At 59.7% G+C, this 56,492-nt stretch carries 52 protein-coding genes and 1 pseudogene (1 of these 53 running past the window's edge); 37 read left to right on the plus strand and 16 right to left on the minus strand.

The window, feature by feature from the left end:
* The first annotated feature begins 214 nt into the window (after positions 1–214).
* Positions 215–1,564 carry a spinster family MFS transporter gene (locus AC1RQB_RS08475; RefSeq protein WP_063342705.1) on the plus strand — a complete coding sequence of 450 codons (1,350 nt, stop codon included), beginning with the start codon at positions 215–217 and terminating at the stop codon, positions 1,562–1,564.
* Positions 1,565–1,731: 167 nt separating this feature from the next.
* Here the strand turns inward: AC1RQB_RS08475 and rapA are convergent, their stop codons facing one another.
* Positions 1,732–4,578 carry an RNA polymerase-associated protein RapA gene (gene rapA, locus AC1RQB_RS08480; RefSeq protein WP_063342706.1) on the minus strand — a complete coding sequence of 949 codons (2,847 nt, stop codon included), beginning with the start codon at positions 4,576–4,578 and terminating at the stop codon, positions 1,732–1,734.
* A gap of 230 nt (positions 4,579–4,808) precedes the next feature.
* Here rapA and AC1RQB_RS08485 point away from each other — a divergent pair, with 230 nt between their 5' ends.
* The 3 genes from AC1RQB_RS08485 (at position 4,809) to ccoM (ending at position 5,677) form a co-directional block, all read left to right on the plus strand.
* Positions 4,809–5,150 carry a hypothetical protein gene (locus AC1RQB_RS08485; protein ID WP_063342707.1) on the plus strand — a complete coding sequence of 114 codons (342 nt, stop codon included), beginning with the start codon at positions 4,809–4,811 and terminating at the stop codon, positions 5,148–5,150.
* A 104-nt stretch (positions 5,151–5,254) separates the two neighbouring features.
* On the plus strand, positions 5,255–5,416 hold the full coding sequence (locus tag AC1RQB_RS08490) for a hypothetical protein (protein WP_008074569.1): 162 nt from the start codon (positions 5,255–5,257) through the stop codon (positions 5,414–5,416).
* Positions 5,417–5,560: 144 nt separating this feature from the next.
* On the plus strand, positions 5,561–5,677 hold the full coding sequence (gene ccoM, locus AC1RQB_RS08495) for a cytochrome c oxidase subunit CcoM (RefSeq protein WP_007906619.1): 117 nt from the start codon (positions 5,561–5,563) through the stop codon (positions 5,675–5,677).
* 272 nt (positions 5,678–5,949) lie between these two features.
* Here ccoM and AC1RQB_RS08500 read toward each other — a convergent pair whose 3' ends face one another.
* Both AC1RQB_RS08500 and AC1RQB_RS08505 read right to left on the minus strand, forming a co-directional pair.
* Positions 5,950–7,425, minus strand: a complete 1,476-nt coding sequence (locus tag AC1RQB_RS08500; protein WP_063342708.1) for an inorganic phosphate transporter — start codon at positions 7,423–7,425, stop codon at positions 5,950–5,952.
* A 377-nt stretch (positions 7,426–7,802) separates the two neighbouring features.
* Entirely contained in the window at positions 7,803–8,003 is a 201-nt protein-coding gene (locus AC1RQB_RS08505; RefSeq protein WP_007903846.1) for a hypothetical protein, read from the minus strand.
* 666 nt (positions 8,004–8,669) lie between these two features.
* Between AC1RQB_RS08505 and pcaR the strand changes: the two genes are divergently transcribed.
* From pcaR to pcaC, 10 genes are all read left to right on the plus strand, one after another.
* Complete coding sequence (pcaR, locus tag AC1RQB_RS08510) at positions 8,670–9,512, plus strand: pca regulon transcriptional regulator PcaR (RefSeq protein WP_008074568.1); 843 nt, start codon at positions 8,670–8,672, stop codon at positions 9,510–9,512.
* Between the two features lie 286 nt (positions 9,513–9,798).
* Positions 9,799–11,145 (plus strand): 4-hydroxybenzoate transporter PcaK, encoded by a 1,347-nt coding sequence (gene pcaK, locus AC1RQB_RS08515; RefSeq protein WP_008074567.1) that lies wholly within the window; start codon positions 9,799–9,801, stop codon positions 11,143–11,145.
* A 284-nt stretch (positions 11,146–11,429) separates the two neighbouring features.
* On the plus strand, positions 11,430–12,287 hold the full coding sequence (locus AC1RQB_RS08520; RefSeq protein ID WP_007903838.1) for a CoA transferase subunit A: 858 nt from the start codon (positions 11,430–11,432) through the stop codon (positions 12,285–12,287).
* Entirely contained in the window at positions 12,287–13,066 is a 780-nt protein-coding gene (locus tag AC1RQB_RS08525; protein WP_063342709.1) for a CoA-transferase subunit beta, read from the plus strand. The genes AC1RQB_RS08520 and AC1RQB_RS08525 overlap by 1 nt, the downstream gene beginning before the upstream one ends.
* Positions 13,063–14,268 (plus strand): 3-oxoadipyl-CoA thiolase, encoded by a 1,206-nt coding sequence (pcaF, locus tag AC1RQB_RS08530; protein ID WP_198537239.1) that lies wholly within the window; start codon positions 13,063–13,065, stop codon positions 14,266–14,268. Before AC1RQB_RS08525 ends, pcaF begins: the two co-directional genes overlap by 4 nt.
* Positions 14,269–14,319: 51 nt before the next feature.
* Positions 14,320–15,024 carry a protocatechuate 3,4-dioxygenase subunit beta gene (gene pcaH, locus AC1RQB_RS08535; RefSeq protein WP_063342711.1) on the plus strand — a complete coding sequence of 235 codons (705 nt, stop codon included), beginning with the start codon at positions 14,320–14,322 and terminating at the stop codon, positions 15,022–15,024.
* Between the two features lies 1 nt (position 15,025).
* Positions 15,026–15,592 (plus strand): protocatechuate 3,4-dioxygenase subunit alpha, encoded by a 567-nt coding sequence (pcaG, locus tag AC1RQB_RS08540; protein WP_063342712.1) that lies wholly within the window; start codon positions 15,026–15,028, stop codon positions 15,590–15,592.
* Between the two features lie 157 nt (positions 15,593–15,749).
* Positions 15,750–17,114, plus strand: a complete 1,365-nt coding sequence (locus tag AC1RQB_RS08545; protein ID WP_063342713.1) for a 3-carboxy-cis,cis-muconate cycloisomerase — start codon at positions 15,750–15,752, stop codon at positions 17,112–17,114.
* A gap of 11 nt (positions 17,115–17,125) precedes the next feature.
* Positions 17,126–17,932, plus strand: a complete 807-nt coding sequence (gene pcaD / locus AC1RQB_RS08550) for a 3-oxoadipate enol-lactonase (protein WP_063342714.1) — start codon at positions 17,126–17,128, stop codon at positions 17,930–17,932.
* 10 nt (positions 17,933–17,942) lie between these two features.
* Positions 17,943–18,335, plus strand: a complete 393-nt coding sequence (gene pcaC, locus AC1RQB_RS08555; protein ID WP_008005892.1) for a 4-carboxymuconolactone decarboxylase — start codon at positions 17,943–17,945, stop codon at positions 18,333–18,335.
* A 118-nt stretch (positions 18,336–18,453) separates the two neighbouring features.
* Here the strand turns inward: pcaC and AC1RQB_RS08560 are convergent, their stop codons facing one another.
* Positions 18,454–19,713, minus strand: a complete 1,260-nt coding sequence (locus tag AC1RQB_RS08560; protein WP_063342715.1) for an OprD family porin — start codon at positions 19,711–19,713, stop codon at positions 18,454–18,456.
* Positions 19,714–20,329: 616 nt separating this feature from the next.
* On the opposite strand from AC1RQB_RS08560, the gene AC1RQB_RS08565 reads away from it, so the two are divergent.
* The 4 genes from AC1RQB_RS08565 (at position 20,330) to AC1RQB_RS08580 (ending at position 24,329) form a co-directional block, all read left to right on the plus strand.
* Positions 20,330–20,593, plus strand: a complete 264-nt coding sequence (locus tag AC1RQB_RS08565; RefSeq protein ID WP_019647907.1) for an Os1348 family RiPP precursor — start codon at positions 20,330–20,332, stop codon at positions 20,591–20,593.
* Between the two features lie 111 nt (positions 20,594–20,704).
* Positions 20,705–21,181 carry a GNAT family N-acetyltransferase gene (locus tag AC1RQB_RS08570; protein ID WP_063342716.1) on the plus strand — a complete coding sequence of 159 codons (477 nt, stop codon included), beginning with the start codon at positions 20,705–20,707 and terminating at the stop codon, positions 21,179–21,181.
* A gap of 15 nt (positions 21,182–21,196) precedes the next feature.
* A complete protein-coding gene (locus tag AC1RQB_RS08575; RefSeq protein WP_063342717.1) occupies positions 21,197–22,357 on the plus strand; it encodes an aKG-HExxH-type peptide beta-hydroxylase in 1,161 nt (386 codons plus the stop codon).
* 16 nt (positions 22,358–22,373) lie between these two features.
* A complete protein-coding gene (locus tag AC1RQB_RS08580) occupies positions 22,374–24,329 on the plus strand; it encodes a multinuclear nonheme iron-dependent oxidase (protein ID WP_063342718.1) in 1,956 nt (651 codons plus the stop codon).
* A gap of 146 nt (positions 24,330–24,475) precedes the next feature.
* On the opposite strand, the gene emhC is transcribed toward AC1RQB_RS08580, so the two are convergent.
* Genes emhC through emhA form a run of 3 tightly spaced genes read right to left on the minus strand, consistent with a single transcriptional unit; the run spans position 24,476 to position 30,258 of the window.
* Positions 24,476–25,936, minus strand: coding sequence for an efflux RND transporter outer membrane subunit EmhC (emhC, locus tag AC1RQB_RS08585; protein ID WP_063342719.1), 1,461 nt, complete (start codon positions 25,934–25,936; stop codon positions 24,476–24,478).
* Positions 25,936–29,097, minus strand: coding sequence for an efflux RND transporter permease subunit EmhB (emhB, locus tag AC1RQB_RS08590; RefSeq protein ID WP_063342720.1), 3,162 nt, complete (start codon positions 29,095–29,097; stop codon positions 25,936–25,938). Before emhB ends, emhC begins: the two co-directional genes overlap by 1 nt.
* 3 nt (positions 29,098–29,100) lie before the next feature.
* The gene (emhA, locus tag AC1RQB_RS08595) at positions 29,101–30,258 is read right to left on the minus strand and encodes an efflux RND transporter periplasmic adaptor subunit EmhA (RefSeq protein WP_063342721.1); all 1,158 of its coding nucleotides are present in this window, start codon (positions 30,256–30,258) and stop codon (positions 29,101–29,103) included.
* A gap of 265 nt (positions 30,259–30,523) precedes the next feature.
* Here emhA and emhR point away from each other — a divergent pair, with 265 nt between their 5' ends.
* Entirely contained in the window at positions 30,524–31,156 is a 633-nt protein-coding gene (gene emhR, locus AC1RQB_RS08600; protein ID WP_063342722.1) for an efflux system transcriptional repressor EmhR, read from the plus strand.
* 161 nt (positions 31,157–31,317) lie between these two features.
* Positions 31,318–32,202 carry a DMT family transporter gene (locus AC1RQB_RS08605; RefSeq protein ID WP_063342723.1) on the plus strand — a complete coding sequence of 295 codons (885 nt, stop codon included), beginning with the start codon at positions 31,318–31,320 and terminating at the stop codon, positions 32,200–32,202.
* A gap of 149 nt (positions 32,203–32,351) precedes the next feature.
* Here AC1RQB_RS08605 and AC1RQB_RS08610 read toward each other — a convergent pair whose 3' ends face one another.
* The 3 genes from AC1RQB_RS08610 to AC1RQB_RS08620 are packed head-to-tail and all read right to left on the minus strand — an operon-like array spanning position 32,352 to position 34,913.
* Positions 32,352–33,401, minus strand: coding sequence for an alkene reductase (locus AC1RQB_RS08610; protein ID WP_038979272.1), 1,050 nt, complete (start codon positions 33,399–33,401; stop codon positions 32,352–32,354).
* 22 nt (positions 33,402–33,423) lie between these two features.
* Positions 33,424–34,590, minus strand: a complete 1,167-nt coding sequence (locus tag AC1RQB_RS08615; protein ID WP_063342724.1) for an MFS transporter — start codon at positions 34,588–34,590, stop codon at positions 33,424–33,426.
* 2 nt (positions 34,591–34,592) lie between these two features.
* A complete protein-coding gene (locus AC1RQB_RS08620) occupies positions 34,593–34,913 on the minus strand; it encodes an ArsR/SmtB family transcription factor (RefSeq protein WP_007903797.1) in 321 nt (106 codons plus the stop codon).
* 154 nt (positions 34,914–35,067) lie between these two features.
* Between AC1RQB_RS08620 and AC1RQB_RS08625 the strand changes: the two genes are divergently transcribed.
* Positions 35,068–35,643, plus strand: a complete 576-nt coding sequence (locus AC1RQB_RS08625) for an acyl carrier protein phosphodiesterase (RefSeq protein WP_063342725.1) — start codon at positions 35,068–35,070, stop codon at positions 35,641–35,643.
* 101 nt (positions 35,644–35,744) lie between these two features.
* On the opposite strand, the gene AC1RQB_RS08630 is transcribed toward AC1RQB_RS08625, so the two are convergent.
* Both AC1RQB_RS08630 and olsB read right to left on the minus strand, forming a co-directional pair.
* Entirely contained in the window at positions 35,745–36,536 is a 792-nt protein-coding gene (locus AC1RQB_RS08630; protein ID WP_008074541.1) for a lysophospholipid acyltransferase family protein, read from the minus strand.
* The gene (gene olsB, locus AC1RQB_RS08635) at positions 36,536–37,291 is read right to left on the minus strand and encodes an L-ornithine N(alpha)-acyltransferase (RefSeq protein WP_063342726.1); all 756 of its coding nucleotides are present in this window, start codon (positions 37,289–37,291) and stop codon (positions 36,536–36,538) included. The genes AC1RQB_RS08630 and olsB overlap by 1 nt, the downstream gene beginning before the upstream one ends.
* Before the next feature lie 154 nt (positions 37,292–37,445).
* Here olsB and AC1RQB_RS08640 point away from each other — a divergent pair, with 154 nt between their 5' ends.
* The 5 genes from AC1RQB_RS08640 to AC1RQB_RS08660 all read left to right on the plus strand — a co-directional run bounded on the left by AC1RQB_RS08640 (position 37,446) and on the right by AC1RQB_RS08660 (position 41,918).
* Positions 37,446–38,327 (plus strand): acyl-CoA dehydrogenase middle domain-containing protein, encoded by an 882-nt coding sequence (locus tag AC1RQB_RS08640; protein WP_063342727.1) that lies wholly within the window; start codon positions 37,446–37,448, stop codon positions 38,325–38,327.
* Between the two features lie 186 nt (positions 38,328–38,513).
* Positions 38,514–39,608 (plus strand): serine hydrolase domain-containing protein, encoded by a 1,095-nt coding sequence (locus tag AC1RQB_RS08645; protein ID WP_063342728.1) that lies wholly within the window; start codon positions 38,514–38,516, stop codon positions 39,606–39,608.
* Positions 39,605–39,934, plus strand: coding sequence for a hypothetical protein (locus AC1RQB_RS08650; RefSeq protein WP_063342729.1), 330 nt, complete (start codon positions 39,605–39,607; stop codon positions 39,932–39,934). The genes AC1RQB_RS08645 and AC1RQB_RS08650 overlap by 4 nt, the downstream gene beginning before the upstream one ends.
* A gap of 234 nt (positions 39,935–40,168) precedes the next feature.
* A complete protein-coding gene (locus AC1RQB_RS08655; protein ID WP_063342730.1) occupies positions 40,169–40,759 on the plus strand; it encodes a YceI family protein in 591 nt (196 codons plus the stop codon).
* A gap of 1 nt (position 40,760) precedes the next feature.
* On the plus strand, positions 40,761–41,918 hold the full coding sequence (locus tag AC1RQB_RS08660; protein ID WP_063342731.1) for a phospholipase D-like domain-containing protein: 1,158 nt from the start codon (positions 40,761–40,763) through the stop codon (positions 41,916–41,918).
* A gap of 239 nt (positions 41,919–42,157) precedes the next feature.
* Here AC1RQB_RS08660 and bglX read toward each other — a convergent pair whose 3' ends face one another.
* A complete protein-coding gene (bglX, locus tag AC1RQB_RS08665) occupies positions 42,158–44,449 on the minus strand; it encodes a beta-glucosidase BglX (protein ID WP_063342732.1) in 2,292 nt (763 codons plus the stop codon).
* 239 nt (positions 44,450–44,688) lie between these two features.
* On the opposite strand from bglX, the gene AC1RQB_RS08670 reads away from it, so the two are divergent.
* The 4 genes from AC1RQB_RS08670 to AC1RQB_RS08685 all read left to right on the plus strand — a co-directional run bounded on the left by AC1RQB_RS08670 (position 44,689) and on the right by AC1RQB_RS08685 (position 48,144).
* Positions 44,689–45,300 (plus strand): LemA family protein, encoded by a 612-nt coding sequence (locus AC1RQB_RS08670; protein ID WP_063342733.1) that lies wholly within the window; start codon positions 44,689–44,691, stop codon positions 45,298–45,300.
* A gap of 43 nt (positions 45,301–45,343) precedes the next feature.
* Entirely contained in the window at positions 45,344–46,093 is a 750-nt protein-coding gene (locus AC1RQB_RS08675) for a TPM domain-containing protein (protein ID WP_207267388.1), read from the plus strand.
* A gap of 43 nt (positions 46,094–46,136) precedes the next feature.
* The gene (locus AC1RQB_RS08680; protein ID WP_007903764.1) at positions 46,137–46,754 is read left to right on the plus strand and encodes a TPM domain-containing protein; all 618 of its coding nucleotides are present in this window, start codon (positions 46,137–46,139) and stop codon (positions 46,752–46,754) included.
* 175 nt (positions 46,755–46,929) lie between these two features.
* On the plus strand, positions 46,930–48,144 hold the full coding sequence (locus tag AC1RQB_RS08685; RefSeq protein WP_063342734.1) for a class I SAM-dependent methyltransferase: 1,215 nt from the start codon (positions 46,930–46,932) through the stop codon (positions 48,142–48,144).
* A gap of 59 nt (positions 48,145–48,203) precedes the next feature.
* Here AC1RQB_RS08685 and AC1RQB_RS08690 read toward each other — a convergent pair whose 3' ends face one another.
* Complete coding sequence (locus AC1RQB_RS08690; RefSeq protein WP_063342735.1) at positions 48,204–49,124, minus strand: DMT family transporter; 921 nt, start codon at positions 49,122–49,124, stop codon at positions 48,204–48,206.
* Between the two features lie 349 nt (positions 49,125–49,473).
* On the opposite strand from AC1RQB_RS08690, the gene AC1RQB_RS08695 reads away from it, so the two are divergent.
* The 3 genes from AC1RQB_RS08695 to AC1RQB_RS08705 all read left to right on the plus strand — a co-directional run bounded on the left by AC1RQB_RS08695 (position 49,474) and on the right by AC1RQB_RS08705 (position 50,919).
* On the plus strand, positions 49,474–50,055 hold the full coding sequence (locus tag AC1RQB_RS08695) for a DJ-1/PfpI family protein (protein WP_063342736.1): 582 nt from the start codon (positions 49,474–49,476) through the stop codon (positions 50,053–50,055).
* 14 nt (positions 50,056–50,069) lie between these two features.
* Positions 50,070–50,375, plus strand: a complete 306-nt coding sequence (locus tag AC1RQB_RS08700; protein WP_007903755.1) for a ribbon-helix-helix domain-containing protein — start codon at positions 50,070–50,072, stop codon at positions 50,373–50,375.
* Between the two features lie 199 nt (positions 50,376–50,574).
* Positions 50,575–50,919 (plus strand): YegP family protein, encoded by a 345-nt coding sequence (locus tag AC1RQB_RS08705; RefSeq protein WP_063342737.1) that lies wholly within the window; start codon positions 50,575–50,577, stop codon positions 50,917–50,919.
* 192 nt (positions 50,920–51,111) lie between these two features.
* Here the strand turns inward: AC1RQB_RS08705 and AC1RQB_RS08710 are convergent, their stop codons facing one another.
* On the minus strand, positions 51,112–52,131 hold the full coding sequence (locus tag AC1RQB_RS08710) for a DUF4917 family protein (protein ID WP_063342738.1): 1,020 nt from the start codon (positions 52,129–52,131) through the stop codon (positions 51,112–51,114).
* A gap of 156 nt (positions 52,132–52,287) precedes the next feature.
* Between AC1RQB_RS08710 and yiaY the strand changes: the two genes are divergently transcribed.
* Positions 52,288–53,436, plus strand: a complete 1,149-nt coding sequence (yiaY, locus tag AC1RQB_RS08715) for an L-threonine dehydrogenase (protein ID WP_063342739.1) — start codon at positions 52,288–52,290, stop codon at positions 53,434–53,436.
* Here the strand turns inward: yiaY and AC1RQB_RS08720 are convergent.
* Positions 53,433–54,599: a multidrug effflux MFS transporter gene (locus tag AC1RQB_RS08720; RefSeq protein ID WP_063342740.1), complete on the minus strand. Its 1,167-nt coding sequence runs from the start codon at positions 54,597–54,599 to the stop codon at positions 53,433–53,435. The genes yiaY and AC1RQB_RS08720 overlap by 4 nt on opposite strands.
* Positions 54,600–54,841: 242 nt before the next feature.
* On the opposite strand from AC1RQB_RS08720, the pseudogene AC1RQB_RS08725 reads away from it, so the two are divergent.
* The 3 genes and pseudogenes from AC1RQB_RS08725 to AC1RQB_RS08735 form a co-directional block, all read left to right on the plus strand.
* Positions 54,842–55,075 (plus strand): annotated as a pseudogene (locus tag AC1RQB_RS08725) (hydroxymethylglutaryl-CoA lyase); the annotation flags it as partial.
* Between the two features lie 307 nt (positions 55,076–55,382).
* Positions 55,383–55,799 (plus strand): fosfomycin resistance glutathione transferase, encoded by a 417-nt coding sequence (gene fos, locus AC1RQB_RS08730; RefSeq protein ID WP_063342742.1) that lies wholly within the window; start codon positions 55,383–55,385, stop codon positions 55,797–55,799.
* Between the two features lie 64 nt (positions 55,800–55,863).
* Positions 55,864–56,492: the 5' portion of a LysE family translocator gene (locus AC1RQB_RS08735; protein WP_007903290.1), read on the plus strand. It continues 10 nt past the right edge of the window; only the first 629 of its 639 coding nucleotides appear in the window; its start codon is at positions 55,864–55,866; its stop codon lies beyond the right edge, outside the window.

Raw genomic sequence — 56,492 nt, forward strand, 5'->3', positions numbered from 1 at the left:
CCCCCCCCCCCCCCCCCCCCCCCCCCCCCCCCCCCCCCCCCCCCCCCCCCCCCCCCCCCCCCCCGCTCCCACAAGGTATTGTGGCGTTTGGGAGGGTTCGGTTGCCATGGGCTGATATCAGGCTGGCGAATGATGACAGACACGCCGCGCGCGCCTGACTAGATTGCAGTTTCCGGGGGCAGCGACGCCTTCATAACAATAAAGAGACGGACCCATGCAGAACTCGACCCAAGCGGCGAATGCCTGGCGCATTCTGTTCCTGCTGTTCCTGGCCAATCTGTTCAACTTCTTCGACCGCACCATCCCGGCGATCATCATCGAGCCGATCCGCATGGAATGGCATCTCAGCGACTTTCAACTGGGGATCATCGGCACCGCTTTCACCATCGTTTACGCCATTGCCGGCCTGCCCCTTGGGCGATTGGCCGATACCGGTTCGCGCAGCAAGTTAATGGGCTGGGGCCTGGCAGCATGGAGCGGGCTGACTGCGGTCAACGGGCTGGTGGGCAGTTTCTGGAGTTTCCTGATCGTGCGCATGGGCATCGGCATCGGTGAGGCCAGTTACGCGCCGGCTGCCAACTCGCTGATCGGCGATTTGTTCCCGGCTCATCGTCGAGCTCGGGCCATGGGTATTTTCATGCTTGGCCTGCCGCTGGGGTTACTGCTGGCGTTTTTCACCATCGGCTGGATGGTCAAGGCGTTCGACAGCTGGCGCGCGCCGTTCTTTATCGCGGCAGTGCCGGGGCTGGTCCTGGCGGTGTTCATGTTCTTCATCAAAGAGCCAAAACGCGGCGCGGCGGAAAGCGTGCAAGTGTCTCAGGAACGCGTGGACCGGCCGATCCGTCGAGTGCTGGCGGTGCCGACTTTCCTGTGGCTGGTGATGGCGGGGCTGTGTTTCAACTTCGCGACTTATGCCTGCAACTCGTTTCTGGTGCCGATGCTGCAGCGATATTTCCTGATGCCATTGCAGGAGGCAGCGGTGGCGACCGGGGTGATCGTCGGGGTGACCGGGCTGTTCGGCCTGACGCTCGGCGGCTGGATCGCCGACAAGATTCACCAACGCGTGGCCAATGGGCGGCTGCTGTTCGCGGCGTTCAGCCTGATCATTTCGACCGTGTGTACCGCTTGGGCGTTGCACGCCGGACGCATCGAGATCGGGGTGTTTGTCGCGGTGTTCAGCCTGGGTTGGTTGTTTGCCTACAACTTCTATACCTGCGTGTACACGGCGATCCAGGACGTGGTCGAACCGCGTTTGCGGGCCACGGCGATGGCGTTGTTCTTTGCCGGTCTGTATTTGCTGGGCGGCGGATTGGGGCCGGTGGTGGTCGGCGGATTGTCGGATCACTTTGCGCACACGGCCATGTTGTCGGCCGGCGCCGAGCAGATGACTGAAGCGTTCAAGGCGGTCGGCCTGCATGACGCGATGTACCTAATCCCGGTGGCGCTGTTCTTTACCATGGTGTTTCTGTTTTTGGCATCGCGGTGTTTTGTAAGGGATGCCAAGCGGATGAAAGAGGGGTTGGTGGCGGTGGTTGAGCCTGCGGGTTCTGCGGTGACTGCCTGATCGCCATCGCGGGCAAGCCCGCTCCCACAGGGATTTATGTCGTCCACATAACCTGTGGGAGCGGGCTTGCCCGCGATGAGGCCCTCAAAAACACCACAACAATCAAGCAGACAAAAAAAGGCCCGCATCACTGCGGGCCTTCTTTTTAGTGGTGGAGCAGAAGTGGTTTAACCCGCCACCAACACCCGAATCGCTTCCAGTCGCAGCGCCGCCTTGTCGAGCATGGCCAGGCCTTGCTCACGTTGCTTGCGCAGGGCAACCAGTTCGCTGTCGCGCACGGTCGGGTTGACCGCTTGCAACGCGGTCAGGCGCGCCAGTTCTTCTTCGGTATCCGCCGCCAGGCGACGTTGCGCCTCGGCCACGCGCTCGGCGTGACGCGGGGTGATTTTCTCTTCGCCGGCGTTGATCCGTGGCGTCAGCTGGTCGCGCTGGGCCTGGATGAACTTGTTGGCGCTGGCGCGGGGTACGCTTTCCAGTTGGTCGTTCAGGGTTTCGAACGACACCCGGGTCGACAGGTCGTTGCCATTGGCATCGAGCAGGCAGCGCAGGGCGGCCGGCGGCAGGTAACGGCCCAGCTGCAGCGAGCGCGGAGCAACGACTTCGCTGACGTAGAGCAGTTCCAGCAACACGGTGCCCGGTTTCAGCGCCTTGTTCTTGATCAGCGCCACGGCGGTGTTGCCCATCGAGCCGGACAGGACCAGGTCCATGCCGCCCTGAACCATCGGGTGTTCCCAGGTGATGAATTGCATGTCTTCGCGAGACAGTGCCTGGTTGCGGTCGTAGGTGATGGTCACGCCTTCGTCGTCGCCCAACGGGAAGCTCGCGTCGAGCATTTTTTCGCTTGGCTTGAGGATCAGCGCGTTTTCCGAATGGTCTTCGCTGTCGATGCCGAAGGCGTCGAACAGGGTTTCCATGTAGATCGGCAGGGCGAACTGATCGTCTTGTTCGAGGATGTCCTCGACCAGCGCATCACCTTCGCCAGCACCGCCGGAATTGAGTTCCAGCAAACGGTCGCGACCTGTGTGCAGTTCGGCTTCCAGACGCTCGCGCTCGGTGCGGGCTTCGTCGATCAGCGCCTGCCACTCGCTATCGTCGGCGTTTTCCAGCAGCGGCAGCAGGCGCGGGCCGAACTGATGCTGCAAGGCGTTGCCGGTCGGGCAGGTGTTGAGGAACGCGTTCAGCGCTTCGTGATACCACTGGTACAGCCGCTCTTGCGGGCTGGTTTCCAGGTACGGCACGTGCAGCTCGATGATGTGCTTCTGACCGATCCGGTCGAGACGACCGATACGCTGCTCCAGCAGGTCCGGGTGCGACGGCAGGTCGAACAGCACCAGATGGTGCGAGAACTGGAAGTTGCGACCTTCACTGCCGATTTCCGAGCAGATCAGCACCTGAGCACCAAATTCTTCGTCGGCGAAGTAGGCGGCGGCGCGGTCGCGCTCGAGGATGTTCATGCCTTCGTGGAAGACCGTGGCCGGAATACCGGAACGCACGCGCAGGGCGTCTTCCAGGTCCATGGCGGTTTCGGCGTGGGCGCAGATCACCAGCACTTTGGTGCGCTTGAGCATTTTCAGGGTGTCGATCAGCCACTCGACACGCGGGTCGAATTTCCACCAGCGCTCTTCTTCGTTGGCGTCCGGCTGGGCCTGGAAGCTGACTTCCGGGTACAGCTCGGCGTGATCGCCCAATGGCAGTTCGAGGTATTCAGCCGGGCACGGCAGCGGGTACGGGTGCAGTTTGCGCTCCGGGAAACCCTGCACGGCGGCGCGGGTGTTACGGAACAGCACGCGGCCGGTGCCATGTCGGTCCAGCAGTTCGCGGACCAGACGGGCGCTGGCTTCGGTGTCGCCATCATTGACGGCAGTCAGCAGGGCTTCGCCTTCGTTGCCGAGGAAACCGTGAATGGTCTTGTGCGCTTCAGGCGACAGACGCCCTTTGTCCAGCAGCTCCTGAACGGCTTCGGCCACCGGGCGATAGTTTTCGCTCTCGGCGCGGAAGGCGTGCAGGTCATGGAAACGGTTCGGGTCGAGCAGGCGCAGACGCGCGAAGTGACTGTCCTGACCCAGTTGTTCCGGAGTCGCGGTCAGCAGCAAGACGCCGGGAATGACTTCGGCGAGTTGCTCCACCAGCGAATACTGAGGGCTGACCTGATCTTCGTGCCACACCAGGTGGTGCGCTTCGTCGACCACCAGCAAATCCCAGCCGGCCGCGAACAGCGCGTCCTGGGCTTTCTCGTCATCCACCAGCCATTCGAGTGCAACCAGTGCGAGCTGGGTGTCTTCGAACGGGTTGGCGGCATCGCTTTCGATAAAGCGTTCTTCGTCGAACAGCGCGACTTGCAGGTTGAAGCGGCGGCGCATCTCCACCAGCCATTGGTGCTGGAGGTTTTCCGGCACCAGGATCAATACGCGACTGGCGCGGCCCGAAAGCAGTTGGCGATGGATTACCAGACCGGCTTCGATGGTCTTGCCCAGGCCCACTTCGTCTGCCAGCAGAACCCGCGGCGCGATGCGGTCTGCGACTTCACGGGCAATGTGCAACTGGTGCGCGATCGGTTGCGCACGCACGCCGCCCAAACCCCAAAGGGAGGATTGCAACTGGCGGCTGGTGTGTTCCAGGGTGTGATAACGCAGGGAGAACCAGGCCAGCGGATCGATCTGGCCGGCGAACAGGCGGTCGCTGGCCAGACGGAATTGAATGAAGTTCGACAGTTGGGTTTCCGGCAGGGTGACCACTTCGTTCTGCGCGTTGAGGCCGTGGTAGACCAGCAGGCCATCGACATCGTCGACTTCCTGGACGGTCAGTTTCCAGCCTTCGAAGTGAGTGATGCTGTCACCCGGCGAAAACCGCACGCGGGTGAGGGGCGCATTCCTTAGCGCGTACTGGCGAGTGTCGCCAGTGGCCGGATAGAGCACGGTCAACAAGCGGCCGTCCTGTGCCAGAACGGTGCCCAAACCCAGCTCGGCTTCGCTGTCACTGATCCAGCGTTGCCCCGGTTGATACTGCTGCGCCATGCTGCCTGACTCCCACCTTGAAAAAGCGGGCTATCTTAACGGAATGAGCCTTCAGGACCAAAGGATTACATGCGCGCACCGATGGAGGATGCGAACTTTTCAGGCGCTGAAGATCAAAAGATCGCAGGCTGCGCCAGCTCCTACGGTGCCAGGGGGGGCACAAGTTTGCGACCGATGGCTCAAGTCGTCACCCCCGCAGCCGACAGCCTGCTGACAGGAGACTAATTAATATGTTGCCACCGATGCTCCCCTTGAGCGCCGTACCAATCACTTCACAGCAGGATCCGATTCGCCAGCGCCCGGATATTGCGCCCGTGGTGCCGGTGCAGGAAAGCTCCAACGAAAGCACCATCGACCTGCAAAAACGCGATCCGGAAGAGGCGGGCCTGCAACTGCGCGAGGAACAGCGTCGGCAACAGGAGCGCGAGCGCCGTCGTCGTGAGGCCGATGAGGATCCTGAAGAGCACCTGGCGATTCCCGGTAATGAGCTCAATGCCGACAACACCGTACCGGTGGTGCCGTTGATGGAGGATCAGCCACGTCAGGGGTTGTGGGTCGATATCGAAATCTGAAGTGTCGGATCACTGGTCAGCGCCCGCGCCAGACCGCATTATTGGCGTAATCCTGTCGCCTTTACCGGCAGTTGAATTCATTTCCAAGCGATGCACTGAACGCCATGAGCCAAGATGACAAGCTGATCGACCTCAACGCCGAACGCGCCAAGCGGGTTCATGACCTTAATGAAAAGCGCCTGAACGAAGTACGCCAGGCGTTCGAGCAGGCGATGCCGTTGGGCAAAGCGAAGAAAAAGCCGAAGAACAAACCGAAAAAGCGTTGAAACACCCTGCATCGGTTGATGCAGGTCAGTTATTTCCCTTCCTTTTACGCCCGTCTCGGGCGGCATTGATCCCGGTCAATTTTCTCTCCTGCCCGATTGGTTAACTTAGCCCCATCGCAACAAGGCAAGTGCAGGAGGCCAGTCATGTTTTTCGACAACGTGGTGATCGCCGGAGTGCTGACAGTCGGCCTCATGGTTCTGTTTTTTGCAGGGTTTGGATTTTTTATCTGGAAGGATTCGCATAAGCGGAAAAAACCGTAGGGTCTTTCTGGAGTAATGAGCACGCAAGGCATTTTGGGCGACTTCGGTCGCCCTTTTTTTTGCCTGCAAAAAACTGTCGGATGTACATAGAACTACTGTGGGAGCGGGCTTGCTCGCGAAGGCGTCAGGTCAGCCAACATCAATGTTGAATGACACACCGCTTTCGCGAGCAAGCCCGCTCCCACATTTGATTTGTGGTGTTTTTTGGGAAGATTGCAGCAATAAAAAAGGCGCGAACCTCACGGAACGCGCCTTTTTTGTGCCGCTATGTATCAGCTACCCAGTGCCTTCGATGCCAGCCAGAACAGGCCGGCCGACAGGGCCACGGTGGCGGGAAGGGTCAGGACCCAGGCCAGCAGGATGGTTCTGACGGTGCCGCCTTGCAGGCCGCTTTTGTTCGCGACCATCGTACCGGCCACGCCTGAAGACAGGACGTGGGTGGTGGAAACCGGCAGGCTGAAGATGTTCGCCGCGCCGATCATGCACGCGGTGGTGATCTGCGCCGACATGCCCTGGGCATAGGTCATGCCTTGCTTGCCGATTTTCTCGCCGATGGTCAGGACCACGCGTTTCCAACCGACCATGGTACCCAGGCCGAGGGCCAGTGCGACCGCCAGAATCACCCAGAACGGGGCATATTCGGTGGTGGTGGTCAGGTCCTTGCGCAGTTTGTCCAGGTCAGCCTTTTCACGGGCAGCGAGGCCTGGCAGCTTGGCGACTTTCTTCGCGGTGTCGTCCAGGCAGAGCAGATAGCGACGTACTTCGATGCGGCTTTCCGACGGCAACGAATGGTAGTCGGCTACACCTTTAAGGGTGCCCAGCAGCGCTGAAATGGTCGGTTCGGTCTGTTGCGGGTTGCAACGGAATTTCTCCGGCAGATCGCCTTTCACGCTTTTGCCCAGTGCCAGGAACTCACCCAGGGATTCGCGGTTGCGCTCGTAGAACTGGCTCAGGTGCAGGGTCGCATCGCGAGTACGTTCGATCTGGTAGGTGGTGCTGTTCAGGTCGAGAACGAACTGCGCCGGCACGATGCCGATCAGCACCAGCATGATCAGGCCGATACCTTTCTGGCCATCGTTCGAGCCGTGTACGAAGCTGACAGCCATCGCCGAAATCACCAGCACCAGACGGTTCCAGAATGGCGGGTGTTTCTTGTCGTCGATCTTGCGGCGCTGTTCCGGTGTCTTGTGCATCTTGGACAGCGGACGCCACCATTTAAGGCTGATCAGCACCAGGGCAGCGATCAGGAAACCAGCCATCGGCGAGAACACCAGGGACGCACCGATATCGATCGCCTTCTGCCAGTTCACGCCATCGGCCAACGGAATATCGTTGATCAGGGCGTTGGCCAGGCCGACACCGAGGATCGAACCGATCAACGTATGAGAGCTGGAGGCAGGGATACCGAAGTACCAGGTGCCCAGGTTCCAGGTGATGGCCGCGGCGAGCAACGAGAACACCATGGCCAGTCCGTGACCGGTGTTCACATTGATCAGCAGTTCTACCGGCAGCAAATGGACGATGGCATACGCCACGCCCACACCGCCCAGCAGCACGCCGAGGAAGTTGAACACACCGGAAAAGAACACCGCCAGATGAGGCGGCATGGCTTTGGTGTAGATAACAGTGGCCACCGCGTTTGCGGTGTCATGAAAGCCGTTGATGAACTCGAAGGCGAGGACAAAGGCCAGGGCGAGCAAGAGGCTCACAAGCACCCAAGCATCCAGTCCGCTGAATAAATCGATCATGAAGGTTTTCTGACCCGGTCGTAAGGGGGCGCGATTATGCCAGAAAAGATGGGTAATCGATGCACTAGCTGCTCATCGGTTACATTCTTCAACGAATTAATTTGTGGCAATCCCCTTGGCCCCAGGTTTTTTCAGGGTTTTACAAGTCATTGAATTCACTTGCAAAGGCTGTAGCCACAAGGGTTTCTCCCGGCAGGGCGAGAGGCTTGAATGCGTGTATGAAATATCTGAGAAGAGGGTCGGACAGGAGCCATTTACCTCATCCAGGGGATGAGGGGACCGTCGCCCGCTTGTAGCGGGCGCGAAAAGCATCATCGATACAACCCGCTTTTAGCAGGTGTAGATGCAGGCTCTTGAAAGAATTCAAACCGAGGCAGTCATGGCTCTTCGGCTTTGAGTTCCTTTTCCATCTTCTGCAATTCCTGGGAGAAGGCCTGGTCCTGAACGGTGGCGCGTTTACGCCAGGGTTTGCGTTCGGGTTCGGGCTGAGCGGCGTAGGTGGTGACTTCCCCGCCGTAAACTTCCTTGTAACGTTGTTCCTGGCGCTCAAGTTCCGCGCGCAGTTCGTCTTTCGTCACAGTGCTACCTGATTGAGTTGAGATTAATTCTGGTGAAACGCGCTGCATCGATTTATTGACCACGCTCGTTGAAGGGACAATGCCTGGCACGGCATCGTTCCCTCGGAGCAATCAATTCGTCCTTGTTGCAGGCGGCCACGGCACCAGAGAAAAACAGCTGACGTAGCATCAGTCTCCTGTTTCAGCGAGCGCGTTGGCGGAGCATATGAAATGAGCGTCAGGCGCTTGCTGCGGACAGCGGCAATGGATATTGCGCTGCCGGTTGGCGAAATCGGCACGTAAAAAACCGGTCGCCACTGAGATGCATTATAGCGGTCGATCCGAAGAACACTATCTCTTGAGAGTTAAAAGTAGTTCCTCGTGTGTGATTGTTTTGTTACTCGCAAACTTTTACCGGTAACTACGGTGCCGTGATGCCAGTTACAGCGGTGACTTTCTGGCGCCATTAAGCCGAATGAATTAGTAAACCGGAGCTTCTTTAAAACGTGACCGAAAATAACAAACATATTGCAGGGGGATGAAAGCAGTAGGGCTCACTATAAGCAACCACTGATTGCGATTATCGGCCCATGGTTCGATAATCGCCCAATCTTGGTGGCCGATGGCTTGTGTATCAGACCGGGAGCCGCTTGTAATAGTCGCTGATCCGTGTGGGAAACAACCGATATGAACGATCAAATGCGCAATTCCTTCGCTTCAGTGGCACCGCCGATCGTTGCCTCGCCCGCCAAGCGAATCCAGGCGCTGACCGGTGACCCGGATTTCATGACCTCCCTGGCCCGTGGCTTGGCGGTGGTGCAAGCGTTCCAGGAGCGCAAGCGGCACCTGACCATTGCGCAGATCAGCCATCGCACGGAAATTCCCCGCGCTGCTGTGCGACGTTGCCTACATACCCTGATCAAGCTCGGCTACGCCACCACCGACGGACGCACCTATTCGCTGTTGCCCAAAGTATTGACCCTGGGCCATGCCTATTTGTCGTCGACGCCATTGGCAGTTTCTGCCCAGCCGTATCTGGACCGCATGAGCGAGCAACTGCATGAGGCCTGCAACATGGCCACGCTGGAGGGCGATGACATTTTGTACATCGCGCGCTCGGCGACCACCCAGCGGCTGATTTCCGTCGACCTTTCGGTGGGCGGGCGATTGCCGGCCTATTGCACGTCCATGGGCAGGATTCTTCTCGCCGCGCTGGACGACACGTCACTGCGCGAATACCTCGACCATGCAGAGCTGCAAGCCAAGACCAGTCGCACGTTGCATACCCCCGAGGCGTTGCTCGAATGCCTGCAAGAGGTACGGCAGCAAGGCTGGTGCATCGTTGATCAGGAATTGGAGCAGGGCCTGCGCTCAATTGCCGTGCCGGTGTACGACGCTTCTGGCCAAGTGGTGGCGGCCTTAAACGTCAGCACCCACGCCGGCCGGGTCAGTCGCAACGAGCTGGAACAACGTTTCTTGCCCGGCCTGCTAAGTGCCAGTCGCGACCTGAGCGCGCAGCTCTTTGCCTAAGCTGTTCGATAAACGCACAGAGTCGCGTTTATCGAATTGACGCTCTTTCCCTCGGATCATTAATGTCGCGGCAGCGTCATCCGGCACTACAGGTCTTCAGTCAGTCGTCGGATCACGCCCCAATAATAATGAGAAGAGGCATCGTCATGCGCACGTTTCCCGACTGTCGCTGTTCCCATCGGTTTAGCTGCCGAAACCGGATTGCCTGATCCCGACCTCCTTTCTTGTCATAGCGTCAGCCCCGGCTGGCACCTGTTCGACTGCGTTTTTGCGTGGAATAAAAATAATGAACCAGCCTCAGTCTGCTGTAGGAAACTGCCTCGACGTGCAGTCCTTCATCAACACTCAACCCATTTCGCGCTACCAATGGCGGGTGGTGATTCTATGTTTCCTGATTGTTTTCCTCGATGGCCTCGACACCGCGGCCATGGGTTTTATCGCGCCGGCACTGTCCCAGGACTGGGGCATCGATCGCGCCAGTCTCGGCCCGGTGATGAGTGCGGCGTTGATCGGGATGGTCTTCGGCGCTTTGGGTTCCGGCCCATTGGCTGACCGCTTCGGGCGAAAAGTCGTACTGGTGGGCGCGGTGTTGGTGTTCGGCGCTTTCAGCCTGGCGTCGGCCTATAGCACCAATGTTGACCAACTGCTGGTACTGCGATTCCTCACCGGCCTGGGCCTGGGCGCCGGCATGCCGAACGCCACCACGCTGCTGTCCGAATACACCCCGGAGCGCAAAAAATCCCTGCTGGTGACCAGCATGTTCTGCGGCTTCAACCTCGGCATGGCCGGAGGCGGGTTCATCTCGGCCAAACTGATTCCGGCCTTCGGCTGGCACAGTCTGTTGATGATCGGCGGGGTTCTGCCGTTGATCCTCGCCGTCGTCTTGCTGTTCTGGTTGCCGGAATCGGCGCGTTACCTGGTGGTGCGCAATCGCGGCACGGACAAAGTGCGCAAGACCCTGGCGCCGATCGACCCGGCGATGGTGGCTCAGGCTTCTAGCTTCAGCGTGCCGGAACAGAAAACCGTGAAGGCGCGCAATGTGTTTGCGGTGATCTTCTCCGGCACCTACAGCACCGGCACGTTGTTGCTGTGGCTGACGTACTTCATGGGCCTGGTGATCGTTTACCTGCTGACCAGTTGGTTGCCGACTCTGATGCGTGACAGCGGCGCGAGCATGGAGCAGGCGGCGTTCATTGGTGCGCTGTTCCAGTTCGGTGGGGTGTTGAGCGCAGTGGGTGTGGGCTGGGCGATGGACCGGTTCAATCCGCACAAGGTCATCGGCATTTTCTACTTATTCGCCGGGGTGTTTGCCTACGCGGTAGGACAGAGCCTGGGCAGCATCACATTGCTGGCGACCCTGGTGCTGGTGGCCGGGATGTGTGTCAACGGCGCGCAATCGGCGATGCCGTCGCTGGCGGCGCGGTTTTACCCGACTCAAGGGCGGGCGACCGGTGTGTCGTGGATGCTCGGGATTGGCCGCTTCGGCGCGATCCTCGGTGCATGGATGGGCGCAACGTTGCTGGGCCTGGGCTGGAACTTCGAACAGGTGCTGACGGCGCTGGTGATTCCGGCCGCGTTGGCGACCACGGCGGTGGTGATCAAGGGCATGGTCAGCCATGCGGATGCGACCTGAGGGCAAGTTTGATCGTTCCCACGCTCTGCGTGGGAATGCTTCAACGGACGCTCTGCGTCCGCTTCTGGGACGCGGAGCGTCCCGGGCTGCATTCCCACGCGGAGCGTGGGAACGATCGGCGCAGGAGATCGGTAGTGAGACAACAATCTGTTCGATAAACGAACACTCAGTCGATTATCGGATTGTTTAGCGTTTTTCAGGGGCTTAACCTTCAGTCATTCCGGCGCCGAACCTCGCGCCTTTTTCTACCACTGTCGGTTCATAACAAAACGGGAGCCTGCCCCATGGCTGAAATCCTTTCGCTGCATGACGCGGTAAAGCAGTTCGTCAACGACGGCGATACCGTCGCGCTCGAAGGCTTTACTCACCTGATTCCTACGGCGGCGGGTCACGAAATCATCCGCCAGGGCAAGAAAGATCTGACCCTGGTGCGGATGACGCCCGACTTGATCTACGACCAATTGATCGGTGCCGGTTGTGCTCGCAAGCTAATTTTTTCCTGGGGCGGTAACCCAGGTGTGGGCTCGCTGCACCGTCTGCGTGACGCGGTCGAAAGGCAGTGGCCGCATGCGCTGGAAATCGAAGAGCACAGTCACGCCGACCTGGCCAATGCCTACGTCGCGGGCGCTTCGGGCTTACCGTTCGCGGTGCTGCGTGCCTACGCCGGCTCCGACCTGCCGAAGGTCAACCCGCTGATCAAAACCGTCACGTGCCCGTTCACCGGCGAAGTGCTGGCGGCGGTGCCGTCGGTGCGCCCGGACATCACCGTGATTCACGCGCAGAAAGCCGATCGCAAAGGCAACGTGCTGCTCTGGGGCATTCTCGGCGTGCAGAAAGAAGCGGCGCTGGCCGCCAAGCGCTGCATCGTCACTGTTGAAGAAATCGTCGACGACCTCAACGCACCGATGAACGCTTGCGTGCTGCCGACCTGGGCCTTGAGCGCGGTCTGCCATGTACCGGGGGGGGCGCATCCGTCCTACGCCCACGGTTACACCGAACGCGACAACCGCTTCTATCAAGCCTGGGACCCGATTGCCCGCGACCGTGAAACCTTCACCGCGTGGATCAACGAGTACATCCACGGTTGCGCTGACTTCAGTGAGTTCCAGGCCAAGCTGGCCGCTGCTTCGGAGGCCAAGTAATGACTTACACCACCAATGAAATGATGACCGTCGCCGCCGCCCGCCGTCTGAAAAACGGTTCCGTGTGCTTCGTCGGCATCGGTCTGCCGTCGAAAGCCGCCAACCTGGCACGTCTGACTTCCTCGCCAGACGTAGTCCTGATCTATGAATCGGGTCCGATCGGTGCCAAGCCGAGCGTACTGCCATTGTCGATCGGTGATGGAGAACTGGCGGAAACCGCCGACACTGTCGTCCCGACCGGTGAGATTTTTCGCTACTGGTTGCAGGGCGGGCGCATCGACGTCGGTTTCCTCGGCGCCGCGCAAGTCGACCGTTTCGGCAACATCAACACCACCGTCGTTGGCGACTACCACGCGCCGAAAGTTCGCCTGCCAGGTGCCGGTGGCGCGCCGGAGATCGCCGGTTCCGCCAAAAGCGTACTGATTATCCTCAAGCAGTCGGCGCGCTCCTTTGTCGACAAACTCGACTTCATCACCTCGGTCGGCCATGGCGAGGGCGGTGATTCGCGCAAGCGTCTCGGCCTGCCGGGTGCCGGTCCTGTCGGCATCATTACCGACCTGTGCATCATGGAACCCGAAGCGGATACTCATGAATTCGTGGTCACCGCGCTGCACCCGGGAGTGACCCGCGAGCAAGTGATTGCCGCCACCGGCTGGGCGATTCGTTTTGCCGATCAGGTGGAAAACACCGCCGAGCCCACCAAGCTCGAGTTGACCGCGCTGCGCGATCTGGAAGCTCGCACCGCTGCCGCCCATGGCCAAGCACCTGGAGAAGCCTGATGCGTGACGTTTATATCTGCGACGCCATTCGCACTCCCATCGGCCGTTTCGGCGGCGGCCTGTCGGCGGTTCGCGCCGATGATCTGGCCGCCGTGCCGATCAAGGCGCTGATGGCGCGCAACCCCTCGGTGGACTGGAGCGCGGTGGACGAGGTGTTCCTCGGTTGCGCCAACCAGGCCGGCGAAGACAACCGTAACGTAGCACGCATGGCGTTGTTGTTGGCGGGCCTGCCGGAAACCATTCCCGGGGTCACCCTCAATCGCCTGTGCGCTTCGGGCATGGATGCGATCGGTACGGCGTTTCGGGCCATCGCCAGTGGCGAGATGGAGTTGGCGATTGCCGGCGGCGTCGAGTCGATGTCCCGCGCACCGTTCGTGATGGGCAAGGCCGATGCGGCGTTCTCGCGCAACATGAAGCTGGAAGACACCACCATCGGCTGGCGTTTCATCAACCCGTTGATGAAGGCCCAATACGGCGTGGATGCGATGCCGCAGACCGCCGATAACGTGGCCGACGATTACCGGATTTCCCGCGCCGATCAGGATGCGTTCGCCCTGCGCAGTCAGCAACGCACGGCCGCCGCGCAAGCCGCCGGATTTTTCGCCGAAGAAATCGTCGAAGTGCGCATTGCCCACAAGAAGGGTGAAAGCGTGGTCACGCAGGATGAGCATCCACGTGCTGACACGACTTTGGAAACCCTGGCCAAACTCAAACCGGTCAATGGCCCGGACAAAACCGTCACCGCCGGCAATGCCTCCGGTGTGAACGACGGTGCGGCGGCGTTGATTCTGGCCTCGGCCGAAGCCGTTAAAAAGCACGGCCTGACCGCCCGCGCCAAAGTACTCGGCATGTCCAGCGCCGGTGTTGCACCGCGGGTGATGGGCATCGGCCCGGTGCCGGCGGTGCGTAAATTGACTGAGCGCCTGGGCCTGGCGGTTAGCGATTTCGACGTGATCGAACTCAACGAAGCCTTCGCCAGCCAAGGCTTGGCCGTGCTGCGTGAGTTGGGGCTGGCTGACGACTCGGCCCAGGTCAACCCGAACGGTGGCGCCATTGCCTTGGGCCATCCGCTGGGCATGAGCGGTGCGCGACTGGTACTGACCGCGCTGCATCAGCTGGAAAAAACCGGTGGCAAGAAAGGTCTGGCGACCATGTGCGTCGGTGTCGGCCAGGGTCTGGCGTTGGCGATCGAACGGGTCTGACACGCTTGGCTGTGAATAAAGCGTCGACTAATAAGAACTGAGGAAAGCGTAATGACTGACAAGCCTGGTTACCGTCGCCCGCAGGCGGGCACTCAGCCGGAATACCTGCACCCTCCTTATCAATCCACCAACCTTCGCTCGCCGTCCAAGCCGTTGGTGTTTTTGCCTCATTCGCTGTCGGAAATCACCGGGCCGACCATCGGCGCCGAGCGCATCCAGGAGCAGGATAACGACCTGACCGCGCAGCACGAGGGCGAGCCGCTCGGCGAGCGCATCATAATTCACGGCCGCGTGCTGGATGAAAACGGTCTGCCGGTGCCAGGCATTCTGGTGGAGATCTGGCAGGCTAACGCCGCCGGTCGCTACAACCATGCGCGCGACCTGCACGACGCACCGCTGGACCCGAACTTCACCGGCACCGGCCGCACCGTGACCGACGCCGATGGTTGGTATCAGTTCCAGACCATCAAGCCTGGCGCCTATCCGTGGGGCAACCATCACAACGCATGGCGTCCGGCGCACATCCATTTCTCACTGTTCGGGCCGAGTATTCTCACGCGTCTGGTGACCCAGATGTATTTCCCGGGCGATCCGTTGCTGGCCTACGATCCGATCTACAACTGCGTGCCCGATACCAGCGCCAAAGAGCGCCTGATCGCCCGTTTCGACCTGGAAAAAACCATCCCTTCCTACGCCCTCGGTTATCGTTGGGACATCGTCTTGCGCGGCCGCGAAGCCACGCCGATGGAGAAATAAGATGACGCTGAACGCGACCACGTCCCACACCGTCGGGCCGTATTACCACATCGGCCTGACCTGGCTGAACCGTGAAGACCTGACCGTTGCACAAACCCTCGGCGAGCGCGTGGCAATCACCGGGCAAGTCGTCGATGGCAATGGCGACTTCGTCAACGACGCCATGCTCGAAGTCTGGCAGGCCAACGCCGCCGGCAAGTACGACCATCCCGAAGACGATCAGGACAAACCCCTGGACCCGAATTTCGAAGGGTTTGGCCGGGTGCCGGTGGATGCAGAAGGGCGCTTCCGCTTTACAACGATCAAACCGGGAACCGTGGAAGGCTTGAAGGGAACGACCCAGGCGCCACATTTGGTGGTATTGGTGTTTGCTCGCGGGTTGGTGAAGCACTTGCTGACGCGGATCTATTTCGATGGTGAACCGGCCAACGTGGCGGACCCGTTGCTGGAGTGCGTGCCAGCCGAACGCCGCAACACCTTGCTGGCGAAGCGGGATGCTGCGGGTGTTTATCAGTGGAATGTGGTTCTGCAGGGTACGGATGCCGAGACGGTGTTCTTCGATTATTGAAATCAAGATCAAAAGATCGCAGCTTTCGGCAGTTCCTACCGGGAAGGGGTATGGTTCCTGTAGGCGCTGGCGTCGCCTGCGATCTTTTGGCGCCTGCACAACGACCTTTGATTTCTACGCGTTGGCCTGACCGGCCCCACGCCTGCAAGGACTGTTTATGAACCAGCGACCGGGCAATCAATTGTTCGATGCCTACTTCACGGCACGCGACATGCGTGAGGTGTTCTGCGATCAGGGCCGGGTTCAGGCCATGCTTGATTTCGAAGCAGCACTGGCCCGGGCCGAGGCGCGGGTTGGGCTGATTCCGCAGACGGCTGTCGCGTCTATCGAAGCGGCATGTCGGGCCGAGCATTACGACTTCGCCGCGCTGGGTGAGGCCATTGCCACGGCGGGGAATTCGGCGATTCCACTGGTCAAGGCGTTGGGCAAGCAGATCGCCAAGAACGATGCCGAAGCCGAGCGTTACGTGCATCTGGGCGCGACCAGCCAGGATGTAATGGACACCGGCCTGGTGCTGCAACTGCGCCGCGCACTGGAATTGATCGAAGCTGATCTGGCGCAACTGGGGGAAACCCTCGCGACCCAGGCCTGGCGTTACGTTGCCACGCCGCTGGCCGGGCGCACCTGGCTGCAACATGCGACGCCGGTCACCCTCGGCATGAAAATCGCCGGTTGGCTGGGGGCGGTGACGCGTAGCCGTCAGCGTCTGCTGGAACTCAAACCGCGCCTGTTGGTGCTGCAATTCGGTGGTGCCTCCGGCACCCTCGCGGCCCTTGGCGAGCAGGCGATGCCGATTGCCGAAGCCTTGGCCGCAGAACTGCAACTGACCTTGCCGGAACAACCCTGGCACACCCAGCGCGATCGTCTGGTGGAGTTTGGCGCGGTGCTCGGACTGATCGCCGGCAGCCTCGGCAAACTCGGTCGCGACATCAGCCTGTTGATGCAGACCGAGGCCGGCGAAGTGTTTGAACCGTCGGCGCCGGGCAAGGGCGGTTCTTCGACCATGCCGCACAAACGCAACCCGGTGGGCGCAGCGGTGCTGATCGGTGCGGCGACGCGGGTGCCGGGCTTGCTCTCGACCTTGTTTAGCGCGATGCCGCAGGAGCACGAACGCAGCCTGGGCTTGTGGCATGCCGAATGGGAAACCCTGCCGGAGATCTGCTGTTTGGTGTCAGGCAGCTTGCAGCAAGCGCTGTTGGTGGCCGACGGACTGGAAGTGGAGGCCGACCGCATGACACGCAACCTCGACCTGACCCAGGGCCTGGTACTGGCCGAAGCCGTGAGCATCGTGCTGGCACAACGGGTCGGTCGCGACACCGCGCACCATCTGTTGGAGCAGTGCTGCAAGCGCGCAGTGGCCGAGCAACGTCATTTGCGCGCGGTGCTCGGTGACGAGCCGCAGGTGACTGCCGAGCTGTCGGACGCTGAACTCGATCGTCTGCTGGACCCCGCCCATTACCTCGGTCAGGCCCATGCCTGGGTCGAGCGAGCGGTGGCTGAACATTTTGCGTTGATAGCTTGAAGGAGACTGCCGTGGCATTCGTACAACTCGCCGAGGGCGAACTGCACTACCAAATTCAAGGGCCGCAACTCGATGGACCGGCGGATGCGCCGGTGTTGGTGCTGTCCAACTCACTGGGCACCGACCTGCACATGTGGGACGCGCAAATTCCTGCATTCACCGAGCATTTTCGCGTGCTGCGTTTCGATACCCGTGGTCACGGCCAATCGTTGGTGACGCCGGGGCCGTACAGCATCGAGCAACTGGGCCGCGACGTGCTGGCACTGCTGGATGCGCTGCACATCGAACGCGCGCATTTCTGTGGTTTGTCCATGGGCGGGTTGATCGGCCAATGGCTGGGGATCAATGCCAGTCAGCGATTGAACAAACTGATCGTGTGCAACACTGCAGCGAAAATCGGCGATCCGTCGGTGTGGAATCCACGGATCGAAACCGTGCTGCGTGACGGCTCGGCGGCGATGGTTGCCCTGCGTGATGCGTCGATTGCGCGCTGGTTCACTGCGGATTTTGCCGAGGCCAATCCGGCAGCGGTCAAGCGGATTACCGACATGCTCGCGGCGACTTCGCCTGAAGGTTACGCGGCCAATTGCGCGGCGGTACGTGATGCCGATTTCCGCGATCAGTTGTCGTCGATCAAGGTGCCGCTGCTGGTGATCGCCGGCACTGAAGATGCTGTGACGCCACCGTCCGGCGGGCATTTCATTCAGGAACATGTGCAAGGTGCCGAGTACGCCGAGTTCTACGCCGCGCACCTGTCCAACGTCCAGGCCGGCGCTGCATTCAGCGACCGAGTACTGGCGTTTTTGTCAGCTCATTGAGGGGATTGTTGTGGACGAGAAACAACGTTACGACGAGGGCCTGAACGTTCGCCGCGCAGTACTGGGCGACGCCCATGTCGACCGCAGCCTGAATGCGCTGACCGAGTTCAACTCGGAGTTCCAGGAGATGATCACCCGCCACGCCTGGGGCGACATCTGGACCCGCCCGGGCCTGCCGCGCCACACCCGTAGCCTGATCACCATCGCGATGCTGATCGGCATGAACCGCAACGAAGAACTCAAACTGCACCTGCGCGCCGCCGCCAACAACGGCGTGACCCGCGGCGAGATCAAGGAAGTGATCATGCAGAGTGCGATCTACTGCGGCATCCCTGCGGCCAATGCGACCTTCCACCTGGCTGAGTCGGTGTGGGATGAGTTGGGGGTTGAATCGCGGGAGTAACTGTCCACCACCCACCTGTGGGAGCGGGCTTGCTCGCGAAAGCGGTTTAACATTCAGCATTGATGCAAGCTGATGCACCGCTTTCGCGAGCAAGCCCGCTTCCACATTTGGTCTGTGTTTACAGCAGGCTGATCGGATAGCTGACGATCAACCGGTTCTCGTCGAACTCATTGTTGCTGAAGTCGCGGCGGATGGTCGAGTTGCGCCATTTGACGTTGAGGTCTTTGAGCGTACCGCTCTGCACGGTGTAGCCCAGTTCGCTTTCACGGCCCCATTCCTTGCCGTCGCTGGTGGTTGCAGTGTGGACGTTGTCGCCGCTGATGTAGCGGTTCATCAGGGTCAGGCCTGGCACGCCAAGGGCGGCGAAGTTGTAGTCGTGGCGCAATTGCCAGGATCTTTCCTTCGCATTGTCATAGCTGGCGTTGTAGCTGTCGTTGGCCAAGGTGCCGCCGCTGGTGCCGTTGACCCGCATCCAGGCACTGTCACCGGTGAGTTTTTGCAGGCCGACATAGAAGGTGTTGCCGCCATATTTGGCCGAGAACAGGCCCGACCAGGTTTTGTTGTCCAGCTCGCCGGCCCGGGCGCTGCCGTCATCCTTGCCGTAGAAGAACCCCAGATTGGCGCCCAGCGTCCAGTCGCCCAGCGGTTGGGTGTGGATCAGGTTGACGTATTGCTGGTTGTAGATGTCCTTGAGTTCAGCGTTCCACAGGCCGATCTGGGTGCGCTTGCCGTTGAAGGCATATTCACCGCCCTGAAAGTTGAAGCGGTCTGAGGTGAACGCCGCTTTGCCGGTCATCGACATGTCATTCATGCTGCTGTCATCACGCGGGCTATTGGCGCGGAACTGGCCGCCGTAGAGCGTCAGGCCGTCGATTTCCTTCGAGGTGATCTGGCCGCCACGGAAGGTTTGCGGCAACGAGCGACCGTCGTCCGAACGCAGGATCGGCAGCACCGGCATCCACTCGCCGACCTTCACTTCGGTCTGGGACAGCTTGGCCTTGAACGCCACGTTGGTTCGACCGAAATTGTCTGCCGGACGACCATCGTGATCCAGCGGCAACAACTGCGTACCGCCGGTACCTTTGCCGCCGTCGAGCTTGACCGAGTACAAGCCCAGCACGTCCATGCCAAACCCGACGGTGCCTTGGGTGAACCCGGACTTGGCGTCGAGGATGAAGCTTTGCGTCCACTCTTCAGCCTTGCCCTGGCTTTTGGTCGGGTTGGTGAAGTTACGGTTGATGTAGAAATTGCGCAGGTTCAGGTTGACCTTGGCGCCTTCGACAAAACCGGCTTCCTCGGCCATGGCGGGCAGGGCCGCACCGGCCAGTGCGATGGCGATCAGGCTGGGAAAGAAATACTGCGTGGTGGAAGGCGTCATGGGCTTGGGTCTCTCTAATTGTAAGGAGTGAAGCAGTACACAGCCGCAACCAGGTGTTGCAGACAAAAATTCGAATACGGATAGGGCGCGGGCGAGATCAGCCGGAGCGGGTAGGGCGAGTCGTCATGGGGTCGGACCTGTTGTTATTGGTTTATGCAGGTGCGGGCAATGGTGCGAGGGATGGGCGGGGCGATTCAATTGGCTGAATGGGGTTTTGGGCGATTAACGAACACTTATCGATGCCTGCCGGTTCACGGATGACACAAGGCATTCTTAATTAAATCCAATGGTTATACGGTTCAATGATGGTTTTCGTTTGTGTGTTCTATTAATGACGCTTTGTTATTGGTTGATATTAGATGGAAGTATTTATTGCTTTAGTTGTAAGAGATTTCCTGTAGCGTTTACGGTCATTAAAGGTGTGTCGATAAACGCCAGTTAAACTTGAAAAATTGGTGTTGTCGCTTATCGTGAAAAGATTTAAAGAGAGCCATGGGCATGGCTGGAAAAGAAAAGAGGTCTTGCTATATTCAAAGTCCTCAGGCGGGAAAAAGACACTCTCGCGCTTTGTCAGAGGAATATTTTTCGTCATGCCGAAGTAATAAGGAGAAGTACCATGGGTAATAAAGTCAATCAGGAACGTTTGGCCTCGGTTCTGGGACGAGCCGTGCTGGACGAAAAATTTGCCAGCGCCTTACACAGTGATCCGGCAGGGGCGGCTAAAAATATTGGCGTGCACTTAAGTACTGACGAGATCGCAGCGGTTAAAGGTATTGATGCTGCAAAACTGACGGCAGCTTCCTCCAGCATCCGGAACAACCTGGGGATACGCGCGGTATTTGATACACAGAACCAGCAGCAACAAGCGCGCATGGATTAACGGTGGGTGATGCCATTTGGCGTGCCACGAACGGTGGGCTTTCACGGTGGTACGCCGAATGGCCTTATTAGACTCATGACCTGACGCGCACGGGCACGGAGTGAATGGCTCATGTCTGTCACCTTGGCTCCAATGAATGACGCGGACTTTGTTACGTTCGCCGAAAGAGCCGTTGCCGAGTATGGCGACGGGATGGTCGCCGCGGGCGAGTGGGGGCGGGAGCAAGCGTCGCAAAAGGCACGAAGTGTCTTCGAGCAATTGTTGCCGCAAGGGCGACTGACTGAAAAAAATCAACTCTGGGTGATCAAGGATCAAGCGCGTCGTGTCGGTGAGTTATGGATCGCCGAACGAAATGCCGGTGTCGGGAAGATCGCCTTCATTCTGGATATTTACATTGACCCTGGCGAGCGCCGCCAGGGTTATGCAAAACAATCGCTGCTGGCCCTCGAGTCATGGGCGCGCCAGGCGGGATGCGAGGAAGTTCGACTCCATGTTTTTGGTCGCAACAATGCGGCTCGTCGTCTCTATGAACAGTTAGGTTATGGCATTGCCAGTCTGACGATGGCGAAGCCATTGCCGCCAGCCTAAGGGAAGGTTGAGGAAATGGATATTGGGAGCAGTGGTCAACGTGAATTATCCGTTGACGATTTATTTCAGGGCACGACATTTTTACCGGATTCGGAGCCCTCACGATTTGAAGTGCTGCTGGAGCAAGTCAGTCGAAACCGCTACACATGCTTTGCAGCGTTGTACACCGAACTATTTCAACTATTCCCCCGCGCTCCGCATTTGGCGGAGTTTTTTGAGCAGGCCTTTAATCTTATAGTGCCGCCAACCCGAGAACAGCGTTTGATTATTAATGATCCGGTGTTTCAAATATGGAACTTGCTGGCTTCTCATCACACCAATCTGGTTATAACAAAAAAGGCGGCGGATACCCATGAGTTAGAGAAGATGCTCATTGAGTTTCCAGAAATGCTGGCGCGTGTGAAAGCAACGGACACTGCTCGTCCGAACGACTATTGCCCGCCTGTGTATCGGTTTAATGTCGATCCGCTGGTGGCGATAGCCGCTCCGCCCAGTTATGAGTTTCCGGAAGATGAAGCTACCCGCAAGCAGTTGGAACATGGCGGTTATTCCGTAAACTTTTTTCGCGATGTGGTGAATATTGCCTTGTTGCGCATAGAACACACCTGGCCCGCCTGCCACGAACAATTTAAAAAGCTGGTCAAGTCTATTTGTTATTTGCCCGATGGTTCGTTTCGAAGCTGCTCGGCGTCCCGCTTTACCGGGATTATCCTCATATCGAGCCGCGATGATTCGATACTTGATCTGGAAGAGTCTCTGGTGCATGAGGCCACTCATCAATTGCTCTATAACATTGTAGAAGTGTGTCCGGTGCTCAACGAAGAGGCTTCGCGGGAGGCGGTGTGTACGTTGCCGTGGTCGGGGCAGAAACGTGATCTGTATGGCTATTTCCATGCGTTTTTCGTGTACATCGCGTTGGTCAAATACATGGGGCGGGTTCGTTCGCGCTCATCTCGCGAACTGCTACGGGCGCAAAAACGTTTAGTGTTCATCCTGCAAGGCTTGATCAAGGCTTTGCCGGATTTCGAAGCCAGCGCCGATTTCACACCCCAAGGACGTCAGCTTCTGGAAAACCTGATTAAAGAGGTCAGAACACTGGAAAACCAGTATGCCGGGCTGTTAGCGATATCGGGAGCCCAGGTTGAGCGACAACGCTTGCTGGGCATGACCGGTTGATGCCAGGGAGGCTCATATGGGGATGTTTGATGCCTCGCAATATCCCGAGGCCGGAGTAGGGCTGGAATACCATTTGCCACGGCACAGTCTTCAGGATGACCTGCCGGAGAATAGACTCGACCGCACCGTCGAACGGATTCTCACTGAGGGCTTGCCGCATTTCGATTACGTCGAGTTTCAGCCGACACACTGCATCCTGGAACCTCGTTTGCTTGAGGTCAGTGCCCGAGTGCCGAGCTTGCTGCATTCATCCAGTTTGTCCCTGGGCAGCGTGGGTATCGCGATGGATCGCGAATTTCTGCACATGACGCGGCGACTGTGCGACAAAACCCGCTCGCCTTGGCTGGCCGAGCATATTTCCTGGTCGCGTTTCCACGGTGGCGACACTCAGCACTTCATTTTGCCGACCCTGGCCCAAGAGGTGGCTGACACGGTGGTGGCCAATGCCATTGAATTGCAGGAACTCACGGCAACACCGCTGGTGCTTGAAAACGCACCGCGATTGTTTGCATTGCCCGGTGCGCAAGAGCAGCCCGAAGGCGAGTTCATTTGCAGCGTGGTGGAGCGCAGCGGCTCGGGTTTTCTGCTGGACCTCGACAGCGCAATCACGACTGCCAGAACCCAGGGTTATGATCTGAACGACTATTTGCGTTCGTTGCCGCTGGACCGGTTGATTGAAATTCACACCGGCCATCCGCGGCGGGATTGGGACATCTTGTGTCATTTGTTTGCATCATCCCCGGTGAAAGCGATCACCCTTGAGTGGGATATTTCCCGCAAAACCGATGACGCAGAGCTGTTGACATTGATCAAGGCGATCAAATCCTTGAGACCCAAGGCGCTGTTCTGGCAGGGGCGCGAACAACAGACCGCGCAAGAAACGCCCTCGGCGGGCGCGCAGACCCTGTTGAAACTCAGGGAAAGTACCTGGCTGAGCATCGGCTCGGCGTCGTTTTTTATCCGGGATCGGCAGCAGGACCTGAGCCTGGAATTTTGCGTCACGCTTCTGCCGTTACTGCGCCACTTCCTGAGTCCCCAGACGCTGGAAAGTGCCTTGTTGCTACCGGATGTTCTGCAGAGCCCCGCACAGGACGACAACCTGGCGTTCCTGAGGACGCTGGTCAGCCACGGTGTTTTGCTGCCTGCTACGAATCAATCGCCGATTGCCCCGTCTCTCAACCTTTGGACTCACTGGGACGCGGCGCTGGAGTTTTACCTGAGTACCCGGACCGGTTCGCACACGCCCTACATCAGCGTCGTCGAGCTGGAAACCGAGCTTGAGCAGAAGGCCTCGGCACGACGCCAGCCCTCGGCATTCAAGGACTATTGGTCCCATCCGTTCATTGCCCTGGAAAACCCGCTGTTGCTGCCGTCGTGCACGATCGCTCAGCCGGCGTTGCTGGACTCACTGTGCAATCGCCGCACGTCGCGAACCTTCAGTGACCGGCCGTTGAGTTCGGCGCAGCTGTCGCTGTTGCTCTACTACACCTGGGGTGCGACCGTCATGGAAACGAACCACATGGGCGACTACTTCCTGAAGAAAACCTCGCCAGCCGGTGGTTCGCTTCAGGGCACCGAGGTGTATGCGGTGCTGATGAATGTGCAAGGTTTCGAGCGGGGCCTTTACCATTATTCGGTACGCCGTCACGGGCTTGAATTGTTATCTCTGGAAGATCCACGAACCTGGATCAACGAAGCCTGTGGCGGGCAGCCATGGATCGAGGATGCGGCGGCGGTGTTCGTTTCTACTGCGCGGGTCGAGCGGATGGCCTGGAAATACGAATTCAGCCGCGCACTGCGGGTGGCGCTGATGGATGCCGGGCATCTGAGTCAGACCTTTTCACTGCTGGCCACCGCCCTGGAGTTGGGCTGTTTCACCACGGCGGCATTGCGCGATGAAATGTTCGAAAACCGCTTAGGGCTCGATTATCTGGAGGAGCCGGTGTTTCTGGTCAATGGTGTTGGCGGATGAATCTGTGGGGGCGTGGCTTGCCCGCGAAGAACGATGACGCGTAATACCTGAAAAAACGCGGTGCATTCTTCTCGGGCAATGCATTGTCTTTTTCGTGCTCAACAAAAAGCCCACCAATCGGTGGGCTTCGTGTTTTTACCGCGCTATCAGAACAACTTCATCTTCGGCGCTTCTTCTTTCAACGGCTCGTTCTTCGCCGTCTGTTCATTCCAGCCACCACCCAATGCCTTGTACAGATTGACCGCGCTGGTCAGCTGCGCCAGACGGTCGGTGATCAGCGCTTGTTGGGCGCTGAACAACTGGCGCTGGGCGTCGAGGAAGGTCAGGTTGCTGTCGACACCGATGCGGTAGCGACGCTCGGCCAGACGGTAGTAGTCCTGGTTGGCGCTGACGAAATCACGCTGAGCCTGCAACTGCTCGGTGTAGGTCTGGCGTGCAGCCAGGCCATCGGCGACTTCCTGGAAGGCCGTTTGAATGGACTTCTCGTAGTTCGCCACGCCGATGTCTTTCTGGATCTTGGAGTAATCCAGACTGGCGCGCAGGGAGCCGGCGTTGAAGATCGGCAAGTTGATCTGCGGCTGGAACAACCAGGTGCCCGAACCGCCCTTGAACAGACCGGACAGATCCGGGCTCAGGGAGCCGGCATTGGCGGTCAGGCTGATGCTCGGGAAGAACGCAGCCCGTGCCGCGCCGATGTTGGCGTTGGCAGCTTTGAGGTTGTACTCGGCCTGAAGGATGTCCGGACGACGTTGCAGCAAGTCCGACGGCAGGCCGGCCGGCACTTCGCTCAGCACGTCGTCCGACAGTGGCTTGGCCGCTTGCAGATTGGCCGGAATACCGGTGCCGAGCAGCAGCACCAGGCTGTTTTCATCCTGGGCGACCTGACGGGTGTATTTGGCCAGTTGCGCACGGGCGTTTTCCACCGAGGTACGCGACTGGGCCAGATCCAGCGCCGAGGCTACACCCACTTCGTTGCTGCGCGAGGTGAGCTTGTAGCTCTCCTCGAAGGCGCCGAGGGTTTCCTGGGTCAGTTTCAGCAGCTCTTTATCAGCCTGCCAGGTCAGATAGGCATTGGCCACACTGGCCACCAGGCTGATCTGCGTGCTGCGGCGTGCTTCTTCAGTGGCGAAGTATTTCTGCAGGGCTTCTTCGCTCAGGCTGCGAACCCGACCGAACAGGTCGAGTTCATAAGCGCTGATGCCGACGGTGGCCGAGTAGGAACTGGAGATGGCTGCTTCACCGGTTTGCGAGGCCCGTGCCGGGACTCGCTGACGGCTGCCGCTGCCGGTGGCCGAAACCGCCGGGAACAGATCGGCACGCTGAATGCGGTATTGAGCCGCATAAGCGTCGATGTTCAGCGCCGCGACGCGCAGGTCACGGTTGTTCTCCAGCGCGGTCTGAATCAGCTGTTGCAGCGCCGGGTCGTGGAAAAACTGCTTCCAGCCTTGTTCAGCGGCGGCCTGGTTGGGCGCCTGGGCCGGCGAATACGCCGGGCCTTGCGGGTATTGGCCCGCCACCGGAGCTTCAGGCTGCTGATAATCGGGTATCAGCGAGCAGCCGCTCAGCACGAAGGCGGCGACTGCGATGGAGAGTAGCGACTTGCTCATTAGCCAGCCTCTTTAGATGGTTCAATGGCGTCATCCTGGTCGGCGACTTTGCGCTGGCCCATGGACGACACGGTGACAAAGAACAAGGGGACCCAGAAGATCGCCAGCACAGTGGCTGTGATCATACCGCCAATCACCCCGGTACCGATCGCATGCTGGCTACCCGAACCTGCGCCCGTGGAAATGGCCAGCGGAACCACACCGAGCACGAACGCGAGCGAGGTCATGATGATCGGTCGCAGACGCATCCGGCAGGCTTCGATCGCGGCATCGCGCAAGCTACGTCCTTGCTCATGCAGTTCCTTGGCGAACTCGACGATCAGAATGGCGTTTTTCGCTGCCAGGCCGATCGTGGTCAACAGCCCCACCTGGAAGTACACGTCGTTGGACAGGCCACGCATGCTGGTCGCCATCAGCGCACCGATAATCCCCAGCGGTACCACCAGCATCACCGCGATCGGGATCGACCAGCTTTCATACAGCGCCGCCAGACACAGGAACACCATCAGCAGCGACAAGGCGTACAACGCTGGCGCTTGCGAGCCGGACAGACGTTCCTCGTACGACAGGCCCGTCCAGGAAATACCGACACCGGCCGGCAGTTTCTTGGCCAGGGCTTCGACTTCGGCCATCGCTTCACCAGTGGAATGGCCTGGCGCCGGGGCACCGAGGATTTCCATCGCTTCTACGCCGTTGTAACGGGCCAGTTTCGGCGAACCGTAGATCCACTCACCCTTGGCGAACGACGAGAACGGAACCATGGTGCCGGCGCTGTTGCGCACGTACCACTTCTTCAGGTCCTCAGGGCTCATGCGAGCGCCAGGCAGGCCTTGTATGTAAACCTTCTTCACTCGACCGCGGTCGATGAAGTCGTTCACATAGCTACTGCCCAGGGCAATCGACAGGGTGTTGTTGATGTCGGTGAGGGTCACGCCCAGGGCGCTGGCCTTCTCATCGTCGATTTCCAGCTGGTATTGCGGCTCGTCGTTCAGGCCGTTAGGACGGACTTGCGACAGGACCTTGCTTTGCGCCGCCATGCCGAGGAACTGGTTACGGGCTTCCATCAGCTTTTCGTGACCGATACCGGCGCGGTCCTGAAGGAACACGTCGAAACCGGTGGCGTTACCCAGTTCCAGTACCGCCGGTGGTGCGAAGGCAAACACCATGGCGTCGCGGAAGGTAAAGAAGTGCTGTTGGGCACGGGCCGCGAGTTTGAACACGCTGTTGTCGGCGTTACGTTCTTCCCACGGTTTGAGCATGATGAACGCCATACCCGAACTCTGGCCACGGCCGGCGAAGTTGAAGCCGGTCACGGTAAACACCGAGGCTACCGCATCGCCTTCACCGCCCTCCGAGCTCGGACGCAGCAGGAATTCGCGCATTTCGTCCACGACCACTTGCGTGCGCTGGGAGCTGGAACCTGCCGGTGTCTGCACTTGAGCAAACAGTACGCCCTGGTCTTCTTCGGGCAGGAACGCCGTTGGAATACGGGTGAACAGCCAGATCATGCCGACCACAATGATCAGGTACGCCAGCAGGTAGGGAGCCTTGTGCGTGAGTATATTGCCCACGCCGCGCTCGTAGCTTTTGACGCCACGGTCGAAGCTGCGGTTGAACCAGCCGAAGAAGCCGCGTTTCGGCGTCCCGTGCTCGCCTTTCGGAATCGCCTTGAGCATGGTCGCGCAGAGCGCTGGAGTGAAGATCAATGCCACCAATACCGACAAGGCCATGGCCGAAACGATGGTGATCGAGAACTGCTTGTAGATCACACCGGTGGAACCACTGAAGAACGCCATCGGCAGCAGTACCGCCGACAGCACCAGGGCGATACCGACCAGGGCACCCTGGATCTGCCCCATGGATTTCTTCGTGGCCTCCTTGGGTGACAGGCCTTCTTCGCTCATGACCCGTTCGACGTTTTCCACCACGACGATGGCATCGTCCACCAGCAAGCCGATGGCCAATACCATGCCGAACATGGTCAGGGTGTTGATGCTGAAGCCGAACGCCGCGAGGATCCCGAACGTACCCAGCAATACCACTGGCACGGTCATCGTGGTGATGACGGTGGCGCGGAAGTTTTGCAGGAACAGGAACATCACCAGGAACACCAGCACGATCGCTTCGACCAGGGTTTCAACCACGCCCTTGATCGACTCGGTCACCACCGGGGTAGTGTCGTACGGGAACACCACTTCCATCCCTTCCGGGAAGAAAGGCTTGAGGGTGTCGATGGTATTACGCAGGGCTTTTGCGGTGTCGAGGGCGTTGGCGCCGTTGGCCAGTTTCACCGCCAGGCCGGAGGCCGGGGCGCCGTTGAACTGGGCGCTGATCGAGTAGTTTTCGCCACCCAGACCGACTTCCGCAACGTCGCCGACACGCACTTGCGAGCCGTCCTTGTTGACCTTCAGCAGAATCGCCTTGAACTGCTCGGCGGTCTGCAGACGGGTCTTGCCGATGATCGTCGCGTTCAGCTGCTGGCCGGGCAGGGCAGGCAAGCCGCCGAGTTGACCGGACGAGACCTGGACGTTCTGCGCCGCGATGGCGGTTTTCACGTCCACCGGGGTCAGGTTGTAGTTGTTCAACTTGGCCGGGTCCAGCCAGATCCGCATCGCGTACTGGGCACCGAAGACCTGAAAGTCACCGACACCGGCGGTGCGCGAAATCGGGTCCTGCATGTTCGACACGATGTAGTTGGACAGGTCGTCCTTGGTCATGCTGCCGTCGCGCGATACCACGCCGATGACCATCAGGAAGTTTTTCACCGACTTGGTCACGCGGATGCCCTGTTGCTGGACTTCTTGCGGCAGCAGCGGGGTGGCCAGGTTCAGCTTGTTCTGGACCTGAACCTGCGCGGTATCGGAGTTGGTGCCCTGCTCGAAGGTCGCGGTAATGGTCATGTTGCCGTCGGAGTTACTTTCCGAGGAGACATAACGCAGGTTATCGATACCGTTGAGCTGTTGCTCGATCACTTGCACCACGGTGTCCTGCACGGTTTGTGCAGACGCGCCCGGGTAGGTCACCGAGATCGCAATAGCTGGAGGCGCAATGCTCGGGTATTGGTTGATCGGCAGTTTGAGAATCGATAGAGCCCCGACCAGCATAATCACCAGGGCAATTACCCAGGCGAAAATCGGACGGTCGATAAAAAATTTCGACATGGTTTACTCCCCTTTGCCGCCGGCAGCAGTATTAGCTGCCTGTGCGGTGGCCGGGCTCTTTGCGCCAACGTTAGTGGCTTCAGTGGCTTTCACTTCAACGCCAGGTCTGACGAATTGCAGCCCTTCGGTGATCACGCGATCGCCGGCCTTCAGCCCGTCTTCAATCAGCCATTGGTTACCGACAGTGCGGCTGGCCTTGAGCTGACGCAGTTCGACCTTGTTGTCCGGACCGACGACCAGCGCGGTCGGAGAGCCTTTGAGGTCGCGGGTCACGCCTTGTTGCGGGGCCAGAATCGCCGCGCTGTCCACACCAGCCTGCAACTGAGCGTGAACGAACATGCCCGGCAGCAGGGTGTGATCAGGGTTCGGGAACACGGCACGCAGGGTTACGGAACCGGTGGTCTGGTCAACCGACACTTCGGAGAACTCGAGCTTGCCGTCCAGCTTGTACTGGCTGCCGTCTTCGAGCGTCAGCTTGACCGCGGCGGCATTATCGCCGGCCTTTTGCAGACGACCGCTTTCCAGTTCGCGACGCAGCTCAAGCAGCTCCACCGAAGACTGGGTGACGTCGACGTAGATCGGGTCCAGTTGCTGAATGACAGCCATGGCGTCGGTTTGGCCATTGCTGACCAGCGCGCCTTCAGTCACCGACGAACGGCCGATGCGACCGGAGATCGGTGCGTAAACCTTGGTGTAGCGCACGTTGATCTGGGCGCTTTGCAGGGACGCTTCCGATTGCAGGCGGTTGGCCTGCGCGGTGTCGTATTCCTGACGGCTGACAGCCTGTTCATCGACCAGTTGCTTGTAGCGGTCGGAGATCGACTTGGTCGAACGCAGGTTGGCTTCGGCGCTTTTCAGGGTCGCGTCATAGACCGATGGGTCGATCTGATAAAGCTGCTGACCGGCCTTGACGTCGCCGCCTTCCTTGAACAGTCGCTTGAGAATGATGCCGTTGACCTGTGGGCGAACTTCGGCGATGCGGAATGCACTGGTGCGCCCCGGAAGTTCGGACGTCAGGGTGAAGGCTTGAGGGTGCAGGGTTACGACGCCGACCTGAGGGGTTGGTGCGGCAGGTGCCGCCTCTTCCTTTTTACATCCGCTGAGCAGCGATGCCAGGGCGACGGCAGTAACCAGAGCGGTAACAGCTGGCTTGAATTGCATGAAGATCCTCGGGTCAGGCGCGCAATTGCGCACAAGAAATGTGGAAGGTTAAAAAATTTTTGCCGGGTGGATAAGTAGCTTGCTAAGGAATATACTTACGTTCATGGTTGTTTGTAAAGGCCTTGGCGATGTATCCACACGGTTACAAAAGCCATCCAAAGGTTTGAATTGTAGGCCGCAGACGAAGCCCGAGAGCGCTCGCCCCACTTTTCTTCAGCTGATATTCAGACATCGCTGAAGCACCCCTGATTGAGGTTTTACTGCCATGGTCCGTCGTACCAAAGAGGAAGCTCAAGAAACCCGAAGCCAGATACTCGAAGCGGCAGAAAAAGCCTTTTACGAGCGCGGCGTGGCCCGCACGACGCTGGCCGATATCGCGACCCTGGCCGGCGTGACTCGCGGGGCCATCTACTGGCATTTCAGTAATAAGGCGGATCTGGTGCAGGCGATGCTCGATACCTTGCATGAGCCGCTGGATGAAATGGCCAAGGCCAGTGAAAGCGAAGATGAACTCGATCCGCTGGGCTGCATGCGCAAGCTGCTGATTCATTTGTTTCATCAAGTTGCCCTGGACCCGAAAACCCGACGCATCAATGAGATTCTGTTTCATAAGTGCGAATTCACTGATGAAATGTGCGACCTGCGCCAGCAGCGCCGAACGGTCAGTCTCGATTGCAATGTGCGAATCGCTCTGGCCCTGAGTAATGCGGTGAATCGCGGGCAGTTGCCGGAAGACCTCGATACGGCCCGCGCGGCCATCAGTCTGCATGCGTACGTCGATGGCATTCTGTATCAGTGGCTGTTGGCTCCCGACAGCTTTCAACTGCACACCGAAGCCGCGCGCTGTGTCGATACAGCGTTGGATATGCTGCGCTTGAGTCCCAGCCTGCGCAAATGAAACAAAATGCGTAATTGGATCCATTTGTGTCAAGACTTGAAGCGGGGAATGTCCCTGCTTCACTCGCCTTTCTGTAATGGGGTGCTTTTATATACGTACGTTTGCCAGGTTGATAGGTAGCGAGCTACGTATTTTGTAGGGATTTTGTGTCGAGTGTGTGAATGAATGTTAACCACCCGGGCTACAAGGGCGCCGAGCAGCCGATAAAGGGTATCGCGCTGATCTGCCTGGCGGTTTTGTTGTTCGCCAGTCACGACACTTTGTCCAAGTACCTGTCCGGGTTCTATCCGATCGTGATGGTGGTTTGGGCACGCTACGTGGTGCACACCTTGTTGATGCTGGTGATTTTCGTGCCACGCAGTGGTTTCTCGGTGGTGGTGCGCACCAAGCGTCCGGGTTTGCAGTTATTACGCGCCCTGTGCCTGATTGGCACCAGCCTGTTTTTCACTACCGGTCTGCGTTACATCCCCTTGGCTGAAGCCACAGCCGTCACTTTTCTTGCGCCTTTATTAGTGACCGCGTTGTCCGTACCGTTGCTGCATGAGCGGGTAACCCGCAATCAGTGGCTGGCGGTGCTGGGTGGATTTGTCGGCGTGTTGATCGTCGTGCGGCCCGGTGGTGCGCTGTTCACCCCGGCGATCTTGCTGCCACTGTGCTCGGCCTTGTGTTTTGGCTTCTATCAATTGCTCACCCGCCTGCTCAGCGGTATCGACAGCCCGACCACCAGCAACTTTCTCACCGGCATTCTCAACAGCCTGATCATGACTGCGTTGTTGCCGTTTTTCTGGAGCACGCCAACGTTGCTGCACGGCCTGTTCATGATCGGACTGGGCACTTGCGGCATGTTCGGTCACATGTTGTTGACCCAGGCCTTCCGCCATGCAGCGCCGGCGATGTTGGCACCGTTCAGTTATGGGCAGATCCTGTTTGCGGGAATGTACGGGTATTTGATCTTCGACCATACCCCGGACAGCTTCGGTGTGATCGGGATCACGGTGATTTGCCTCAGCGGTCTTGCGGTCGCCTGGGGACAGCGCAAGCGCTGACTAGATCGCAGCCTTCGGCAACTCCTGCATTTGAATGGCGTACACCCTGTAGGAGCTGCCGAAGGCTGCGATCTTTTGATCTTCTATATGCAAAATGCAAAAGCCCCGGCTCTTTCGAGTCGGGGCTTTTGCATTTCAACGGCGGATGTTTACAGCGCCGGGTAGTCGATGTAACCGACCGGACCCTTCGCATAGAACAGTTCCGGACGTGCTTCATTCAACGGCGCATCGGCCTTCAAACGTGCCGGCAGGTCTGGGTTGGCGATAAACGGTACACCGAATGCCACTGCGTCAGCCTTGCCACTGGCGAGCCATTCGTTGGCGCTGTCCTTGGTGAAGCGTTCGTTGGCGATGTACGGGCCGCCGAAGGCTTCTTTCAGTTGTGGGCCGAGGCTGTCACCAGCTTCTTTCTCGCGCGAGCAAATGAAGGCGATGCCACGCTTGCCCAGTTCGCGAGCGACATAGGTGAAGGTCTCGGACAGGTTGTCGTCGCCCATGTCATGGAGATCGGCACGGGGTGACAGGTGCACACCCACGCGGCCCGCGCCCCAGATTTCGATGGCGGCATCGGTCACTTCCAGCAACAGACGCGCACGGTTTTCCAGGGAGCCGCCATAGTTGTCGGTGCGCTGGTTGGTGCTGCTTTGCAGGAACTGGTCGAGCAGGTAACCGTTGGCGCCGTGGATTTCCACACCGTCGAAACCGGCAGCCTTGGCGTTCTCGGCACCCACGCGGTAAGCGTCGATGATGTCGGCGATTTCAGCGGTTTCCAGGGCACGCGGGGTTGGGAAGTCGGCCAATGGACGCACCAGGCTGACATGACCCTTAGGCTGGATGGCACTCGGCGCGACCGGTGCTTCGCCGTTCAGGTACAAGGGGTGGGAAATCCGGCCCACGTGCCACAGTTGCAGGAAGATTTTGCCGCCCGCGCCGTGGATTGCTTTGGTCACGTTGCTCCAGCCGCGCACCTGGTCGTTGGACCAGATACCGGGAGTGTCCGGGTAGCCCACGCCTATCGGTGTCACCGAAGTCGCTTCGCTGAGGATCAGACCGGCAGAGGCGCGTTGTACGTAGTACTCGGCCATCAGCGCATTCGGCACACGGCCTTCGTCGGCGCGGCAGCGGGTCAGCGGCGCCATGATGATGCGGTTGGCCAACTCGAGGTCGCCCAGTTTGATCGGATCAAAAATAGTCGTCATTTAATACAACCCTCGTTAAAGATCAGTTAGTAACAGGGGCCAGTTCGGCATCGCCGCTCTGACGGAAAGTAATCAGGGTCACCAGCAGGGCGAGTACCGCCAGTGCGGCTGCCGCGAGTGGCACGCGGGTGAGACCGAAGCCATGGGCGATGACGCTGCCGCCGACCCAGGCACCGAGTGCGTTGCCGACGTTGAAAGCGCCGATGTTCAGGGTCGATACCAGGTTCGGTGCCGCCTTGCCGTAGGTCACAACATTCACTTGCAGCGCGGGTACGGCGGCGAAGCACGCGGTGGCCCACAGGAACAGGGTGATTTCGGTCGGAATCACGGCAATGCTGGTCCAGGTCAGCACGGTGGACACGACCGCCATGGTGATGAACACACCGATCAGCGTCGCGGCCAGGCTTTTGTCAGCCAACTTGCCGCCGATGATGTTGCCGACCGTCAGGCCCAGACCGATGAGCATCAAGGTCCAGGTCACGCCGCGTGGCGAGACTCCGGTGACCTCGCCCAACAGCGGGGCGACATAGGTGAACAAGGTGAAGACCGAGGCAGCGAATAGCGCAGTCATGCTCAGGGACAGCCAGATGCCGGCGCCTTTGAGGGCGCGCAGTTCGGCGCGCATGTCGAGTTTCTCTTCATCGCGCTTGGCCGGCAGGAAGCGGATCAGGCCGATCAGTGCAATCACACCGATCACGGTCACCGCCCAGAAGGTCGAACGCCAGCCGGCTTCCTGACCGAGCGCGGTGCCCAGCGGCACGCCGAGAACGTTGGCCAGAGTCAGGCCGGTGAACATCAGGGCCACGGCCGATGCACGTTTGTTGGCCGGCACCAGACCTGCCGCCACCACCGAACCGATGCCGAAGAAGGCGCCGTGACAGAGCGCGGTGACCACACGGGCAAACATCAAAACGTTGTAGTCACTGGCCAGGGCGCAGAGCAGATTGCCGATGATGAAGATGCCCATCAACGCTACCAATGCGGCCTTGCGCGGCAGCCTGGCGGTGGCCAGTGCCATGAACGGTGCGCCGATGGCCACGCCCAGGGCGTAACCGGTCACCAGCCAGCCGGCGCCGGGAATCGACACACCGAGATCGGCCGCCACCTCGGGCAACAGGCCCATGATGACGAACTCGGTGGTGCCGATGGCGAAGGCGCTCAAAGCCAGAATGAGTAGCGAGAGAGGCATTGTCAGTTCCTTGTCGGAGCGCGGAGCTCCTTGTCGATGGCGTCGAGGAACGCCTGAATCACGTCCTCGTTGCGTTTGAAAAAGTGCCATTGACCGGCTTTCTGGCTGCTGATCAGTCCCGCCCGTTGCAAGGTCGCCAAATGGGCGGACACGGTCGACTGCGACAGGCCGCAGCGTTGATCGATCTGTCCGGCGCAAATGCCGTACTCATGGTTGTGGAGCTGTTCCGGGAACTGGACCTTGGGGTCTTTCAGCCAGATGAGGATGTCTCGGCGTACTGGGTGTGCCAGCGCTTTTATTATTTCGTCGAGGTCGATGGTCATGGTTTGGGCTCGTGATGAGTAAAACGCTATATCGCGATGAGGCGAACTTTAAATCGGTACTTCGCGATATACCAATATGATTTTGGTCTGATGACCGCATGAATCGGTATATCGGGTTATAACGATATGGATGGCGCAGTGCTAAGCTGCGCGCATGAACTATCTCGCACATCTGCACCTCGGTGGCCAGCGTCCCGGTCAAATGCTCGGCAGTCTGTATGGCGATTTCGTCAAAGGAAGGCTGCAAGGGCAGTTCGATCCGGAGATCGAAGCGGCCATTCAGTTGCACCGCAGCATCGACGTGTTTACCGACCGCCATCCGTTGGTGGACATCGCCCTGTCGCGGTTTTCCATCACGCGCCGGCGTTACGCCGGGATTGTGCTCGATGTGTTTTTCGACCACTGCCTGGCGCGGGACTGGACGCTTTATGCAGATCAGCCGCTTGAGCAGTTCACCGCGCACGTTTATCGGGTGCTGTCCGCCGAACCGCAGCTGCCGGAGCGCCTGGCGCGGATTGCACCGCACATGGTCGCCAATGATTGGCTGGGTTCATATCAGGAATTCGAAGTGCTTGAGCAGGTGCTGCGGGGGATTTCGCGCAGGTTGACCCGGCCGGAGGAGTTGGCGGGGGCGATGCAGGAATTGCGGCGGTTGTATGAACCGTTGAGCGAGGATTTCCGGTTGTTCTATCCCCAGTTGCAGGCATTCGCTGCGACACCGCGAATCTAATGTGGGAGCGGGCTTGCTCGCGAAGGCTGCTTCACATTCAACACATGTGCTGACTGTCAAACCGCTTTGGCGAGCAAGCCCGCTCCCACAGGGGATTTGTGTCAGGCCGCGATCGCAGGGCGTAGCGGCTCCTGTTGTGTCTGCGCAATCGCCCCGAACAACGCCCTCTGCACCGCCTGCTGCGCCTCGAACGCCAGCGCCGCACGTTCCCGGTCCTGACATTCGATCGGTTTGAGCAGATGAATCTCCACCTCACCCCGATCATTGGCGAACAAGCGCATCAGGTGCGAGAGCAAATCATCATCGCCAATGAACGGTGCCAGGGTATCGAGCTCGCCGTCGCGCAGATAACGAATCGCCACCGGTTGCAGCGCCACTTCGGAATCGATCGCCGCGGACAGCAAACGGCCATGAAACGTACGCAGCGAGCGGCCATCGGTGGTGGTGCCTTCGGGGAACATCAGCAGTGGATGTTCCTGCTCCAGATGACGGGTCATCTGTTTGCGGATCAACTGACTGTCGCCTGAACCACGGCGAATGAACAGGCTGCCGGCCTTGGCCGCCAACCAGCCCGCCACTGGCCAGGTGCGCACTTCGGCCTTGGACAGGAACGACAGCGGCGTGAGCATGCCCAGCAGCGGAATGTCAGTCCAGGACACGTGATTGCTCACCCAGAGCATTGGCGCCTTTGGTAATTCACCATGGACGGTGACGCGAAAGGGCAGGGCATTGCTCAGCCGCGCCATGAAAAACCGCGACCAGCGCTGGCGACGGACCATCGAATGGGCAATCCCCAGTCGCTCGAACAACCCGAACACACTGGCCATGCTCAAGCCCAGCGTCACGACCAAAAGCACTCGCGCAATTCGCGCGTACACCCGCAAGCGGCTCATTACACTGCCGCCTTGAAGTGCTTGGCGTAGCGCGGGCAGAGCTCGTCGCGCTTGAGCAGGATGAACACGTCGGCCACCTGGAAGTCTTCGTCCCAGCACGGCTCGCCGCAGATTTTCGCGCCCAGGCGCATGTAGGCCTTGAGCAGCGGCGGCATTTCGGTGATGACGTTGGACGGGATATCGAGCGTCGGCAATGGCTTCTTCGGCTCGGCCCGCAGGTGTTCGGTGCACAGGTAGCGTTCGCGCAGACGCTGCATGATCGCGTGGGCTTGAATGCCGCCGTCCTGCATTGGAATGCTCGCGCAACCCATCAAATAGCTGTAGCCGCCCTGGTTCAGCACTTCGGCCAGTTCACCCCAGAGCACAGCGATAGTGCCGCCGTTGCGGTAGGCCGGGTCGACGCAGGTGCGACCGATTTCCAGGATCGGGCCTTTCAGATGGACCAGACCATGCAGGCTGAATTCTTCTTCGCTGTAGAACTTGCCCAGGCTGCTGGCCGCTGTATGGTCGAGCAAACGGGTGGTCGCCACCAGGCGCCCGGTGTTCAAGTCACGCACGCCGATGTGGGCGCAGTGAACATCATAGTCATCCATGTCCAGACCCAGCTCCGCGCCTTTCAGCTTGGCGTTGAATTCGCCGCTGAACACGTTGAAGCGCAAGGCCTGGGCTTCCTGCAAGGCCTCGGCGCCCACCAGGCGTTCGGCTTGCAGGCGGCGTTCATTGCCGGTGTCGCTGATGCGGGCGATCTGAGTCATTGTGAGTCTCCGTGCGGGCTGGCCACCCGTCTTGGGTTGCAGCCGATCGACTTTCTTTATGCAGCCGTGTTGTGCAAAGTCAGGCTATGTAGCCCCGGTGTCATCGCCATGAAGCTTTGGTGATGCTTATATGACAGCCCACAAGGAGCCTCTTATGCCCTGGCAAACCCTGTTGAAACGCCGCGATCGCCTGCCCGCCGACCCTGACCTGGGTGAAGGCTTTGCAACCTTGTTGCAACAGTTGGGCGCGGTGTCGCCGTTCGAATTGGCGGTGGCCGGCGCACGGCTGATGGCGACGCCGGGGCTGGCGTTTCTGGTGGGCTATCAGGCGGCGTTGCGCATGCTCTGGCCGAGCGCGCCGCTGAGCCTCGGCGCGTTGTGCGCGACCGAACAGCGCAGTTTGCGGGTGGCGGACATGCAGACCCGGCTGCGCGATCTGCGCCTGAACGGGCGCAAGGATTTCGTCACCGCTGGCGATGCCGCCGACTGGCTATTGGTTGCTGCTCGCAGTGAAGAACCCGGCGAAGTGCCGCGCTTGAACCTTGCGGTGGTTTACCCCGGCGAACCGGGTGTGCGTCTGGAAAAACTCGCGCCGATGCCACTGATGCCGGACATAGGCCACGGCCGGTTGTTTCTCGACAACGCACTGTGTGAATTGCTGGCGGGGGATGGCTGGGATGCTTACGTCAAACCGTTCCGAACCCTGGAAGACATCTATGTGCTGAGTGCCATGACGGCGTGGCTGTTCGGCGTTGGCCAAGACAACGACTGGCCGCAAACCTTGCAACTGCGCTTGCTGGCGCTGCTGGCCGGGTGCGCGGAAGTCAGCCGCCAGGCGCCAAACAATCCGGCCGGGCATGTGTTGCTGGGCGGGTTGTTTGCGCAGTTCGACGGGCTCAAGGCTGAAGTGAATCAGGCCCTGGCCGATGGCCCGCCACAATGGGCGGCGATGTGGCAGCGCGATCAGACCGTGATGGATTTGGCGGCAGGGGCGCGGGGCAAGCGGTTGGCCAAGGCGTTGGCGGGATTGTCGTAAGGTTGAAGGGACCCTTCGCGGGCAAGCCCGCTCCCACAAGGATCTCTGATGTGCAAAATATTGTGTACGACGCAGATCATGTGGGAGCGGGCTTGCCCGCGATGGCGGCCTCATTGGCTACTCAAATCCAAAAACTGTCATCTAGCTCGACTAGGCTCTGCAGGTTCATCCCTCCGAGCGCCCCTCATGTTCAAAGGCTTGTCCCTGATTTTGATGTTGCTGCTTAGCCTCACGGCCCAGGCCGAAAACTGGCCGGCTGAGCAATGGTCGCCGGGCCCGAAAGTCACCGGCACGGCACTTCAAGCCCTGGAGAACTACGCCTTCGCGCCCCGCGACGATGCCACTCACCAAGGCATTCGCACCGATGCCTTGCTGGTGATCCGCGACGGCCAACTGATCTACGAACGCTACGCCGGCCCGACCACTGCGCAAACGCCGCACCTGACCTGGTCGATCAGCAAAAGCCTCATGGCCGCGGTGCTCGGGGTGGCCTATGGCGAAGGGCTGTTCAAACTCCAGGATCCGGTGCAGAAGTTCTATCCACCGCTGGAAAAACACCCCGCCATGACCATGGCCGACCTGCTGCACTGGGCCTCGGGACTGGACTGGCAGGAAGACTACGAATATGCCCCATTGAAGTCCTCGGTGGTGGCCATGCTCTACACCCGTGGACACCGCGACATGGCCGCGTTCACTGTTGAGCACGACGAGTACGCCAAACCCGGTCAGGCATTCCGCTACTCCAGCGGCGACAGCAACCTGCTGTCCGCCGCGCTGAAAACCATCGTCGGCCCGGCCCGTTATCCTGATTATCCATGGACTGCGCTGTTCGAACCCTTGGGGATTCGCAGTGCGGTGTGGGAAGCGGATGCCACGGGAACGTTTGTCGCATCGTCCTACGCCTATCTCACTGCCCGGGACCTGGCGCGGGTCGGCCTGTTGATGGCGCGCGACGGTCGTTGGCGTGAGCGGCAATTGCTGCCCAAGGAGTGGGTCGACTTCTGTCGTGAGCCTTTCGCCCGCTATCAAGCCAACCAGGATGAAGCCGTGCCCGGCGGTCACTGGTGGCTCAATCGCGCAGTGGAGGGTGCGACACAACCCTGGCCCGATGCCCCCGCCGATACCTTCGCCGCGCTGGGCCATTGGGGTCAGGCGATGTACGTGATTCCCAGCGAAAACCTGGTGATCGTGCGCTACGGCGATGATCGCGATGGACGTTATCGGCATAACGAATTGCTAAGACTCGCGCTCAAGGCATTTGCCATGCAGGTGCAGCCATGAGCCGCCGCAGTTTTATTCGCCGTCGGCCGTTCAGCGCGCTGTTGCTGGTGCTGCTGATCGCCTTGCTTGGCTGGGGCTGGCAGGAGCGGGTAGCGCTGTGGGCCTTCCCGGACATCATCAGCGCCTACACCGCCAAGGAATACTGCTCGTGCCGCTATGTGATGAACAATCCGGCCGGGTATTGCCAGGGCTATGTGAAGCAGTATTTGCCCACCAGCGGGTTCGTCGATGACGCCGCCAGCAAGCGCGTGACGGTCAGCGGCATGGGGCGTAGCAACAGCGCTGTTTGGGTTGGTGAACGGCAGGGATGTCGGTTGCAGCCCTGACAGTGGTCAGTTTTTTTTGTGGCGAGGGAGCTTGCTCCCGCTCGGCTGCGAAGCAGTCGTAATGCCAGCGGCCGAGGTCTTACTGGAAGAACTCATTGTCTGATTTTGGGAGCGCTTCGCACTCCAGCGGGAGCAAGCTCCCTCGCCACAAAGGTTGGGTCGGAGCAACAGAAAGTTTGCAACCTGTCTCAGGCCAGTTAAGGTTCGCTCAGGTTTATCTGCCCATGAGTCTCTATGTTCAACCGCTTTGTCTGCAAAACCCTCGCCTCCCTGCTGCTGGCCGGTGTCACCGTGTCGGCCCAGGCCAATTGGTACCTGGACGGCGAGTCCTCGCGGCTGTCGTTCATCAGCACTAAAAACGCCAATATTTCCGAAGTGCAGCGCTTTCTGGTGCTGCACGGCAAGGTCGATCCCAAGGGCCTGGCGCAGGTGGAGGTTGAGCTGGAGTCGGTCAACAGCGGCATTCCGCTGCGTGACGAACGCATGCGCAAGGAACTGTTCGATATCCAGACGTTCCCTGAAGCGCTGATCACCACGCAAATCGATCTACGGCCGATCAACGACCTGGCGTCCGGTGCACAACTGGAGTTGCGCTTGCCGCTGACCGTCAACCTGCATGGCAAACAACACCAATACAACGCCGAACTGCTGGCGACCCGTCTCGATGACCGGCGCTTTCAAGTGGTGACTCTCGAACCTTTGGTGATCAACGCTGAAGACTTCGACCTGGCCCCGGGCCTGGAAAGCTTGCGCAAGGTTGCCGGTTTGTCAGCCATCAGTCTGTCGGTGCCGGTGGGTGCGGTACTGATTTTCACGGCGCGCTGAGATGCGCGGCGCAATTTTCCCGTGGCGCGAAGGCAATCGCTTTGAACTGCTGATCGACGGCCCGCAGTTTTTTCCGCGAATGCTGGTGGCGATTGCTCGCGCCGAAGAACAAGTCGAACTGGAACTGTACCTGGTGGAGGCGGGAGCCTGCGCCGAGGCCATGGTTCAGGCGCTGGTCCAGGCTGCCGAACGCGGCGTGCGGGTGCGCTGCCTGTTCGATGACTATGGCAGCCTGGCCTTTACCCTGACCTTGCGTCAGCGCCTGATGGCCGCCGGTGTCGAGTTGCGTTTCTACAATCTTCTGAGCTGGCGACGCTGGGTGGGCAATTTCTATCGCGACCACCGCAAGCTGCTGCTGGTGGATCAATGCCTGGCGGTGGTCGGCGGCACCGGGGTCACCGATGAGTTCTGGACCCCGGGCGAAGACACCAGCGAATGGCACGAAGTGATGGTGGAAATCAACGGTCCCTTGGTCATCGACTGGCAGTTGCTGTTCGACCGCCAATGGATCGCCAACCGTCATCGGCGCGCCTGGAAACCCACTGCGCACTTCGGTTTGCCGCGCCTGCCGCGAGTGCCGGCCATGGGCGAGGGCATGGGCCGGGTCGCCTATGCCGATGCCCGTCAACACCGCGATATTCTGCAATCGCTGGTTCGTGCGCTGAATAGCGGCCAGCGTCGAATCTGGCTGGCCACGCCGTATTTCCTGCCGACCTGGAAAGTCCGCCGTTCACTGCGCCGGGCGGCGGCTCGTGGCGTCGATGTGCGTTTGCTGCTGACCGGGCCGCGCACCGATCACCCGTCGGTGCGCTATGCCGGGCATCGCTACTACCCGCGATTGCTCAGGGCCGGGGTGAAGATCTTCGAATACCAGCCGTGTTTCCTGCACCTGAAGATGGTGTTGATCGATGACTGGGTGAGCATCGGCTCGTGCAACTTCGATCACTGGAATCTGCGTTTCAATCTGGAAGCCAACCTCGAAGCCCTGGACCCCGGGCTGACCCGGGCGGTGGCGGCGAGTTTCGAGAATGACTTTGCCCTGAGCCAGGAAGTCAGCCTCGAAGCATGGAAGCGCCGACCGTTGTGGCGGCGGGTCAAGCAAAGGGTGTGGGGATGGGTGGATCGGCTGGTGGTGAATCTGTTGGATCGGCGAGGCTGAACCCAATTTTCGCAACACCCTAAACCTAATGTGGGAGCGGGCTTGCTCGCGATGGCGGCCTTACATCAGATCGTTCCCACGCTCTGCGTGGGAATGCCTCTAGGGACGCTCCGCGTCCAGTGACGCGGAGCGTCACGGGCTGCATTCCCACGCAGAGCGTGGGAACGATCAATAGAGATGCTGAATGTTATGGCCTTATCGCGGGCAAGCCCGCTCCCACAGGTTTTGTGGCGTATGACTTACAGCAACTCAAAGCTCTGCTGCGTCACGTCCTGGGAGTCCAGGCCGATCTGCACGTTGAACTTGCCCGGTTCCGCGGCGTACTTGAGTTGGGCGTTGTAGAACTTCAGGTCATCCTCGGTGATGGTGAAGTGCACGACTTTCTGTTCGCCGGCCTTGACCAGTACTTTCTGGAAGTTCTTCAGTTCCTTGACCGGGCGGATCATCGAACCGGTCACGTCCTGGATGTACAGCTGCACCACGGTTTCGCCGTCACGCTTGCCGGTGTTCTTCACCACGACACTGGCGTCGAGCTTGCCGGTCTTGTTCAGTGTGGTTGAAGACAGGGCCATGTCGGTCAGGCTGAACTGGGTGTAGCTCAGGCCGAAGCCGAACGGGAACAGCGGCCCGGTGGTGTCTTCGAAATACTGCGAGGTGTAGTTGCCCGGTTTGCCCGGCGTGAACGGCCGGCCAATGCTCAGGTGGTTGTAATAGGTCGGAATCTGACCCACCGAGCGCGGGACAGTGATCGGCAGTTTGCCCGACGGGTTGTAGTCGCCGAACAGCACGTCAGCAATGGCGTTGCCGCCTTCGGTGCCGCTGAACCAGGTTTCCAGAATCGCGTCAGCCTGCTCGTTCTCTTCGAGAATCGACAGCGGACGGCCGTTCATCAATACCAACACCAGCGGTTTGCCGGTGGCTTTCAACGCCTTGATCAACTCGCGCTGGGCGGCCGGGATGTTCAGGTCGGTACGGCTCGACGATTCGTGGGACATGCCTCGGGATTCGCCCACCGCTGCGACCACCACATCGGCCTGTTGCGCGGCTTTCACCGCTTCATCGATCAACACGTTGGCCGGGCGCGGATCATCCACCACTTCCGGCGCATCGAAGTTGAGGAAGTTCAGGTAATCGAGGATCTTCTTGTCGCTGGTGATATTCGCGCCACGGGCGTAGATCAACGTCGACTGCGCGCCAAGCGCATGGGTCATGCCGTCGAACAAAGTCACCGATTGCTCGGGACGGCCAGCAGCGGCCCAGCTGCCCATCATGTCGATCGGCGCCTTGGCCAGTGGACCGACCAGCGCGATTTTCGCGGTTTTCTTCAACGGCAGGGTTTCGCCCTGGTTTTTCAGCAACACCAGGCTGCGGCGCGCGACATCACGGGCTTCGGCGCGGTGCAGGCGGCTTTCGGCGTAGGTGTCGGCCGGGTCATCCTCGGCCTTGCCGATGCGCAGGTACGGGTCTTTGAACAGGCCCATGTCGTACTTGGCGGCGAGCACTTCACGCACAGCATTGTCGATGTCTTTCTGTTCGATCTCACCGGCCTTCAGCAGCCCTGGCAATTCCTTGCCATAGAGGGTGTCGTTCATGCTCATGTCGATGCCGGCCTTGATCGCCAGCTTCGCGGCTTCGCGACCGTCAGCGGCGACGCCGTGCTTGATCAGTTCGAAAATCGCCCCGTGGTCGCTGACCGCCAGGCCCTTGAAGCCCCATTCCTTGCGCAGCAGGTCGTTCATCAACCAGGTGTTGGCGGTGGCCGGCACGCCGTTGATCGAGTTCAGCGCAACCATCACCCCGCCGGCACCGGCGTCAATCGCTGCGCGGTACGGTGGCAGGTAGTCCTGGTACATCTTGACCGGGCTCATGTCGACGACGTTGTAGTCGCGACCGCCCTCGACCGCGCCGTACAAGGCAAAATGCTTGACGCTGGCCATGATGCTGTCGGCCGCGTTCGCACCGGTGCCCTGGAAGGCTTTGACCATTACGCCGGCGATCCGCGAAACCAGGTAGGTGTCTTCGCCGAAGCCTTCGGACGTGCGGCCCCAGCGTGGGTCGCGGGAGATGTCGACCATCGGCGCGAAGGTGATGTCGAGGCTGTCAGCCGCCGCTTCCTTGGCGGCGATGCGCCCGGAGCGACCAATGGCGTCCATGTCCCAGCTCGAGGCCAGGGCCAGCGGAATCGGGAAAATGGTGCGATGGCCGTGGATCACGTCATAGGCGAAGAACATCGGGATCTTCAACCGGCTGCGCATGGCCGCGTCCTGCATCGGACGGTTTTCGGCGCGGGTGATCGAGTTGAAGGTGCCGCCGATATTGCCGGCGGCGATCTCCTTGCGGATCATCTCCCGCGGCATTTCCGGGCCGATGCTGATCAGGCGCAATTGGCCGATCTTTTCATCGAGGGTCATTTGCTTCATCAGGTGGCTGATGAAGGCGTCCTTGTTCTCTATAGGTGCGGGCGTCGTGGCGGCCAATACGGTATGACTGGCCAGGCTGACGAACAGGCCCAGCAAACACAGCTTCTTCATGAATTGTTTTCTCAAAAGCCTAAACGGCAGTGAATACGCGCCGGTCAGCCAAAATTTAGGGAGCGACTATTGTTGTTCAGGTAAATGCAGACACACTTGTGCAGTGTGTCAGCGCTGGGCCCATCTTTTAGCCCATTGGCTCGTTGCAATCCAGCAGCGGCGCAGATTATGCCCCAAGAGCCGGGTTCAAAGTTCGCAGGTTGTTTCATCAACGGAATGTGCAAGGGAGCATCAACCAGATGAATGTACGACACCATTATCGGTCGAGCCTGCAGGTTGCAGCCTTGATGTGGCTGACAACACTGCTGACCGGCTGCGGCATCAACAATATTCCGACCCTCGACGAACAGGCCAAGGGCGCCTGGGGCCAGGTGCAGAACCAGTACCAGCGTCGCGCCGACCTGATTCCCAATCTTGTGGAAACCGTCAAGGGTTATGCCCGGCATGAGCAAGAAACCCTGACCGCGGTGATCGAAGCCCGCGCCAAGGCCACCTCGATTCAGGTGGATGCCAGCACGCTGGACAATCCGGAAAAACTCAAACAGTACGAGCAGGCGCAGAATCAGCTGACCGGCGCGCTGAGCCGGTTGATGGTGGTGTCCGAGCGCTACCCGGACCTCAAGGCCAACCAGAACTTCCTGGCGCTGCAATCGCAACTTGAAGGCACCGAGAACCGCATCGCCGTGGCGCGTCGCGACTTCATCCTCGCGGTGCAGAAGTACAATACCGAGATCCGCACCTTTCCCGGTCGCCTGTGGCATACCGTGTTGTATAGCGATCTGCCGATCCGCGAAACCTTCGAGGCGACCAGCCCCGATGCCGAGAAAGCGCCTGAAGTGAAGTTCCAGTAAGCGCCGGAACGGGCTTGAAGCGTCACCAAGGATGAGGTTGCCAATGCGCGTGTTGAAAGTGGGCCTGGTGCTGCTGTTCTGGGTGTTTGCCCTGACGGCTCAGGCCGAGTTGAAGTTCCCGGAATTGACCGGGCGGGTGGTGGACAACGCCCAGATGATCGAGCCTGCAGTGCGCGAGCAACTGACGCAACAGCTCAACGCCCACGAAAAAACCACCGGCGAGCAGTTGGTGGTGGTCACGTTGCCGGACTTGCAGGGCGCCGACATCGCGGATTTCGGTTATCAATTGGGGCGCTACTGGGGCATCGGCCAGAAGGACAAGAACAACGGCGCGCTGCTGATCGTTGCGCGAGACGAGCGCAAACTGCGGATCGAAGTCGGTTATGGCCTGGAAGGGCGCCTGACCGATGCGCAGAGTTCGGTGATCATCCATCAGGTGATCACGCCCGCGTTCAAGGCCGGCAACTTCAGCAAAGGCATCAGCGATGGCGTCGCGGCGATGCTGGTGGTGCTGGGCGGCAATCCGCTGGACGAACCGTCGACGGTGTATGAACCGCGTGGTGATCAGGAGAGTGATTTCGTTGGGCGGCATCCGGGGTTGTTCGTGTTCCTGGTGTTGCTGTTTATCCTGACGATCTTCATCGGCCAGATGTTCGGTATTCTGCCAACCGGAGGAGGCCGTGGCGGCTCGGGAGGGGGCTTGGGCGGCGGAGGTTTTGGCGGCGGGGGCGGCGGGGGCTTCAGCGGCGGCGGGGGCAGTTTCGGGGGTGGTGGTTCGTCGGGCGGCTGGTGATACTGCAGGTAAAAACAACAATAGCGAGCAGGCATTCATAAACATGGCATTACTGACTGAACACGAACAACGCAAAGTCGCCGAGGCGATTGCCCGGGTCGAGCGCGATACCGACGCCGAACTGGTGACGGTGCTGGCGGCCCGCGCCGACGATTACGCGTATATCCCGCTGCTCTGGGCCAGCCTGCTGGCGCTAGTGGTGCCGGGTATCGTGCATTACCTGACGGGCTGGCTGACCATGCACAGCCTGTTGCTGGTGCAATGGCTCAGCTTCATCGTGTTGTGCCTGGTGTTCCGTATTCCGAAAGTCACCACGCGCCTGATCCCGCGCTCGGTGCGTCACTGGCGGGCGTCGAACCTGGCGCGCCGGCAGTTCCTGGAGCAAAACCTGCACCACACCGTGGGCAGCACCGGCATGCTGATTTTCGTCTCCGAGGCCGAGCGCTATGTGGAGATTCTGGTGGATGAAGGCATTTCCAAACGGCTGGACAACAAGAACTGGGACGCGATAGTGGCGGCGTTTACGCAACAGGTGAAACAGGGGCAGACCTTGCAGGGGTTTGTGACGTGCATCGAGGCCTGCGGCGAGTTGCTCAAGGTGCATGTGCCGGTGACCCATGTGCGCAATGAGTTGCCGAATCGGTTGGTGGTGTTGAGCTAAATCAAAAGATCGCAGCCTTCGGCAGCTCCTACGCCGATCGCGGTTCCCTGAGTTGCCGAAGGCTGCGATCTTTTGATTCTGCACCGTTCGGCAAATAACTGCGTGTCCCGAACGGCCATCCCCCCTAAAATACCCACCATTCCCCGATTCGCACCGCCCGAGGCCGTTTTTTCCCATGTCTGTCACCGCCACTCCCGCCAGCCTCGCGCCGGATCATCACGCCCAGTTCATCGATCTGCTGCAAACCAGCCTCGATCAGAACGCCTTCATCAAACTGGTGCTGGCCAAGTACGTCGGTGGCGAAGCGGACTTGCAGCGGCTGATCATCAAGCAACTGACGGTCAAGGATCAGCCATGCCTGTCCTTCGTCTATCGCTATAAGACCCGCGACATCACCAAGAACCTGCCGATTACGGAAGGCGTGGCAACCATTGCCGCGCTGTTGCCCGCATCGTTCAAAAATGCGCATTTACTGTCATTGACCGACGAAGCCCAGCTCGAATACAGCAAAAAGGGCAAATCTTCGCTGTTCAAGAGCAAACCTCAGCAATTGCGCGAAGTGCCTTCCGCCGAGCACAACCGCGAGAAGAACCGTTTCCTCGACCTGAGCCGGCCGTTCCTCAAAGACCTCGGCGTGACCAACGCGCAACATGAGCTGATCCCGGCGATGTCGCGCAAGTGGAAGCAGATCAACAAGTTCATCGAAGTCTTCAGCCATGCGCTGACTTCGTCACCACTGGCGCTGGACAAACCCGTGCGGGTGGCGGATTTCGGCTCGGGCAAGGGCTACCTGACGTTCGCGATCCACGACTACTTGCGCAACACCCTGAAGGCCGAGGGCGAGGTGACCGGCGTCGAGCTGCGCGAAGACATGGTCAGCCTGTGCAACACCGCCGCCGCGAAGCTGGAGCATCCGGGGCTGGTGTTCAAATGCGGTGACGTGCGCAGCGTCGCGCCGAGCGAGCTGGACGTGATGATCGCGTTGCATGCCTGCGACATCGCCACCGACTATGCGATTCACACCGGCATTCGTTCCGGCGCTTCGATCATCATGTGCTCGCCGTGCTGCCACAAACAGATCCGCCTGCAGATCCAGAGCCCGGCGCTGCTCAAGCCGATGTTGCAATACGGCCTGCACCTGGGCCAGCAGGCGGAAATGGTCACCGACAGTTTGCGTGCACTGTTCCTGGAAGCCTGCGGTTACGAGACCAAGGTTTTTGAGTTCATCTCACTGGACCACACCAACAAGAACAAGATGATCCTGGCGGTCAAACGCGCCGAGCCAGTGGACCCGGCTCAGCTGTTGGTGAAGATTCAGGAACTGAAGGATTTCTACCACATCAGCGAACATTGCCTGGAAACCCTGCTGCGGGCCGACGGCTACCTCTGATCCTGTGGGAGCGGGCTTGCTCGCGAAAGCGATTTGACATTCAACATCTTCGTTGAATATTAAGCCCCCTTCGCGAGCAAGTCGGATCGCCGCACCGCCGCTCCCACATTTGATTTGACTGCAGTCTTGCGCCCCAACATCACCGTCACGATCACCCCGGCGGCAAACAGCCAAGTAATCGGCTCGACGTGCTCACCGAAGAACAACGCAGAAAACGCGATTGTGAAGAAGATCTGCAGCAACTGGATCTGGCTGACCCGGGCAATGCCGCCCATGGCCAGCCCCGCGTACCAGGCAAAGAACCCGATGAACTGCGAAAACAGCGAGACGTAACCGAAGGCCCACCAGGTCTTGGCCGAAATCTCGCCTTGGTGTTGCAGCGCCAGATACACCACCGGGCCGATCAGTAGCGGCGTCGACAGCACCAGCGCCCAGCAGATCACCTGCCAGCCACCCATCTCCCTGGCCAACCGGCCGCCTTCGGCATAACCCAACCCACCCACGGCAATCGCGCCGAGCATCAGCAAATCACCGGCCTGAATACTGCCGGCGCCGCTGATCAGCGCATAACCGAGCACCAACGCGCTGCCCAACGCGGCGCAGGCCCAGAAGGCTTTCGACGGACGTTCATGGGACAGCCATGCGGCATACAGCGCCACGCACAGCGGCTGCAAGCCGTTGACCAGTGCGCCATGAGAGGCGGGCAACGTCTGCATGGCCCAGGCCGACAGCACCGGAAAACCAAGGATGACCCCCGCGATCACCAGCGTCAGGCCTTTGACCTGTTTCCACGTGGGCCACTTTTCACGTTGCCACAGCAACAGCAGCGCTGCCGGAATTGCCGCAAACAGCGCACGGCCGAGGCCGTTGAGCAGCGGATGGAGTTCCTGCACGACGATCCGGGTGAAGGGCAGGGTCAGGCTGAAGATAACAACGCCGAGCAGGCCGAGGGCCATACCGGTGTTTTCGCGCGAGGACATGATGGGTGACCAGAATTCAGGATGGCGGGAAGTTTCTTTATCTAGCCATAAACCGCAGGCGTTGCTCTGTTACAGATAGGCGCAGAGTTATCCGTACAGTTGAGCGCGGTCCCTGTGGCGAGGGAGCTTGCTCCCGCTGGGGCGCGAAGCGGCCCTACCGGTTTCGTCAATCAATCGGTGGTCTCTGGTTTTGCGACTGCTTCGCAGCCGAGCGGGAGCAAGCTCCCTCGCCACAAAAGCTAAATCCAATACACATCATCCGTAGTAACTGGTTATTACCCACCCCGCCGGATAAGGACTACCTTGAATACTCCTGCATGCCCACGCATTTTCCAGAGGAGTCCTCCCCATGGCGGCTAAAAAAATTCTGATGCTGGTCGGCGATTACGTCGAAGACTATGAAGTGATGGTGCCGTTCCAGGCGCTGCTGATGGTCGGCCACACGGTACACGCCGTTTGCCCGGACAAAACTGCCGGCCAGACCGTGCGCACGGCAATCCATGACTTCGAAGGCGACCAGACTTACAGCGAAAAACCCGGTCACCTGTTTGCCCTGAACTTCGATTTCGCCAACGTAGATGCAGCGGACTACGACGCGGTGCTGGTGCCAGGCGGTCGTGCGCCGGAGTACCTGCGCCTGAACGAAAAAGTCCTGGACCTGGTGCGAGCGTTCGACAAAGCTGGCAAACCGATCGCCGCCGTGTGTCACGGTGCGCAACTGTTGGCCGCCGCAGGGATTCTCGAAGGTCGCGAGTGCAGCGCCTACCCGGCGTGCGCTCCGGAAGTACGCCTGGCTGGCGGCACGTTCATCGATATCCCGGTGACGCAAGGTCACGTTCAAGGCAATCTGGCCACTGCACCAGCCTGGCCGGCGCACCCGAGCTGGCTGGCCGGTTTCCTTGGGTTGCTGGGCACCAAAATCACGCTGTAACGAGGGACCTGTCCATGTGCGAGCTCTACGTCAAGGCCGATCCGATTCTCTACGAGTCGCGCTCCCGCTCGCTGCGCATCTGCGGGGTGGTCACCACCCTGCGGCTGGAGAATCAGTTCTGGGACATCCTCAGCGAAATCGCCGAGGTCGACGGCATGACCACCAATCAGTTGATCGCCAAGCTCTATGAAGAAGTGATGGACTACCGCGGCGAAGTGGTGAATTTCGCCTCGTTCTTGCGAGTGAGTTGTATGCGGTATCTGAGCCAGCGCCGGGTGCAGACACCTGAGTTGTCGGTGGTGCGGGCTGCGGTGAAGTAGAGCGGTTTGTATCAATTTTGAGGACGCCTTCGCGGGCAAGCCTAGCTCCCACAGGATTTGTGTCGGACGCAAACCTGCGGTCAACCGAAATCCTGTAGGAGCGAGGCTTGCCCGCGAAGGGGCCGGTACAGGCGACAGAAATCCCGACTTGGTCTTTACTCTGAAGCGCGAAACCTCTCAATCGCCAAGGAGTAGAAGCATGTCTGGATGGTACGAAGTGAGCAAAACCGTCAACGGTCAATTCAAGTTTGTATTGAAAGCGGCCAATGCCGAAACCATTCTGACCAGTGAGCTGTACACCTCTCGCGGTGCGGCCGATGGCGGTATCGCCTCGGTTCAGGCCAACAGTCCGCTGGACGAACGCTACGAGAAAAAAACCACCAAGGACGGTCATCCTTACTTCAACCTGAAGGCCGGTAACCACGAGATCATTGGTAGCAGCGAGTCCTATTCATCGGACGCCGCGAGGGATAAAGGCATCGCCAGCGTCAAGGCCAACGGCCCGACCACGATGATCAAGGACAAGACCTTGCCGGTGCTCTAAACACACCGCTTGATAAGTCCAATACACATCCAGTGTGGGAGCGGGTTTACTCGCGAAAGCGGTCTGACATTCAGCATCTTCGTTGAATGTTCAGCCCCCTTCGCGAGCAAGCCCGCTCCCACATAGGTTCGGCGGCGTTCACAAATTCCTGTGGGAGCGGGCTTGCCCGCGAAGAGGCCGGCCGCGGCGCCGCTAAACTTCGACCGGTACGGTCAGCTTCGGACTACCCAGCGCATGCGTCTTCGAGTCAAAAAACCGCAGCTCCACTCCCGTCCCCTCAAACACCTTCGTGTAATGCCGCTTCTGGTGCTGGATGAACGCCTTGCTGCGCGGGTAAATCGAGATCGCCGCTGTCTTCGGCTTTGCCTGACGCAATGCATGAATGATGTGACTGTCCTGCTCGCCAAGGGCATGCCCGAAGATGCACAGCCCATCGCCATGGCCCAGTAACTGGTCGTAGCAAAACGACAGGTAATCGGAGCTGCGAATGGTCTTGAGCTTGTCCTGGGTCGGACCTTCGTTGACGAATAGCGGCACGTCGTCGAGGGTCTTGATCGTATTGTTGATGGCGAAACTGCCCAGCAACGTTCCTTCGGTCGACATCAATTTACGCGCCGTGCCGTCCTGGTTGCGCACCAGATGCAGGCCACCGTGCAGGTACAGCAGCCGGGTTTTGTCGGTCGTGGTGAGGCTCAAATCAAAACGTGGCTCGGTGCCCTGGAACAGATCGGTAATAGCCTCAGGCCGGTGCTGGATCGCCCAGTAGTTGAGCAAGTCGTAATTGGTGGTGAACACCGTTCGATAGCTGGCCAACTCCTGATTGATCGTCGCCAGCGTCGAGGGCACCACCAACCGCCAAGGGATGTGCACCGCATGCACGGTATTGATCAGCGCTTCCTTGATCGCGTAATAACGATTGCGCGGTGCCGCTGAGCTGACGGCCAAGGCCTTGTTGACCCGGCTGGTGGTTTTCAGCGCGCCAAGCACCTGTTCGAAACTGCGCGTCTGCATCGCCTCGAACACGCTCAATTCGGATTGGCTCAGAGGCTTCTCTTCGACGGTGCGGGCGTTTTCGAACAGCGAGTCGTAGCCGAAGTCGTCCCATACCGCACGACTGGCACCGTTACCCACCAACAGGCCGCCGAAAGAGGCGGTGGTGCGCAAGGCGTTCCAGTCTTCAAGTTGGGCATCGACATCCTGGAAATCGGTCATTGCGATCAAAGTCTCAAAGCAAAAGGTCTGATGGACGGCGACTTTATCACGACCCGGACTTGAGCCAGATCAAGTTACCGCACGACTAATGGGTCGATCCTGTGCGCACCCGCCGGATCGGTGCTGTTGATTCGGCTTCAGCCAGGAGACTCGCGCATGAGCAGTACGTTCTTCATTCCCGCGGTGAACATCATGGGCACCGGTTGCCTTGACGAAGCCATGGACGCCATTCGCAAGTATGGTTTTCGCAAGGCGCTGATCGTCACCGACACCGGGTTGGCCAAGGCTGGCGTGGCGACGATGATTGCCGAGAAACTGGCGTTGCAGGATATCGACTCGGTGATCTTCGACGGCGCCAAGCCGAATCCGAGCATTGCCAACGTCGAACTTGGCCTGGGTCTGCTCAAGGAAAGTCGTTGTGATTTCGTGGTGTCTCTGGGCGGCGGTTCGCCTCACGACTGCGCCAAGGGCATCGCCTTGTGCGCCACAAACGGTGGGACGATTCGTGACTACGAAGGCGTCGATCAGTCAACCAAACCGCAGTTGCCGTTGATCGCGATCAACACCACCGCCGGCACTGCCAGCGAGATGACCCGTTTTTGCATCATCACCGACGAATCCCGTCACGTGAAAATGGCCATCGTCGATCGCAACGTCACGCCGCTGCTGTCAGTCAACGACCCGGCGCTGATGGTCGCCATGCCCAAGGGCCTGACTGCCGCCACCGGCATGGACGCACTGACCCACGCCATCGAAGCCTACGTCTCCACGGCAGCCAACCCGATTACCGATGCCTGTGCGCTGAAAGCCATCACCTTGATCAGCAATAACCTGCGCCTGGCCGTACGCGACGGCAGTGACATGATTGCGCGGGAAAACATGGCTTATGCGCAGTTCCTCGCCGGTATGGCATTCAACAATGCGTCCCTTGGCTACGTTCACGCGATGGCTCACCAGCTAGGCGGTTTCTATGACTTGCCCCACGGTGTGTGCAATGCGGTGCTGCTGCCTCATGTGCAAAGTTTCAACGCGCTGGTCTGCGCCGACCGCCTGACCGATGTTGCTCGTGCGATGGGCGCCGACATTCGCGGGTTCAGCCCCGAGGAGGGCGCTCAGGCAGCAATCGCGGCCATTCGCGACCTGGCCAGGGACGTGGAAATTCCCGCCGGCTTACGTGAGCTCGGTGCCAGGCTCAACGACATCCCGGTGCTTGCCAGCAACGCCTTGAAAGACGCCTGTGGACTGACCAATCCACGGGCGGCGGATCAGCGGCAGATCGAGGAGATTTTCCGCAGCGCGTTCTAAGTGGTTCGACGGCCGGGCGCGAGCACTACGCAAAGCAGCGCGCCCACGGCGAGCAAAGTGCATAACAGCGACAATGGCCATGCCTGCTGGCTCGCTATCAGGCTGGCGATACCGCCGATAACGGCGGCCATCAGTTGGTGAATGAAACCGCTCAATGCCATCGCATAAGCACCGCCGACCGGCGAACCTTCGTTGGCCAGGGACAGGCTGATCGGGTAATTCAACGACTGGCCAAACACCGCAAAACAATAGGGCAGCCAGAACAGCAGCTCTATTGACGTACCGGCGATGCTACCCAGCAACATGACCGCGCTGCCGGCCAATACCAGCCCAACGCCCGCCGTCATTAGCTGGCGCTGACCGGTACGCAGCACAAAGCGATTGACCGCCACTGCCCCGAGAAAATAGGCCGCGCTGATTGGCCAACCCAACAATCCGTATTCCACTGCCGACCAGTTGAAGGGGCCTTGCAGAATCAACGGCGCCGCGGTGTTGAATGCGACGATCACCCCGTACCCCAGGCCGCCGACAAGGGCCGGCAACAGGAAGGCCCGATGACCCAGAATGTGCCAGTAGCTCGTCCAGGCGGATGACAGTGTGTTCTCGGCTGCCAGCACCGGGAACGTGAGTCGGGCCACCACCACCGCCATCAACAGGCTCACCCCACCCAACAAGTAGAAGATCATCGGCCAACCCAGCGCCACTTGGATAATCGACCCCAGGTATTGGCCGATACCCAGCGCCACCACAAAGGAAATCGATATCCAGGACAATGCCTTGGCCAGCAGGTCGCCGCGAAAACTGTCGCGGATCAGCACCCGGGCCATGACCGAAATTCCGCTGGCGCCTACCCCCTGAATCAGTCGAAAAAACAGGAACGACTCCAGCGTCTGGCCCAAGGGCAGGGCCAGGTTACCCACCCCATAGATACCGAGCGCCGCGAGCAATACCGGTTTACGGCCAATGCGTTGACCGAGGCTGCCCCAGAACAGCATCGGCAGCGCCATGCCGATCAGATACACCGCCAGCCCCCATGAAACCTGCGAGGCATCGGCGGATAGATCCCGGGCAATTTCTGGCAGCGCCGACAGATAAATGCTCATGCCCAATTGGGCGAGAAAAACCGTGCAGCAGGTGATGAGGAGGGTGGTGCTGCTCTTCATTTGATCTTCCCTGAGTTTTTCAGCAGCCGATGTCCCGGCTGTATTGTTCGGTTCGTTTGAGACTGACAAAGAGGCGGATATTAACCTGAAGTTTTTCCTGCAACGCGGCGAATTCCAGGGGGCATGTCTTGTTCATTGGGCAATTGGATGGCGGGGACGAAACGAAACCGGGCTATCCTGCCGACTCAGTCGAACCGAAATCATCGAGCCCTCCCATGCTGCAAAAAAGCCTGATTCGCCGTCTCGGCGGCCTTGGCGGTTGCCCGTTTGCGCCGGGTGCCTCGGGCAATATCTGCACTGAAGATCTGGTCAACCTGTGCGATGAAATCGGTATTCACACCGGCATCGATCTGCCGTTGTTGCTGAGGTTGTCCCGAGGCTTGCCCGCGAAAGCGGTCTGCCATTCAGCATTGATGGAGGCTGACAAACCGCCTTCGCGGGCAAGCCTCGCTCCTACAAAAAAGCGCGTTCACTGAACACCTCAGCCAGACAACAAAAACAATCGGGACTCCCTTGTGAAGTTGCTGCTATGGGGATTGCCGCAGAAGCTGCGCACGCTCGATAAGTTCTGAAGCGTGCGGTGCTGAGCCGGACGCCATCGCGGGCAAGCCCGCTCCCACAGGGATTGGCGTCGGACACAGATCCTGTGCCTGACGCGGTCAATGTGGGAGCGGGCTTGCCCGCGATGGCTGACTCACAGCCAACAAACCCCCAGCGGCTATACGCTCAAGGACGTTTAAGTTGTACGCTCCGGTCGAACCCAGCCTATAGGTTACGAAACCCATGCTAACCGGCCTCAACCACCTGACCCTCGCCGTCACCGACCTGAACCGCAGCGTGGCGTTCTATCGCGATCTGCTGCAACTCCAGCTAGAAGCCACGTGGGACACCGGCGCCTATCTCTCATTACCCGGTCTGTGGTTGTGCCTTTCTCTCGATCCGCTGCGCGAAGCCGCGCCCGCTGCTGACTACACTCATTACGCCTTCAGTATCGATTCTGCGCACTTCCCGTTGTTCGTCGAACGCCTGCGATCCGCCAACGTGCGGGAATGGCGGGATAACCGCAGCGAAGGCGCGTCGTTCTATTTTCTTGACCCGGACGGGCACAAGCTTGAGGCGCATGTCGGGGATCTGGCGTCGCGGCTGGCGGCGTGTCGGCAACGGCCGTATGCGGGGATGAAGTTCTTCGACGATCAGTGAGTCGATGCTTGGGGTCCTGAGATAGACTTGCGTCCATTCATCCGGCGTTTCAACAGGAATTCCCATGACTCCATCGCTGCTAATGGCCGTTCTCGCCTCGGGCTTCATTTATGGCATCACGCCGGGCCCGGGTGTGCTGGCGGTGTTCGGCATCGGCGCGGCGCGCGGGCGGCGGGCCGGAGCGGGGTTTCTGTGCGGGCATTTGCTGGGCGACGTGGTCTGGTGCAGCACGGCGCTGATCGCGATTGTAGGCGCGCGGGAAATCGGCAGCACCGCGTTCGATGTGTTGGGCGTACTCAGCGGGCTCTACCTGTTCTGGCTGGGCCTGCGCGCGGTGCGGGCTCGTCGCGGCAGTGCCGAGGCGCCTCAGGGGCCCGCGCGGCAGCCATTCTGGCACGGCATCCTGTTCGGTCTGACCAACCCCAAGGCTTATCCGGTGGCAGTGGCGACCTTTACTGCGCTGTTGTCCAGCCGTGCAGAATTGCTGCATTGGTCGATGTTGCCCTGGTTGATCATCCTGAGCTTCGTTGGTGGCCTTTTGGCCTACGCTATTCTCATAGGCATTGTCGGGGCGCGTCAGGTGCGCACGTTGTATCAGCGTCATGAACTGGCGATCACCCGGTTGTGCGGGGTAATGTTCATCGGTTTTGCCATCAATGCCTTGGTGCATGCGCTGCCTGGGCTGGTGACGAA

The organism is Pseudomonas sp. GW822-FHT02E03 (genome assembly GCF_058802325.1).

Excerpts from the sequence above, each read along its gene's own strand:
- AC1RQB_RS08695 (WP_063342736.1), top strand. The coding sequence starts at position 49,474 with ATGGCGGCTAAAAAAATTCTGATGCTGGTCGGCGATTACGTCGAAGAC.
- AC1RQB_RS08500 (WP_063342708.1), bottom strand. The coding sequence starts at position 7,425 with ATGATCGATTTATTCAGCGGACTGGATGCTTGGGTGCTTGTGAGCCTC.
- AC1RQB_RS08720 (WP_063342740.1), bottom strand. The coding sequence starts at position 54,599 with ATGAAGAGCAGCACCACCCTCCTCATCACCTGCTGCACGGTTTTTCTC.
- AC1RQB_RS08675 (WP_207267388.1), top strand. The coding sequence starts at position 45,344 with ATGCGCGTGTTGAAAGTGGGCCTGGTGCTGCTGTTCTGGGTGTTTGCC.
- yiaY (WP_063342739.1), top strand. The coding sequence starts at position 52,288 with ATGAGCAGTACGTTCTTCATTCCCGCGGTGAACATCATGGGCACCGGT.
- emhC (WP_063342719.1), bottom strand. The coding sequence starts at position 25,936 with ATGAGCAAGTCGCTACTCTCCATCGCAGTCGCCGCCTTCGTGCTGAGC.
- AC1RQB_RS08650 (WP_063342729.1), top strand. The coding sequence starts at position 39,605 with ATGAGCCGCCGCAGTTTTATTCGCCGTCGGCCGTTCAGCGCGCTGTTG.
- emhR (WP_063342722.1), top strand. The coding sequence starts at position 30,524 with ATGGTCCGTCGTACCAAAGAGGAAGCTCAAGAAACCCGAAGCCAGATA.
- AC1RQB_RS08615 (WP_063342724.1), bottom strand. The coding sequence starts at position 34,590 with ATGCCTCTCTCGCTACTCATTCTGGCTTTGAGCGCCTTCGCCATCGGC.
- AC1RQB_RS08575 (WP_063342717.1), top strand. The coding sequence starts at position 21,197 with ATGGATATTGGGAGCAGTGGTCAACGTGAATTATCCGTTGACGATTTA.
- AC1RQB_RS08610 (WP_038979272.1), bottom strand. The coding sequence starts at position 33,401 with ATGACGACTATTTTTGATCCGATCAAACTGGGCGACCTCGAGTTGGCC.
- emhB (WP_063342720.1), bottom strand. The coding sequence starts at position 29,097 with ATGTCGAAATTTTTTATCGACCGTCCGATTTTCGCCTGGGTAATTGCC.
- emhA (WP_063342721.1), bottom strand. The coding sequence starts at position 30,258 with ATGCAATTCAAGCCAGCTGTTACCGCTCTGGTTACTGCCGTCGCCCTG.
- AC1RQB_RS08520 (WP_007903838.1), top strand. The coding sequence starts at position 11,430 with ATGGCTGAAATCCTTTCGCTGCATGACGCGGTAAAGCAGTTCGTCAAC.
- AC1RQB_RS08630 (WP_008074541.1), bottom strand. The coding sequence starts at position 36,536 with ATGAGCCGCTTGCGGGTGTACGCGCGAATTGCGCGAGTGCTTTTGGTC.
- AC1RQB_RS08700 (WP_007903755.1), top strand. The coding sequence starts at position 50,070 with ATGTGCGAGCTCTACGTCAAGGCCGATCCGATTCTCTACGAGTCGCGC.
- AC1RQB_RS08705 (WP_063342737.1), top strand. The coding sequence starts at position 50,575 with ATGTCTGGATGGTACGAAGTGAGCAAAACCGTCAACGGTCAATTCAAG.
- AC1RQB_RS08645 (WP_063342728.1), top strand. The coding sequence starts at position 38,514 with ATGTTCAAAGGCTTGTCCCTGATTTTGATGTTGCTGCTTAGCCTCACG.
- AC1RQB_RS08485 (WP_063342707.1), top strand. The coding sequence starts at position 4,809 with ATGTTGCCACCGATGCTCCCCTTGAGCGCCGTACCAATCACTTCACAG.
- rapA (WP_063342706.1), bottom strand. The coding sequence starts at position 4,578 with ATGGCGCAGCAGTATCAACCGGGGCAACGCTGGATCAGTGACAGCGAA.
- AC1RQB_RS08545 (WP_063342713.1), top strand. The coding sequence starts at position 15,750 with ATGAACCAGCGACCGGGCAATCAATTGTTCGATGCCTACTTCACGGCA.
- AC1RQB_RS08670 (WP_063342733.1), top strand. The coding sequence starts at position 44,689 with ATGAATGTACGACACCATTATCGGTCGAGCCTGCAGGTTGCAGCCTTG.
- AC1RQB_RS08625 (WP_063342725.1), top strand. The coding sequence starts at position 35,068 with ATGAACTATCTCGCACATCTGCACCTCGGTGGCCAGCGTCCCGGTCAA.
- pcaG (WP_063342712.1), top strand. The coding sequence starts at position 15,026 with ATGACGCTGAACGCGACCACGTCCCACACCGTCGGGCCGTATTACCAC.
- olsB (WP_063342726.1), bottom strand. The coding sequence starts at position 37,291 with ATGACTCAGATCGCCCGCATCAGCGACACCGGCAATGAACGCCGCCTG.
- AC1RQB_RS08660 (WP_063342731.1), top strand. The coding sequence starts at position 40,761 with ATGCGCGGCGCAATTTTCCCGTGGCGCGAAGGCAATCGCTTTGAACTG.
- AC1RQB_RS08690 (WP_063342735.1), bottom strand. The coding sequence starts at position 49,124 with ATGTCCTCGCGCGAAAACACCGGTATGGCCCTCGGCCTGCTCGGCGTT.
- AC1RQB_RS08685 (WP_063342734.1), top strand. The coding sequence starts at position 46,930 with ATGTCTGTCACCGCCACTCCCGCCAGCCTCGCGCCGGATCATCACGCC.
- AC1RQB_RS08570 (WP_063342716.1), top strand. The coding sequence starts at position 20,705 with ATGTCTGTCACCTTGGCTCCAATGAATGACGCGGACTTTGTTACGTTC.
- AC1RQB_RS08680 (WP_007903764.1), top strand. The coding sequence starts at position 46,137 with ATGGCATTACTGACTGAACACGAACAACGCAAAGTCGCCGAGGCGATT.
- AC1RQB_RS08525 (WP_063342709.1), top strand. The coding sequence starts at position 12,287 with ATGACTTACACCACCAATGAAATGATGACCGTCGCCGCCGCCCGCCGT.
- AC1RQB_RS08710 (WP_063342738.1), bottom strand. The coding sequence starts at position 52,131 with ATGACCGATTTCCAGGATGTCGATGCCCAACTTGAAGACTGGAACGCC.
- pcaR (WP_008074568.1), top strand. The coding sequence starts at position 8,670 with ATGAACGATCAAATGCGCAATTCCTTCGCTTCAGTGGCACCGCCGATC.
- AC1RQB_RS08640 (WP_063342727.1), top strand. The coding sequence starts at position 37,446 with ATGCCCTGGCAAACCCTGTTGAAACGCCGCGATCGCCTGCCCGCCGAC.
- AC1RQB_RS08475 (WP_063342705.1), top strand. The coding sequence starts at position 215 with ATGCAGAACTCGACCCAAGCGGCGAATGCCTGGCGCATTCTGTTCCTG.
- AC1RQB_RS08490 (WP_008074569.1), top strand. The coding sequence starts at position 5,255 with ATGAGCCAAGATGACAAGCTGATCGACCTCAACGCCGAACGCGCCAAG.
- pcaH (WP_063342711.1), top strand. The coding sequence starts at position 14,320 with ATGACTGACAAGCCTGGTTACCGTCGCCCGCAGGCGGGCACTCAGCCG.
- AC1RQB_RS08655 (WP_063342730.1), top strand. The coding sequence starts at position 40,169 with ATGTTCAACCGCTTTGTCTGCAAAACCCTCGCCTCCCTGCTGCTGGCC.
- AC1RQB_RS08605 (WP_063342723.1), top strand. The coding sequence starts at position 31,318 with ATGAATGTTAACCACCCGGGCTACAAGGGCGCCGAGCAGCCGATAAAG.
- bglX (WP_063342732.1), bottom strand. The coding sequence starts at position 44,449 with ATGAAGAAGCTGTGTTTGCTGGGCCTGTTCGTCAGCCTGGCCAGTCAT.
- AC1RQB_RS08565 (WP_019647907.1), top strand. The coding sequence starts at position 20,330 with ATGGGTAATAAAGTCAATCAGGAACGTTTGGCCTCGGTTCTGGGACGA.
- AC1RQB_RS08620 (WP_007903797.1), bottom strand. The coding sequence starts at position 34,913 with ATGACCATCGACCTCGACGAAATAATAAAAGCGCTGGCACACCCAGTA.
- ccoM (WP_007906619.1), top strand. The coding sequence starts at position 5,561 with ATGTTTTTCGACAACGTGGTGATCGCCGGAGTGCTGACAGTCGGCCTC.
- fos (WP_063342742.1), top strand. The coding sequence starts at position 55,383 with ATGCTAACCGGCCTCAACCACCTGACCCTCGCCGTCACCGACCTGAAC.
- pcaK (WP_008074567.1), top strand. The coding sequence starts at position 9,799 with ATGAACCAGCCTCAGTCTGCTGTAGGAAACTGCCTCGACGTGCAGTCC.
- AC1RQB_RS08580 (WP_063342718.1), top strand. The coding sequence starts at position 22,374 with ATGGGGATGTTTGATGCCTCGCAATATCCCGAGGCCGGAGTAGGGCTG.
- AC1RQB_RS08560 (WP_063342715.1), bottom strand. The coding sequence starts at position 19,713 with ATGACGCCTTCCACCACGCAGTATTTCTTTCCCAGCCTGATCGCCATC.